This window comes from Neobacillus sp. BF23-41 (genome assembly GCF_041106275.1).
Map to the genome: position 1 here is coordinate 1 of NZ_JBGBPR010000003.1, position 57,671 is coordinate 57,671.

General features: G+C 37.6%; 61 protein-coding genes and 1 other RNA gene (1 of these 62 running past the window's edge). 12 read left to right on the top strand and 50 right to left on the bottom strand.

The annotated features are described in order from the left end of the window. Positions 1 to 480: 480 nt before the first annotated feature. Positions 481 to 714, bottom strand: a complete 234-nt coding sequence (locus AB7942_RS05690; RefSeq protein WP_215010457.1) for a DUF2249 domain-containing protein — start codon at positions 712 to 714, stop codon at positions 481 to 483. A gap of 117 nt (positions 715 to 831) precedes the next feature. Here AB7942_RS05690 and AB7942_RS05695 point away from each other — a divergent pair, with 117 nt between their 5' ends. Further along, a complete protein-coding gene (locus AB7942_RS05695; protein WP_179195911.1) occupies positions 832 to 984 on the top strand; it encodes a hypothetical protein in 153 nt (50 codons plus the stop codon). Positions 985 to 1,002: 18 nt separating this feature from the next. Here AB7942_RS05695 and AB7942_RS05700 read toward each other — a convergent pair whose 3' ends face one another. Next, complete coding sequence (locus AB7942_RS05700) at positions 1,003 to 3,366, bottom strand: nitric-oxide reductase large subunit (RefSeq protein ID WP_369446150.1); 2,364 nt, start codon at positions 3,364 to 3,366, stop codon at positions 1,003 to 1,005. Positions 3,367 to 3,591: 225 nt separating this feature from the next. Between AB7942_RS05700 and AB7942_RS05705 the strand changes: the two genes are divergently transcribed. Genes AB7942_RS05705 through AB7942_RS05725 form a run of 5 tightly spaced genes read left to right on the top strand, consistent with a single transcriptional unit; the run spans position 3,592 to position 6,364 of the window. Next, positions 3,592 to 4,284 carry a Crp/Fnr family transcriptional regulator gene (locus AB7942_RS05705; RefSeq protein ID WP_369446151.1) on the top strand — a complete coding sequence of 231 codons (693 nt, stop codon included), beginning with the start codon at positions 3,592 to 3,594 and terminating at the stop codon, positions 4,282 to 4,284. 46 nt (positions 4,285 to 4,330) lie between these two features. Continuing rightward, entirely contained in the window at positions 4,331 to 4,564 is a 234-nt protein-coding gene (locus tag AB7942_RS05710) for a DUF2249 domain-containing protein (RefSeq protein WP_369446152.1), read from the top strand. 21 nt (positions 4,565 to 4,585) lie between these two features. Next, positions 4,586 to 4,792, top strand: coding sequence for a DUF2249 domain-containing protein (locus AB7942_RS05715; protein WP_088088749.1), 207 nt, complete (start codon positions 4,586 to 4,588; stop codon positions 4,790 to 4,792). Between the two features lie 14 nt (positions 4,793 to 4,806). After that, entirely contained in the window at positions 4,807 to 6,051 is a 1,245-nt protein-coding gene (locus AB7942_RS05720; RefSeq protein WP_369446153.1) for a hypothetical protein, read from the top strand. 13 nt (positions 6,052 to 6,064) lie between these two features. After that, positions 6,065 to 6,364 carry a metal-sulfur cluster assembly factor gene (locus AB7942_RS05725; RefSeq protein WP_369446433.1) on the top strand — a complete coding sequence of 100 codons (300 nt, stop codon included), beginning with the start codon at positions 6,065 to 6,067 and terminating at the stop codon, positions 6,362 to 6,364. A 58-nt stretch (positions 6,365 to 6,422) separates the two neighbouring features. Here AB7942_RS05725 and AB7942_RS05730 read toward each other — a convergent pair whose 3' ends face one another. The 8 genes from AB7942_RS05730 to AB7942_RS05770 form a co-directional block, all read right to left on the bottom strand. Continuing rightward, a complete protein-coding gene (locus AB7942_RS05730; RefSeq protein WP_369446154.1) occupies positions 6,423 to 8,345 on the bottom strand; it encodes an ATP-dependent DNA helicase in 1,923 nt (640 codons plus the stop codon). Between the two features lie 59 nt (positions 8,346 to 8,404). Beyond that, the gene (locus AB7942_RS05735) at positions 8,405 to 9,559 is read right to left on the bottom strand and encodes a THUMP domain-containing class I SAM-dependent RNA methyltransferase (RefSeq protein ID WP_369446155.1); all 1,155 of its coding nucleotides are present in this window, start codon (positions 9,557 to 9,559) and stop codon (positions 8,405 to 8,407) included. A gap of 172 nt (positions 9,560 to 9,731) precedes the next feature. After that, positions 9,732 to 10,137: RNase P RNA component class B (gene rnpB / locus AB7942_RS05740), an RNA gene on the bottom strand. A gap of 79 nt (positions 10,138 to 10,216) precedes the next feature. Then, positions 10,217 to 10,519 carry a cell division regulator GpsB gene (gene gpsB, locus AB7942_RS05745; RefSeq protein ID WP_088088754.1) on the bottom strand — a complete coding sequence of 101 codons (303 nt, stop codon included), beginning with the start codon at positions 10,517 to 10,519 and terminating at the stop codon, positions 10,217 to 10,219. Between the two features lie 146 nt (positions 10,520 to 10,665). Next, positions 10,666 to 11,223 carry an SLOG family protein gene (locus tag AB7942_RS05750; RefSeq protein WP_369446156.1) on the bottom strand — a complete coding sequence of 186 codons (558 nt, stop codon included), beginning with the start codon at positions 11,221 to 11,223 and terminating at the stop codon, positions 10,666 to 10,668. Between the two features lie 130 nt (positions 11,224 to 11,353). Then, positions 11,354 to 11,827: a CotD family spore coat protein gene (locus AB7942_RS05755; protein ID WP_369446157.1), complete on the bottom strand. Its 474-nt coding sequence runs from the start codon at positions 11,825 to 11,827 to the stop codon at positions 11,354 to 11,356. Between the two features lie 448 nt (positions 11,828 to 12,275). Further along, positions 12,276 to 13,532 (bottom strand): ribonuclease H-like domain-containing protein, encoded by a 1,257-nt coding sequence (locus AB7942_RS05765; RefSeq protein ID WP_369446158.1) that lies wholly within the window; start codon positions 13,530 to 13,532, stop codon positions 12,276 to 12,278. A gap of 17 nt (positions 13,533 to 13,549) precedes the next feature. After that, a complete protein-coding gene (locus tag AB7942_RS05770) occupies positions 13,550 to 15,826 on the bottom strand; it encodes a DEAD/DEAH box helicase (RefSeq protein ID WP_369446159.1) in 2,277 nt (758 codons plus the stop codon). A 211-nt stretch (positions 15,827 to 16,037) separates the two neighbouring features. Here AB7942_RS05770 and AB7942_RS05775 point away from each other — a divergent pair, with 211 nt between their 5' ends. After that, on the top strand, positions 16,038 to 16,736 hold the full coding sequence (locus AB7942_RS05775) for a Crp/Fnr family transcriptional regulator (RefSeq protein ID WP_369446160.1): 699 nt from the start codon (positions 16,038 to 16,040) through the stop codon (positions 16,734 to 16,736). Between the two features lie 44 nt (positions 16,737 to 16,780). Here the strand turns inward: AB7942_RS05775 and hcp are convergent, their stop codons facing one another. Beyond that, positions 16,781 to 18,079: a hydroxylamine reductase gene (gene hcp / locus AB7942_RS05780; RefSeq protein WP_369446161.1), complete on the bottom strand. Its 1,299-nt coding sequence runs from the start codon at positions 18,077 to 18,079 to the stop codon at positions 16,781 to 16,783. A 191-nt stretch (positions 18,080 to 18,270) separates the two neighbouring features. Between hcp and AB7942_RS05785 the strand changes: the two genes are divergently transcribed. Continuing rightward, positions 18,271 to 18,753, top strand: coding sequence for an Hsp20/alpha crystallin family protein (locus AB7942_RS05785; RefSeq protein ID WP_369446162.1), 483 nt, complete (start codon positions 18,271 to 18,273; stop codon positions 18,751 to 18,753). 54 nt (positions 18,754 to 18,807) lie between these two features. Here AB7942_RS05785 and AB7942_RS05790 read toward each other — a convergent pair whose 3' ends face one another. Continuing rightward, positions 18,808 to 19,371 carry a YppG family protein gene (locus tag AB7942_RS05790; protein WP_180247416.1) on the bottom strand — a complete coding sequence of 188 codons (564 nt, stop codon included), beginning with the start codon at positions 19,369 to 19,371 and terminating at the stop codon, positions 18,808 to 18,810. 191 nt (positions 19,372 to 19,562) lie between these two features. Here AB7942_RS05790 and yppF point away from each other — a divergent pair, with 191 nt between their 5' ends. Continuing rightward, positions 19,563 to 19,772: a YppF family protein gene (gene yppF, locus AB7942_RS05795; RefSeq protein WP_098931669.1), complete on the top strand. Its 210-nt coding sequence runs from the start codon at positions 19,563 to 19,565 to the stop codon at positions 19,770 to 19,772. A 33-nt stretch (positions 19,773 to 19,805) separates the two neighbouring features. Here yppF and AB7942_RS05800 read toward each other — a convergent pair whose 3' ends face one another. The 3 genes from AB7942_RS05800 to AB7942_RS05810 all read right to left on the bottom strand — a co-directional run bounded on the left by AB7942_RS05800 (position 19,806) and on the right by AB7942_RS05810 (position 21,936). After that, positions 19,806 to 20,162, bottom strand: coding sequence for a DUF1798 family protein (locus tag AB7942_RS05800; RefSeq protein ID WP_088088764.1), 357 nt, complete (start codon positions 20,160 to 20,162; stop codon positions 19,806 to 19,808). 169 nt (positions 20,163 to 20,331) lie between these two features. Further along, the gene (locus tag AB7942_RS05805; protein WP_369446163.1) at positions 20,332 to 20,607 is read right to left on the bottom strand and encodes a hypothetical protein; all 276 of its coding nucleotides are present in this window, start codon (positions 20,605 to 20,607) and stop codon (positions 20,332 to 20,334) included. 351 nt (positions 20,608 to 20,958) lie between these two features. Continuing rightward, on the bottom strand, positions 20,959 to 21,936 hold the full coding sequence (locus AB7942_RS05810) for a DUF2515 domain-containing protein (RefSeq protein WP_369446164.1): 978 nt from the start codon (positions 21,934 to 21,936) through the stop codon (positions 20,959 to 20,961). 192 nt (positions 21,937 to 22,128) lie between these two features. Here AB7942_RS05810 and recU point away from each other — a divergent pair, with 192 nt between their 5' ends. Both recU and AB7942_RS05820 read left to right on the top strand, forming a co-directional pair. Continuing rightward, positions 22,129 to 22,737 (top strand): Holliday junction resolvase RecU, encoded by a 609-nt coding sequence (gene recU, locus AB7942_RS05815; protein WP_369446165.1) that lies wholly within the window; start codon positions 22,129 to 22,131, stop codon positions 22,735 to 22,737. Between the two features lie 29 nt (positions 22,738 to 22,766). Then, positions 22,767 to 25,424 (top strand): transglycosylase domain-containing protein, encoded by a 2,658-nt coding sequence (locus AB7942_RS05820; RefSeq protein WP_369446166.1) that lies wholly within the window; start codon positions 22,767 to 22,769, stop codon positions 25,422 to 25,424. 24 nt (positions 25,425 to 25,448) lie between these two features. Here the strand turns inward: AB7942_RS05820 and AB7942_RS05825 are convergent, their stop codons facing one another. The 18 genes from AB7942_RS05825 to AB7942_RS05910 form a co-directional block, all read right to left on the bottom strand. After that, positions 25,449 to 25,811, bottom strand: a complete 363-nt coding sequence (locus AB7942_RS05825) for a YpoC family protein (RefSeq protein WP_369446167.1) — start codon at positions 25,809 to 25,811, stop codon at positions 25,449 to 25,451. Further along, entirely contained in the window at positions 25,804 to 26,466 is a 663-nt protein-coding gene (nth, locus tag AB7942_RS05830) for an endonuclease III (protein ID WP_369446168.1), read from the bottom strand. Before nth ends, AB7942_RS05825 begins: the two co-directional genes overlap by 8 nt. A 61-nt stretch (positions 26,467 to 26,527) precedes the next feature. Next, positions 26,528 to 27,229 (bottom strand): DnaD domain-containing protein, encoded by a 702-nt coding sequence (locus AB7942_RS05835; RefSeq protein ID WP_369446169.1) that lies wholly within the window; start codon positions 27,227 to 27,229, stop codon positions 26,528 to 26,530. A 115-nt stretch (positions 27,230 to 27,344) separates the two neighbouring features. Beyond that, complete coding sequence (locus AB7942_RS05840) at positions 27,345 to 28,547, bottom strand: pyridoxal phosphate-dependent aminotransferase (protein ID WP_369446170.1); 1,203 nt, start codon at positions 28,545 to 28,547, stop codon at positions 27,345 to 27,347. A 27-nt stretch (positions 28,548 to 28,574) separates the two neighbouring features. Further along, positions 28,575 to 29,048, bottom strand: a complete 474-nt coding sequence (locus tag AB7942_RS05845; protein WP_369446171.1) for a cell wall elongation regulator TseB-like domain-containing protein — start codon at positions 29,046 to 29,048, stop codon at positions 28,575 to 28,577. Between the two features lie 15 nt (positions 29,049 to 29,063). Continuing rightward, positions 29,064 to 29,234 carry a YpmA family protein gene (locus AB7942_RS05850; RefSeq protein ID WP_088088772.1) on the bottom strand — a complete coding sequence of 57 codons (171 nt, stop codon included), beginning with the start codon at positions 29,232 to 29,234 and terminating at the stop codon, positions 29,064 to 29,066. Between the two features lie 117 nt (positions 29,235 to 29,351). Further along, a complete protein-coding gene (locus tag AB7942_RS05855; RefSeq protein WP_369446172.1) occupies positions 29,352 to 30,206 on the bottom strand; it encodes a ComEC/Rec2 family competence protein in 855 nt (284 codons plus the stop codon). 79 nt (positions 30,207 to 30,285) lie between these two features. Further along, a complete protein-coding gene (dinG, locus tag AB7942_RS05860) occupies positions 30,286 to 33,087 on the bottom strand; it encodes an ATP-dependent DNA helicase DinG (protein WP_369446173.1) in 2,802 nt (933 codons plus the stop codon). A gap of 251 nt (positions 33,088 to 33,338) precedes the next feature. Continuing rightward, positions 33,339 to 33,722, bottom strand: coding sequence for an aspartate 1-decarboxylase (gene panD / locus AB7942_RS05865; protein WP_168244898.1), 384 nt, complete (start codon positions 33,720 to 33,722; stop codon positions 33,339 to 33,341). Between the two features lie 29 nt (positions 33,723 to 33,751). Continuing rightward, positions 33,752 to 34,600, bottom strand: coding sequence for a pantoate--beta-alanine ligase (gene panC, locus AB7942_RS05870; RefSeq protein WP_369446174.1), 849 nt, complete (start codon positions 34,598 to 34,600; stop codon positions 33,752 to 33,754). Continuing rightward, on the bottom strand, positions 34,597 to 35,433 hold the full coding sequence (gene panB, locus AB7942_RS05875) for a 3-methyl-2-oxobutanoate hydroxymethyltransferase (protein WP_335439953.1): 837 nt from the start codon (positions 35,431 to 35,433) through the stop codon (positions 34,597 to 34,599). Before panB ends, panC begins: the two co-directional genes overlap by 4 nt. A 241-nt stretch (positions 35,434 to 35,674) precedes the next feature. Continuing rightward, positions 35,675 to 36,652, bottom strand: a complete 978-nt coding sequence (locus AB7942_RS05880; protein WP_088088778.1) for a biotin--[acetyl-CoA-carboxylase] ligase — start codon at positions 36,650 to 36,652, stop codon at positions 35,675 to 35,677. Next, entirely contained in the window at positions 36,637 to 37,836 is a 1,200-nt protein-coding gene (locus AB7942_RS05885) for a CCA tRNA nucleotidyltransferase (protein ID WP_369446175.1), read from the bottom strand. Before AB7942_RS05885 ends, AB7942_RS05880 begins: the two co-directional genes overlap by 16 nt. A gap of 11 nt (positions 37,837 to 37,847) precedes the next feature. Further along, positions 37,848 to 38,975: an N-acetyl-alpha-D-glucosaminyl L-malate synthase BshA gene (gene bshA / locus AB7942_RS05890; protein ID WP_088088780.1), complete on the bottom strand. Its 1,128-nt coding sequence runs from the start codon at positions 38,973 to 38,975 to the stop codon at positions 37,848 to 37,850. A 2-nt stretch (positions 38,976 to 38,977) separates the two neighbouring features. After that, entirely contained in the window at positions 38,978 to 39,688 is a 711-nt protein-coding gene (gene bshB1, locus AB7942_RS05895) for a bacillithiol biosynthesis deacetylase BshB1 (RefSeq protein WP_369446176.1), read from the bottom strand. Further along, complete coding sequence (gene mgsA / locus AB7942_RS05900; RefSeq protein ID WP_369446177.1) at positions 39,681 to 40,097, bottom strand: methylglyoxal synthase; 417 nt, start codon at positions 40,095 to 40,097, stop codon at positions 39,681 to 39,683. The genes bshB1 and mgsA overlap by 8 nt, the downstream gene beginning before the upstream one ends. An 11-nt stretch (positions 40,098 to 40,108) precedes the next feature. Then, positions 40,109 to 40,912, bottom strand: coding sequence for a 4-hydroxy-tetrahydrodipicolinate reductase (gene dapB / locus AB7942_RS05905; RefSeq protein WP_335396720.1), 804 nt, complete (start codon positions 40,910 to 40,912; stop codon positions 40,109 to 40,111). 5 nt (positions 40,913 to 40,917) lie between these two features. Then, on the bottom strand, positions 40,918 to 41,262 hold the full coding sequence (locus AB7942_RS05910; protein WP_098931636.1) for a nucleotide pyrophosphohydrolase: 345 nt from the start codon (positions 41,260 to 41,262) through the stop codon (positions 40,918 to 40,920). A gap of 196 nt (positions 41,263 to 41,458) precedes the next feature. Between AB7942_RS05910 and AB7942_RS05915 the strand changes: the two genes are divergently transcribed. Then, positions 41,459 to 42,331: a YitT family protein gene (locus AB7942_RS05915; RefSeq protein ID WP_369446178.1), complete on the top strand. Its 873-nt coding sequence runs from the start codon at positions 41,459 to 41,461 to the stop codon at positions 42,329 to 42,331. Positions 42,332 to 42,558: 227 nt separating this feature from the next. On the opposite strand, the gene ypjB is transcribed toward AB7942_RS05915, so the two are convergent. From ypjB to hepT, 17 genes are all read right to left on the bottom strand, one after another. After that, entirely contained in the window at positions 42,559 to 43,353 is a 795-nt protein-coding gene (gene ypjB, locus AB7942_RS05920; protein WP_251032678.1) for a sporulation protein YpjB, read from the bottom strand. 66 nt (positions 43,354 to 43,419) lie between these two features. Further along, complete coding sequence (gene lhaT, locus AB7942_RS05925) at positions 43,420 to 44,013, bottom strand: lipoprotein heptaprenylglyceryl N-acetyltransferase LhaT (RefSeq protein WP_369446179.1); 594 nt, start codon at positions 44,011 to 44,013, stop codon at positions 43,420 to 43,422. A gap of 81 nt (positions 44,014 to 44,094) precedes the next feature. Further along, on the bottom strand, positions 44,095 to 44,868 hold the full coding sequence (locus tag AB7942_RS05930) for a menaquinol-cytochrome c reductase cytochrome b/c subunit (protein WP_088088787.1): 774 nt from the start codon (positions 44,866 to 44,868) through the stop codon (positions 44,095 to 44,097). A 63-nt stretch (positions 44,869 to 44,931) separates the two neighbouring features. Then, positions 44,932 to 45,606 (bottom strand): menaquinol-cytochrome c reductase cytochrome b subunit, encoded by a 675-nt coding sequence (gene qcrB / locus AB7942_RS05935; RefSeq protein ID WP_026563914.1) that lies wholly within the window; start codon positions 45,604 to 45,606, stop codon positions 44,932 to 44,934. A 2-nt stretch (positions 45,607 to 45,608) separates the two neighbouring features. Next, positions 45,609 to 46,115, bottom strand: coding sequence for a QcrA and Rieske domain-containing protein (locus AB7942_RS05940; RefSeq protein WP_369446180.1), 507 nt, complete (start codon positions 46,113 to 46,115; stop codon positions 45,609 to 45,611). Positions 46,116 to 46,258: 143 nt separating this feature from the next. Continuing rightward, positions 46,259 to 46,723, bottom strand: a complete 465-nt coding sequence (locus tag AB7942_RS05945) for a YpiF family protein (protein WP_369446181.1) — start codon at positions 46,721 to 46,723, stop codon at positions 46,259 to 46,261. Positions 46,724 to 46,847: 124 nt separating this feature from the next. Continuing rightward, positions 46,848 to 47,414 carry a ReoY family proteolytic degradation factor gene (locus tag AB7942_RS05950; protein WP_098931625.1) on the bottom strand — a complete coding sequence of 189 codons (567 nt, stop codon included), beginning with the start codon at positions 47,412 to 47,414 and terminating at the stop codon, positions 46,848 to 46,850. A 32-nt stretch (positions 47,415 to 47,446) separates the two neighbouring features. After that, a complete protein-coding gene (locus tag AB7942_RS05955; protein WP_369446182.1) occupies positions 47,447 to 48,712 on the bottom strand; it encodes a tetratricopeptide repeat protein in 1,266 nt (421 codons plus the stop codon). A gap of 21 nt (positions 48,713 to 48,733) precedes the next feature. Next, complete coding sequence (locus tag AB7942_RS05960) at positions 48,734 to 49,636, bottom strand: hypothetical protein (RefSeq protein ID WP_369446183.1); 903 nt, start codon at positions 49,634 to 49,636, stop codon at positions 48,734 to 48,736. A gap of 332 nt (positions 49,637 to 49,968) precedes the next feature. Continuing rightward, positions 49,969 to 51,258, bottom strand: a complete 1,290-nt coding sequence (gene aroA / locus AB7942_RS05965) for a 3-phosphoshikimate 1-carboxyvinyltransferase (protein ID WP_369446184.1) — start codon at positions 51,256 to 51,258, stop codon at positions 49,969 to 49,971. Between the two features lie 27 nt (positions 51,259 to 51,285). Further along, positions 51,286 to 52,392: a prephenate dehydrogenase gene (locus tag AB7942_RS05970; protein ID WP_369446185.1), complete on the bottom strand. Its 1,107-nt coding sequence runs from the start codon at positions 52,390 to 52,392 to the stop codon at positions 51,286 to 51,288. Between the two features lie 27 nt (positions 52,393 to 52,419). After that, a complete protein-coding gene (gene hisC / locus AB7942_RS05975) occupies positions 52,420 to 53,517 on the bottom strand; it encodes a histidinol-phosphate transaminase (protein WP_335719645.1) in 1,098 nt (365 codons plus the stop codon). 54 nt (positions 53,518 to 53,571) lie between these two features. Beyond that, complete coding sequence (gene aroH, locus AB7942_RS05980) at positions 53,572 to 53,943, bottom strand: chorismate mutase (protein WP_369446186.1); 372 nt, start codon at positions 53,941 to 53,943, stop codon at positions 53,572 to 53,574. A gap of 13 nt (positions 53,944 to 53,956) precedes the next feature. Then, on the bottom strand, positions 53,957 to 55,027 hold the full coding sequence (gene aroB, locus AB7942_RS05985; RefSeq protein ID WP_369446187.1) for a 3-dehydroquinate synthase: 1,071 nt from the start codon (positions 55,025 to 55,027) through the stop codon (positions 53,957 to 53,959). Next, positions 55,027 to 56,199, bottom strand: a complete 1,173-nt coding sequence (gene aroC, locus AB7942_RS05990) for a chorismate synthase (protein WP_369446434.1) — start codon at positions 56,197 to 56,199, stop codon at positions 55,027 to 55,029. The genes aroB and aroC overlap by 1 nt, the downstream gene beginning before the upstream one ends. Positions 56,200 to 56,375: 176 nt before the next feature. Beyond that, on the bottom strand, positions 56,376 to 56,822 hold the full coding sequence (gene ndk / locus AB7942_RS05995; protein ID WP_369446188.1) for a nucleoside-diphosphate kinase: 447 nt from the start codon (positions 56,820 to 56,822) through the stop codon (positions 56,376 to 56,378). 99 nt (positions 56,823 to 56,921) lie between these two features. After that, positions 56,922 to 57,671, bottom strand: partial view of a heptaprenyl diphosphate synthase component II gene (gene hepT / locus AB7942_RS06000; RefSeq protein WP_088088799.1) — the 3' portion only. It continues 213 nt past the right edge of the window; the window shows 750 of its 963 coding nt (coding positions 214-963); its start codon lies off the right edge, out of view; it ends in the stop codon at positions 56,922 to 56,924.

Genomic DNA, 57,671 nt, shown 5'->3' on the forward strand with positions numbered 1-57,671 from the left:
ATGACTTCGGCTGACTTCTCTTAATTCAGCTACTTATCACTAAGTAGGTTCCTGTATTGGGTATTAAGAGACCTCCCAGGGTAAGTTCATTCACTTTCTCCTCATATATCTGCCACATTTATTCCCGTTTCATCCGGAGATATTTTGGACTTTGTTTTGTTCTGCAAACTCGTCCTGAAACGGAAACCTCGAATGTGATTCGTGTACCTCAGACCGAGGATTTGCCTAGGGCTTCCTTCAGATTCCGCGTCACCACGGACACCCTTGCCTTCGGCTAATGGTTCGCATATCCCAACGCCCATAGCGGACTTGCACCGCCTAGTTAATGAACATGCCTGGCACACAAAAAAACAACAGAAAGAATTTCTGTTGTAAAATAAATTTATAGGGAAAAGAGGATGTTAGATGGAAAATAACTAAATAAAGCACTACGAAATGGTTAAATAACTGGGATTGTTAAGAAGTCCCTTTTTTCAACGATTACTTCTTAGCAATGGCTACTCTCCATGTTTCAGGACCTTCCTCAAGGTACTCCCAAGAGAATTGCTCAGGTCTTTCCATCATGAATTGATATAATAGTGGTCTAGGGTCATGGTCATTTACAATCATCATTGTCTCACCTGATGCTAAACCGTCAAATCCGCCAAAGATTGTTGGATGTTTTTCACGTGGTGGAAAATCTGGAACATTAATGACTTTTGCGTAAGTTTGCATTATTTTCACTCCCATTAGTTTGTTAACTTCTTTTTTATTATAAGGAAACTTGGTCTATAACTTAGTGAGTGGTATCACACCAATAAGATGATTTTGTTAATACAGGGGGTATGACCAATGAAGGAACTAATTGGAAAGTGTAAGTGCTGCAGTAAAGAAATTTATTGCTTAGATGGCTTTTTTAACGGTATCCATACCGAGGAGAAAGAGATTTATTGTTTTGAATGCCACGAAATATTGATTTTGAACAAAGAAAATCCGCAAAGCTGACCTTTGCGGATTTTTCTATTAATCCTCGTCAATTGAAAGATCTTTAACAGGGAGTTTTTCTCCTTCTTTGTTGGTTGGCTTCCGTAAATTAAAGATTGCTTTAATACAGAATAACAATAATACTACCACTCCGATTAAGAAAATGGTGTCAGGCACCGCACGCCATGTTAATAATGTTTCAACAATATCCTTTTGTAGGAATGATGCTGAACGAGAAGCAGCATAACCATGATTAAAGGCTTCTTTGATTTGAATGAAACCAACAGGAAGCAAGGATAGGAAAACCATTCCTGCAAGTCCAACGTTTAACATGATACAGCTAAATTTAATCCACTTATCATTCCATGCCTCTGGTTTTACAATGTTTCTCAATGAGTAAAGTAATACTGCACATGCAAACATTCCGTACACACCCATCATGGATCCATGACCGTGAGCAGGTGTTAAGAATTGTCCGTGTTCAAAATAGCTGACTGCTGGTAAGTTAATTAAGAATCCAAGCACACCTGCGCCAACTAAGTTCCAAATAGCAACAGAGATTAAGAACCAGAACGTTCCTTTGTATGGGAAATCTACCCCACCCTCACGCATCATCTTATATTGCTCATATGCTTCAAGGATTAACAATGTTAACGGAATTACTTCTAATGCTGAGAATACTGCTCCAAGAGCCAGCCAAACTTCTGCTGAACCATTATAGTAGTAGTGGTGACCGATTCCAATTACCCCACTGCCCAAGAGCAGGATCAATTGGAAATAAAGTTGTCTTACTGTAGATTTTTTCGTTACAAGACCGAGTTGAACCAATAAGAAACCAATAACAACAACCGCAAAAACCTCAAAAATACCTTCTACCCATAAGTGAATAATCCACCAGCGCCAGTAATCTGCAAATGTGAAGCTTGTACCTGGGTTGATAAACAAGGCAAATATATAGAATGCTGGCACCGCGATTGCTGAGTAGAATAACAGGTGAATAAGTCCGCCTTTATCATTCTCTCTCTTCAGACCAGCCCTGACACCTCTATAAACGATAAACAGCCAAATTAGCATACCGACAATCAAAATAATCTGCCAGATACGTCCAAGCTCAATGTACTCCCAGCCAGTATGACCAAATAAGAACCAGTTGTTTCCTAAGTAGCCATTTGCACCTAGCCATTCTCCGACCATACTTCCGACAACAAGGACAACCAGTGCCCAGAATAAAATATCTACTAATAAACCTTGTTTCTTAGGCTCATAACCTCCAACTAGCGGCGCTACATATATTCCCATTCCAAGCCATGCCGTAGCGATCCAGAAGATAGCAAGCTGTAGGTGGTAACCTTTTGTAATATTAAATGGAAGAATATCGTGAATCCACTTCATACCGAAGAAACTATCAGGTTCGATATAATAGTGAGCTAGTAACGCCCCAAACATACACTGGACAAAGAATAATGCTGCCACAATGACGAAGTATTTTCCTGTTTTCACCTGAGAGCTCGTCACCGGCACTTTCCGTAAATCAATTCGTGGGAAATTACCTTCTTTATAGGCTTCCTGCATACCAAATTGATAACGGTAAAAAACAAATAGGATAACTCCAACCATTAATACAAATAATGTTATGCTAGCACCGCTCCACCAAATAGCAGAAAAGGATAATTGGTTTCCTGCGTCTTCATAGTAAGGCCAATTATTAGTATACGTGATTTTATCACCTTCGCGGACTGTACTTGAAAGCCACGCAGTCCAGAAAAAGAAATCAGATATTTGGGTGATTTGATCCCCTTTTGCAACATAAGCTCGATCGTCTTTTGGCATATCCCCTTCTTTAATAAGGTTTGCCTTTAACCCCCAACCGTCGCCTTTAGTAAATATCTTTTTATAGTACTCTCTTACTTTTTCAAGTCCAAACGCTTGAGCATTTGTTAGTTTCATTGTATCGCTTTTGCTATCATAACGATTTTTACGCATTTCTTTTATTACTTTATTTTTTATAACGGATTTTTGATCTTCATTTAATGAAGCATAATCTTTACCGAATTCATCATTTGCTTTAAAATCTTGCATTCCTTCAGTATAGAGCTTTAAAGCTTCCGCTGTATAATCGGGACCCATATAAGAACCGTGACCTAAAACGGTACCATAATCCATTAAACCGTACTTTTGAAAAACGGCCTGTCCGCCCATAATTGTATCTTTTGTAAATAAAACGTCACCCTTTTCATTGGTAACCTCTACAGGTCTTGGTGCCTGCTCCTTAAAGATCCAATAGCCACCTACTAGTAATACCGTGAAGCTCAGTAAAATGGTTATAACTAATATTGATTTAAGCATTGCATTTTTATTTGTCTTCACCACTTTTGTGGTTGGTGTTCCCCGTTGTATGTCCATTCCAAATTCACCCTTTCATATTTTCTCACAAATCGTATTGTAACTTTCACAAGACCGTCACACAGTGAAGCAACTCATCGTACTCCTGTGATATTTCCCACACCACAGTTCCGACTGAGAATTATTTTCATAAAAACTAGTTATCTATGACGGAGGTCACATAATTACAGGGAAAACACTGCTACAATTTAGTCAAACAGAATTACTAATACGAAGGTGATGTTAATGAAGCAAGAGGACATAGTAAAAAGATTGTCTGAGGTCCCAATCTTCAAAGAATTATCTGCAGAAGAATTAGAGCCCATCGTGAAGATTGCACAAACTCGTTTTTATAAACATAAGATGTATATTTTTATGCAGGACGATCCACTTGACCGAGTTTTCTTTATTCATAGTGGAAAAATAAAGATCTGTAAAACAGACCAATCAGGGAAAGAACAACTAATATCCGTGCTTGAACCTGGTGAAATGTTTCCACATGCAGGATTTTTCAGGAAAGGAAATTTCCCAGCTCATGCGGAAGTGATGGAAGATACAAATCTGATTGTTATTCCCATAGATAAGTTTGAAGAAATACTTATTTCCTATCCGGAGCTTTGCATCAAGTTATTCAAAGTATTAGGAGAAAAAATAGTAGATTTGCAGGGAAGATTAGAAGCACAAGTTCTCCATAACACTTTTGAACAAATAATTTTACTACTTATTAGGCTCTGTAAATCAAATGGCGAGATGGTTGGCGAGCGCTATAAGCTAACAACACAGTTCACCAATCGCGAATTAGCCAATATGATTGGCACTTCAAGAGAAACTGTCAGTAGGACGATCAATCATGTGAAAAAGAAAGACTATGTTGCCTTGGATGTGGATGGTTTTTACCTAATTGACAGGGAAGCTCTTCAGCGGGAATTATTCTATTAATTTAGCAGGCTTGGATTTATAAAATATAAGAGGAGTTGTAACTACGATGGAACAACGAATTATCGAACTTGATGTACGCGAGGATTTAAAGAATAAAATTGAACCCTTTCAAAAAATAATGGAGGCTTTTAAGGAAGTTAAGGATAATGATATATTTATCCTTCATGCCCCCTTTAAACCAGTACCACTTTTCGCGGTATTAAAAGCAAAAGGCTTTACTCATGAAGAAGAAGAAATTGAGAGTAAACATTGGAAAGTAACTTTTACAAAGAAAGCTTAATGGAAGAAGGGGGGAATATTCATGATTTTGGATAATCGAGGTTTAGAACCGCCACAGCCAATGATGAGAACCTTAGCCGCCTTGGAAACCCTTGGGAAAAATGAGGTTTTGACAATAATTAATGACCGCAGGCCGATGTTCCTTTATGAGCAATTAGAAGAATTAGGCTATCAGCAGCGTACAGAACAACAAAATGACGGAAGTTTTAAAATTGAAATCTTCCGGTAAGAGGGTGAAATGTCATGCTTCCTCAAAATATGGGAAGTGAAACGAATATTAAGCTTCCATTTTCATTTATCTTGTTTAGTTTAATTGCCTTGGTGTTTTCACAAATTCTTCTTTTAGTAAATGGTCACTTGATGGCGGATGGGAGCTTTAGAATCCCAGTAATTTGGGCTGCAGCCCATTTATTAATTCTAGGCTGGGCATTAATGGCAGCAATGGGAGCGATGTATCAGCTTGTACCTGTTGCATTCCTAACTAAAATATGGAATGAAAGATTTGGTTTTATACAATTTTTTCTTACTGCGATCGGTATAACATCATTTTCAGCGATGTTATATTGGTCACCACAAAATGCAATGATTCCTGGTGTCCTTACTTTACTCGGCATCTTAATGTTTTTATTCCAAATGTTTATGACACTAAAAAAACAAGCAAAACCAACTATTCTTACAGCTTTCGTCGGTTCGTCCCTTGTTTGTTTATTTATTACGATTTCTTTAGGGATTACATTGATTTATTGCTTAAAAACAGGATTTGCCGGTGAATATTATCAATCGATTTTAAAAGCCCATTTATTAATGGGAGTTACTGGTTGGTTTACATTATTAATTTTTGGATTTTCATATAAGATGGTGCCTATGTTTTCGCTATCTCATGGTTTTCCGATGATTCAGGCTAAATATGTTTATGTTTTTTATCTTTCAGGTCTTGTCGTATCGCTGGTTTCCTTCTTTACTAATAACAATACCCTTTTGAAAATTGGTTTCTTGCTGCTTTTAATAGGATTTTCCATTTTCAGCTGGCATATTAGAATAATCATCAAAAAAAGATTGAAGAAAACATTAGATAAACCTTTTACGATTGCACTAGTGGCTATTGGGTTTGGAAATGTCATTCATTTTGCAGCTTTTATTATGCTTTGGAATCATGATGTTAACACTTTTACTAGCCCGCTTATCTATGCCTATTTATTACTTTGGATTGTCTTAAGTATTGTTAGTTATTTATATAAAATAGTTCCATTCCTTTGGTGGACTTACAAATACAGTAAGGAAATCGGGAAAAATAAGGTCCCTTCATTAAAAGAGATGATGAATGAAAAAATGGTTATTCCGTTATTTTCTTTATTTATCGTCGCTATACTGATAGTTTTTTGTGCTCTAGCTTTTCATATTGCTATTCTCTTTAATGTTGGTCAGTCCGTACTTTCGATTGTTTTTATTATCATTGCAATTAATATCCTAAGCGTATTAAAAAAATAGTGAGGTGTTTATGATGAATTTAAAAGAAAAGATCCTAACTGAGTTAAAGAGTGTTTACGATCCTGAATTAAATATAAATGTCGTTGACCTAGGCTTAATTTATAATGTAGAGGTAACAGAAACCGCTGATGTTACTATTACCATGACGTTAACAACACCCGGCTGCCCACTCCATGACAGCATAACCAGCGGGGTACGTTATTGTGCGGAAGGAATGGAAGAAACTAAAAAAGTTGAAGTAAATCTTGTCTGGGAGCCAGCCTGGTCACCAGACAAAATGACAGCTGAAGGCCTACGATTATTAGGTAGATAAAATACAAAGCGGAAGAGCCTTTAATAGGTCCTTCCGCTTTGTTTATTCTTCATGATTATCAATCTTTAGCCTCTGTTGGCAATACTTCTTTAATTTTCTGTAAGACATTTGTGTCGATATCTTCATCAACTAAAATATGAACCGTTCCTTGATCCTTTTCACTCCTGATCAAGCGGCCAACGCCTTGACGTAAGCGGAGAAGCATATACGGCAAGTCAACTTCCGTAAATGGGTTATCTACACCGGCCTTTTTTGCGGTAAAGACAGGATCATTAGGTGGAAAAGGAAGTGAAAATATCAAGACATTTTCAAGTGATCTTCCCGGAATATCAAGACCTTCCCATAGATGAAGTGAACAAAGTATCGCATGTTCTTCATTCTGAAATTTAGAAACAAGTGTGCTTATTTCTTCATCGCCTTCAAAATAAACTGGATACGGGACTGCTCCTGATAGCTTTTTCTTTAGTTGAGCCAATTCCTCTTTATTATTTAATAGAACTAATGCGCGTCCCTCTGATTTGCGAATTTCCTCTAAAATATATTCTAATTTCCCTTCAATATCAGCATCTTTAAATTTTGGAAGGTAAAGCTCCATCCTATCATCATAATCAAAAGGAGATGTCACTGAAAAAGATAAGTAGTCATCAACCCCGATACTAGAAGCAATATAGTCGAACGACTTTTGATTTGCTAGCGTCGCAGATGAGAAAATAAACGGCTTTTTCTGAGTGAAAACTTCTTCCCGCATTACTTCCTCGACCATTTTAGGCATAATAACCAGTGTGCGTTCTCCCCCTTTTTCCTCGAACCAAGTGATTCCGTTTAATTCCTGAAGAAAAAGTGATAACGAATAGGTGATTTGCTCCAAATATTCCTCGACAATTTTCAGATCGTACTCATTAATGACATATAACTCACTTTCAAACACTAATTCCTCCTCTAATCCTTGAAGGGTTGAAAGTAACTTTCTGCATGTTTTAAAAACTAATGGATGCTTCGTAATCATTTGTTTTTCAGAACCTTGTGAAAGAGAGGAGAATTGTGAAATCGCATCAAAAAATGCCTCGTTATCTAATAAAGCCTCATCAATCGTATACAAGGTCTTCTCACGTACTTCATTTTCCATTAACCTATTGAGCAGGGTTTCTAATGTATAATCAGTAAACCGGTAGCTCAATGCTTTTTGCGCTGCATATTCAAGCAGGTGTCCTTCATCAAAAACAACGGAAGAATGTTCAGGTAAAAGTGGAAGCTGCCCTTCTCGCTTTCTTGATTCCTTTGTCCAGATATGCTCCATATAAAAATCATGGGAACAGATAATTAAATCCTCTGAATGTCGATAATAATCACGGTGCAAAGTCAGCCCACAGCGATGACGCTTTTCACAAGAAAAACAATCTTGGACAGCATCCCAATTAACTTCACTCCATTTTTCATCTGATAAAGCTGGATAATCTCTTCTGTCACCATATTTTTCAAATGTTTGCATAGAGCCAACAGAATGAACAAAATCAGGCAGTTTTTCATAAATATCTGAAATCTCATCTGAAAAATCAGTATTCCTGGTCAGATCTAGCTTTTTTAAACAAAGGTATTGATCTCGCGATTTTGCCAAACGGACATCGATATCTAGTCCAAGAATTTTCTCCAGCTTTGCGATATCTCCCTCTTTTTTAACCAACTGCTCAATTAAAGTCTCATCCGCACAAGCAATAACAGCCGGACGATTGGTATAACGTGCATACATTATCGCATAAAGCAAATATACGATGGTTTTCCCCGTTCCAACGCCTGCTTCAGCAAACATTACTTTTTTATCTTTGTAGGCATTTTCTAGTTGAAAAGCCATATATATCTGTTCATCTCTTAGTTCGAATCCAGCTTCAGGCAAAACATCATAAAATAAGTCACCAATCCATTCACCTAATTTATCATAAAAGGACTCTGTTTTTGCAATGTCAAATGGCATGCGTTTTTGCATAGTACCCTCCCCAAAAAACTTTCATGTGTTACCACAAACATAAGTATATTAATCATTGATTATTCTAGATTCAGTTCATTTTGACGAGGAGGTTTCTTTCCCCAATATTGATAAAGGTCAGTACGAATAAAGCCATTAAAAAGCTTTCTCTTCCTTGTCGCTGGCTTTCCATAGAATTGTTCGAACTGTTCATTAGAAGTCAGGATATAAATTGACCATGTATCAAGCGCATTGAATGCTTCACCCATTTCTTTATACATGTGTTCGACCGCTTTTTTATCCCCTAGTCTTTCACCATAAGGTGGATTTCCGACTATGACACCGTACTGTTTATTGGTAGAAATATCTCTAACCTGCATTTGCTTGAAATGAATTAAGTCAGCGAATCCGGCTTCAAAGGCGTTTTCTTGGGCAATTTTCACCATTCTATGGTCGATATCAGTGCCTAATATGTCTAATGGTTGATCATAATTTGCAAGGTCCTCTGCTTCATTTCTAGCTTCCTCCCAAATCTTTGAAGAAAACCAATTCCAACGCTCAGAAACAAATTCTCTGTTAAAACCTGGAGCGATATTTTGCCCTATCATTGCCGCTTCAATGGGAATTGTCCCTGAGCCGCAGAAAGGATCCATAAAAGGACGGTCTGCCTTCCAATTGGTGAGTAAGACAAGTGCAGCAGCAAGTGTTTCCTTTAGGGGTGCCTCCCCCTGATCGAGACGATAGCCGCGTTTATGAAGCCCTTGACCACTAGTGTCAATGGTGATCGTAGCAACATCTTTTAATAGTGCCACTTCGATGCGAAAATAAGCACCGGTTTCCTCAAACCAGGTACTTCGTTTATAATGTTGTTTCATTCGTTCTACCACTGCTTTTTTAACAATTGCCTGGCAATCAGAAACACTAAAGAGCTTTGACTTTACAGATTTACCAACCACAGGAAATTCCGCGTCTTCAGGTAAGAATTTTTCCCACGGGAGTGCCTTGGTTTTCTCGAATAATTCATCAAAGGTATAAGCCTTAAATTCTCCGACCTTGATCTTAATTCTGTCCGCTGTTCGGAGCCATAAATTACTGCGGGCTATCGCATTTTCATCACCAGTGTAGGTGACTTTGCCATTTTCAACTTCACAGTCATATCCTAATGATCGTACTTCTTTGGCAACTAAAGCTTCAAGTCCCATTGCCGCCGTAGCTATTAATTGATAATTTCCCATTTTTTCACCCTTAATTCATTTGTATGTATGTTTATTTTTAATAAAAATAATCTTAATTCGCTTTCATTATTGACAAAAAGTCGACAACGAATGCAATATGTCTATTAATAATAAAAAGCTCCCCTTATCAGGAGAGCCATTTAATATCCAGCATACTTTCCCATTAATAACGTTCTGTAAGCCATGTTCTGTACCAGTGTACTCCAAACGACACGGGTGTGTCTCGTACTTAGGTGGTAATCATCTATCTACAGGCTCAGATTTGAACCTGTCCTTCTCCTTGTTCAATTCCTCAGAGAAAGTGCCCCTACCATTATTTGGGTTTCTCGCTCGTGGGGTTTACCCGTTCCACCCTTTCCATTTCTGGAAAGGCTACGTCACTGTGGCACTTTTATAGGTATTCATACCATATCCCCAAAAGGACTTAGGTATTTTCCCGGCCGTCAACTGGATGCTAGCCCCAGCTGCCCTAGCTTATGAATTCACTAGGCACGAACACTACGAGCATCTCAGCTCGTGCGAGCATGGACTTTCCTCTGCAAGAATGCAAATGCTTCTCACAGCGATTACCCGAACGTTATTAATGAATACAATTTATTATATGTATTTCACGCTGGTAATTCAATGGTTATTTTTAGGAATTTGTAATACATTCTGTTAATCGTAGAGCTTGTTACCAAAAACATGTTTTTCAAGATTGGATAATCGCTTCAAGATATCAAAATTTGTGGTACCTGCAGGCTGTGCTGCGGGCTGTCTTTTTGAAGTTTCTTCAAGCTGTTTCCGAAGCCGAAGATTTTCCTGTTGAAGATCTTCAACCTCCTGATGAAATGTTGCATAATCTTTAATGATTAAATCCAAAAACTTATCAACGTCTTCTTGTTTATAGCCGCGTACGCCAGTCTTAAACTCTTTTTCTAAAATATCCTTAGCTGTTAATTTCACTTTATCTGACAGCATTCAATTCACCCCAGTATTCGCCAATCACTACCTATTATTTTTTCAAAAATATGTAGTTTTGTCAATTTTCATTTGTTTTGTTAAATTTATGATTTGATAAATCATTTCAATATATGGATTTGTACTTAAAAAAATGACTAATAAAGTTAAAAGTCAGCGAGTTTCATTTGTTCTTCTTCGACAATCATTTGCAAATCATAAAATGTAATCAGCTCAATCGGATATAGATGTTTTTTTTGGTATTCAAGAGCCATTTCATATAGATATTTTGGGCTCCCATCTCTTTCCTGATCGTAAAGGAGGAGGAGTCCCTCACTTTTTTCTATAAAAAATTGATTTTTCAGCCTAAATTGAAACGGTTTTTCATATCCCTTTTTCGTAACAGAATCAATGAAATCAGCTTGTGCTAAAACTGACTCATACCATTCCTGATTATTTTCCTTCCAAGACGCTTGCTGATCTAAAAATGGCGTTATTACTGCTAGTTTTAGATTTGGAAATTCCATTTGCAATTCAAATACAACCTCAGCTGCCCACAGTTCCACTCCTAATTGGCCACTTATCAGCACCCACTCTAGTCCTTCGTCTATCATTGGAATGAGTGATTTTTTAATTGCAGCCTTGAGAAATAATACCGATGGATGGTCATTTTTAAAAATTCCTAATTCATAGGGTTTATAACCTGAAATGGCTAGAACTTTCATAAAGAACGTTCTCCTCACCAAGAATTTTTTTTTAAATGGACAAACATTTGAATGAAACAAGCATATCATATTAGTAAATAAAAATTAAAAAACAAGGGCTAAAAAGCCCCTGCAAAATACATTATTTCAATTAACGTCTAGGACCCATGAATGGTCCTGGTGCAAAGCCTGGGCCTCCTGGTCCGAAACCTGGGCCTCCTGGTCCGAAACCTGGGCCTCCTGGTCCAAAGCCTGGGCCCCCTGGTCCAAAGCCTGGGCCCCCTGGTCCAAAGCCTGGGCCCCCTGGTCCAAAGCCTGGGCCTCCTGGTCCAAAGCCTGGGCCTCCCATTCCTGGTGGTACATTTGGTAAAGCATTAGCTGCTGGCATTGCAACTGGCATTGCAGCAGGTGCACATGGGTTACAGCAGTTAATTTGCTGATTACATACCTCTTCAGCGCAAGAAGCAGTTTGCGGACAGTAATGTTTATGTTGATACAAATGGTGATTTACCGTGGTTGAGTGGACAGGGTGAATATGGGGAACCACTGTCGTTGAAAACGTATGGTTCACAATTTGTTGAGTCGGATGAATGACTGGCGGCATAAAGTTAGTTCCAAGATACATATAATAATCTCCCTTCAATTATTTGTTTACATTACAGCCTATGTTGAAGGGATTACTCTTGTACTAATGAAAATACCTATTTTTTTGGTTTAATACGGTCATTGCTATGTTTTCAATATTTATATATGTTCAGATATGCCTAGTTTTGCTCAAAAAAGGGCTGCCCACCCTAGACATATGTTTCATTTATAAAAAAGAATAAAAGCTATCTTTTAAACTCGTAAAAATAACTGCAGTCAAACAAACGACAATAAAAAATAAGAATAAAATCGCTTTATACATGTTACCAGCTCCAAATGTTTTGTTAGTCGTTTTTTTTCTCAATCCAATTTCAAATTTTACCTCTTTCAACTATGATAAACAATATGGAAATGCTGGTTTTTTAAATTAATTTTCACTGATTTTGTGGCAATTAGATGAACTTTACAAAAAACAATAGTCAGACCGGTTATTTTGCATTTTTTCGCTCTATCCGGCTAAGACGAAATTTGAGTTGTTCTAAGCTTTTTTGATCTGTAATTTTAGGTGGTTTTTCAAATTGGGATACGATCATAATCGCCTTTTGACAATAATCCAACGCAAGTTGATAATCTTTTAGCCTATGTTCATGGATCTTGGCTAGCTCCAGGCATGCATCTAACATCATTGGTTTATCACCCGAATCAACAACATCCGAAAACAATTTCCGTGCTTTTTCCCAGTCACGTTCTTTTTTTTGTTGTATAGCTAAAGCATGCTTTGCTTGATAGGAAGTAAAATCACTTCCATTTGCAAGCTTGGTCAAAACTTTTTCTGCTTCATTTTGTTCTCCTAATGAAGCAAACCAGCGCCCTACCTCAAAGGACTCGGGTCTGGTTTGAGAAGTATCTGTTCCACATAGTTGAAAGGTTATATGTGTATACAATGTAACAAGCGATAAAATATCAATTTCATTATGTTTTAGAATACCAAGCATTCCATTAGGCTGTTTACTATCAATAAACTCAAAGTAAATCATCGGAGCCAAAAAGCCAGGAATGTCATCTACCCTTTCTACACCAAGGACCTCTTTCTCCACAACAGCTAACTTTAAACGGTCTAATTTATGCTTCCATAGCCTTCTAGCCGCATGAAATAAATCGAAATGCCCAAACTGCGGCAGCTTTGGCACATGTTCTCTTACGAGCGTATGCCTTGTTTTTACCTGCGGCCAATCAAATGACTTCCCATTATAAGTAACCAGCGTTTTATAATTCACTTTTTCTAGAAAGCTTTGATATAAAGGGACCTCTGCCCCCGGATTCGGTAAAATATGTTGTCTTAAGATAAGGGAATCACCAGAAATGCTCGCATAGCCGAGTAAAAAAATCGTGTTTCCGACCCCACCGCCAAGTCCAGTTGTTTCAGTATCAAAAAAGAATAATTCTTCCGCTTGATGCCCTTCTGCTGATAAAGGATGATTTACGGGCTGTTTGTTCCATATATCTACTGCGGTTAGAAAATCACGAAAACAGTAATGACCATGCTGATATGAGAGTGGATATTTCACTTCTCTGATTAAACAGTAATTTTGATCCATAAAATATGGAAAAACGTTTTCTTGCTCCCATTGTTCCTTGAAAGGAACCTCAATGTTAACCGCTAAAGGAGGAGTACTAATTTTTTCAGATTGAACGCCAACAGAAAGATGTGGTTTTAAACGATTTAATTTATTTTTTAACGACATCGCTAATCTTCCTTCTCCTATATTGAGGGTTTTAAAAAGGCTTCAATAATTTTTAAGGTATCATTTTTTGCTGTATCACTAACGGTGTCTGTACCAATACATGAAGGGCAGCCAAATCCGCATTGACAGCGAGTAATCATTTTCTTTGTTTCCTCAAATACTTCCGACATACCTGTGTGTATTTTCTCGCTTAATCCTATCCCACCTGGGTAGCGATCATAAAAGAAAATGGTTGGCTTTTCGTTATGGACTGCCTTTACTTGCGGAATGACATGAATATCCTGAGGGTCGGCCATTACGAATAAGGGAGCTATATGGTTTAGTGCATGCGCAGTCCCGACAAGACCCTGTTCGAGTCGCTCATGGCCGATTTCTGATATCGGCTGGTTTAAGGAAATCCAGGCCGCATTTGTATGAAGCTCCTCTTCCGGTAATTGGATCGGTCCAGATCCTATATTTTCGTGGGTTTCGAATTTAATTTTCTTAAAAATTGTGGCCATCGCCCTTACACTAACATCGCCATAACCGAATTCAGCATCATCTTTTGATTCAAGTTTGTCTACTTCCAGTACTTTTAATTGAACCGCTAAATTGGCATCAGTATAATAGTCTACATCGACTTCCCTAACGAACGCCTTTTTCTCTTCCCAATCAAGCTTTTCTACCTGGAATTGAGTCCCTTGATGTAAATAAATTGCTTCATCATGGAGAAGTGTCATCGCTGAAAAACGGTCCATTTCGCCAATTACTTTTACATTCGCAACATCTGACTGATCAACGATAATCACGTTCTCTTGTGATGCAGACCTTAAACTAATGTTATGTGCTGGAAAAGAATCATTCATCCAATACCATTTCCCGCCATTATGATAAAGGACACGTTCTTCTGTTAAATATTCTAGTAGTTCCTCTGTTTCTACACTTCCAAAATGCTCACCCGCTTTAAAAGGGAGTTCATAGGCAGCACATTTCATATGATCGATTAAAATAATTAAATTATCAGGATTAATCCTTGCTGTTTCAGGGCTTTTGTTAAAAAAGTAATCCGGATTCTGGATGATGTATTGATCTAGGGGACTGGAGCTTGCTACCATAATGACTAGGGCTTCTCCATGCCTTCTTCCCGCTCTTCCAGCCTGCTGCCATGCGCTGGATATCGTACCAGGGTAGCCTGTCATGATACACACTTGCAACTGCCCAATATCCACTCCTAGCTCAAGAGCATTCGTACTGACCACACCGTAAATATCACCTGAACGAAGCCCTTTTTCAATCTTCCTTCGTTCGGTTGGGAGATACCCGCCCCGATAGCCCATTATGGATTTTGCTCCCAACTGATTCTTCACTAATTCCTGCAAATAGGTCAAAATGATTTCAACTCTAACTCTGCTTCTCGCAAAAACGATAGTTTGAATTTTATTTTTTAAAAGTTCACCCGCAATTTTCCGAACCTCAAGTGTGGCACTTCTTCTAATGTTTAATGGTTTGTTTACAATAGGTGGATTATAGAATAGAAAATGCTTTGTACCACTAGGGGCCCCATTATTATCAACCAGGTTCATCTTTTCTTCTGTTAGGGTCTCTGCGAGTTCAAGTGGATTAGCAATGGTTGCTGACGTGCAAATAAATACAGGGTTACTCCCATAATACTTACAAATACGTTTTAATCTTCTAATCACATTGGCCACATGACTGCCAAAAACACCTCGATAGGTATGAAGTTCATCGATGACAACAAATTTAAGGTTTTCAAACAAAGAAACCCATTTGGTATGATGTGGCAGGATGGCTGAATGGAGCATATCAGGATTAGTAATAACCACATGCCCCGCTTGTCTCACTCTTTGACGAATATTTGCAGGTGTATCCCCATCATACGTGTAGCTGTTTATATCCACACCCGCTGCTTGAATTATCTCATTGATTTCACTCTTTTGGTCCTGTGCGAGTGCTTTCGTAGGAAACATATAAAGAGCCCGTGTACTTGGATTAGATAGAATCGATTGCAAAACTGGAAGATTATAGCACAGGGTCTTTCCTGAAGCTGTAGGGGTAACAGCGACGATACTTTTTCCTTCAATAATTTTTTCATAGGCCGATTTTTGATGTGTATAAAGTTGTTCAATTCCCTTGCTCTTTAGAGCAGACTTTAAAATCGGATGAAGGTCTCTTGGCATCGGGACTGTTTGGGCCGGCTTTTCCTCGATGGTGTGCCATGTAACGATATTTTCCTTAAATTGATCATTTATTTTTAAGTCTGACAAAATTTCTTGCAGGCTTTTTCTTAGCTTCATGCTTCCTCACCTCATTACTTCTATTTTAACGAATGAACGTTCGTAACAAAAGAAAAAACGACTTTTTTATTTTTTATATACCTAGTACTTTTTTCCAATGGTAAGAATAACTTTAAATTCTACTTAAACAATAAATATCAATAACATTAAACTATTACTAGAATTTTTGTTACAATAGATAGTAACGGAATCTATATTTGAAGGTGATTGGATGAAATTTGAAGAAATTAAAAGGGTGCTCGCTGATTTTACTCTTTTTCGTGAATTAAATGATTTTGAAATAACAAAAATCTCTGACATTGCTATTGCTAGGGAATGGAAAAAACATAGTCATGTGTTTCTCCAAGGTGACCCGCTTGAAAATGTCTATTTTATTAATGACGGAAAAATTAAAATTTATAAAAGTGACATTAATGGCAAAGAACAAATCGTCGCCATTGCTAAAAAAGGTGAGATGTTTCCCCATGTAGGGTTTTTCAGAAAAGGCGATTACCCAGCCTATGCAGAAGTACTTGAATCCTCAACACTTATTGCTGTTCCAATTTCAAAATTTGAAACTGTACTGATTGAAAACCCTGAACTATGTATTAAAGTTTTTAAAGTATTAGGAGAAAAAATCGTTGATTTGCAAAATCGTTTAGAAGAACAGATTCTCAATAACACATACGAACAAATTATTAAACTACTAATTCGGCTCGCCCAGAAGCATGGTAAAGAACAAGAAGATGGTACGATCCTATTAAAATCCGAATTCACGAATAAGGATCTTGCTAATATGATCGGCACGACAAGAGAAACCATAAGCAGGACGCTAACAAAAATGAAAAAAGATGAATTAATAGAAGTAGATGAAGAAGGCAACATGATCGTAGATGTTGAAATTCTCATGGAAGAAATTAATCTAATCTAAAACACTAAAAACCGCAGCAAATCTATGCTGCGGTTTTATTATACTTATATAATTGAGAGCTGTAGCATATCTTCCATGTCTTCTTTAGCTGTTCCAATCAATTTTAGATTAAAGGTGTCCTGAAGGACCTGTAATACCCCCTCAGAGATAAATTCAGGCGGCTTCGGGCCAATGCGGATATCCTGGATCCCTAAGCTAAATAAACCAAGCAAAATAGCAACTGCTTTTTGTTCAAACCAAGATAACACGATGCTGACCGGAAGTTCATTCACTTCACATCCAAATGCATCTGCAAGTGCTAAAGCAATCTTAACAGTTGATCCAGAGTTATTGCATTGACCTAAATCTATATACCTTGGAATATTAGTTCCCGGAACCACACCATAATCCACGTCATTAAAGCGGAATTTCCCACAAGAGGTTGTTAATATAACAGTCTCTGGCGGTAGTGAAGTGGCAAGTTCACGATAATAATTTCCGCCAGTGCCCGGTGCATCACAGCCTGCGATAACAAAGAAACGCTTGATTTTACCAACTTTGACTGCATTAATTACTTCAGGTGCTAAGCCTAGAACCGTTTCATGATGGAACCCTGTTAACAATGTTTCTTCGGAATCAATTGCTGCTTCAGGAAGCTTTAAAGCTCGGTTAATTAATGGTGTAAAATCATCATTAATAATTTTCTCTACATTTTCAAGACCTGCTACTTCATATGTATACATCCTGTCAGCATATGACCCTTTAATCGGCATTACACAGTTGGTCGTTGCTAAAATCGCTCCAGGGAAATTTTCAAAAAGTCGTCGCTGGTCGTACCAAGCTTTTCCGATATTCCCTTTTAGATGAGTATATTTCTTCAATGCTGGATAGCCGTGTGCAGGTAGCATTTCAGAGTGCGTATAGATATTGATACCCTTTCCCTCTGTTTGCTTTAATAGTTCCTCTAAAGCAAATAAGTTGTGACCTGTAACAATAATACATTTTCCTTCAATTTTGTTTTGGCTGACCCGGATTGGCTCAGGGATGCCTAAACGCTTTGTATGAGCTTCATCTAGCATTTCCATTACGCGGACTGCTGATTGGCCAACTTTCATCGCCATGTCGATATGTTCTTGAACATTAAAATTTGAATTCGTTAAAGTCATATAAAGTGCTTCATGAGTGGTGGCATCGACAAAAGGATCTGTATATCCTAATTGATTAGCATGGGTTCGATAGGCCGCAATTCCTTTTAATGCAAAAATAATCGTGTCTTGTAAGCTAGCAATGGTTTCATCCTTACCACACACACCGATGACATTACAGCCGCCAGATGGAGTTTGTTCACATTGATAACAGAACATTTTAGTTCCTCACTTTCGATTTTATTTCTGCTTTACTATACTAATCGCCCTAAATATTTAATGTGATTTACATCACATTTAAAGCAACTGTAATAAATCGTTCATAAAATTATTGCCATACGATGACGGCACCTACCCAGTTTATCCAGCATATAATAGCGAGTGAAATATTGGAAAGCGAGGGGAACTTAATGTCATCTAAGGTACCGAGTGATAAGAATGACCCTAAAAAGCCGAAAACAGAAGCTTTTGGCGAGTTAATGAAATCGATGAACGACTTTTTCAATGAAAAACCAATCAAAGGCTTTCTACAATCAATGGATGATTTTTTTAAAAGTCCATTTCCATCTGGATCGAGCTTTCATGTTGACACGATTGAAACAGGTGGGGAATACATCATCTCTGCAGAACTGCCAGGGATAAAAAGAGAGCAAATTCATTTAAACATTTCTGGAAATTATTTAACTATTTCTGTAGAAAATAACGAATTTGAAACCGAGGAAGACGAAATCAATCATTTATATCGACGTAAATACTTACGCCAAAAATCATCAAGAACGATTTCACTTCCGCATACGATTAATGAAGAGAAAGTGAAAGCATCCTATCGTGATGGTTTATTAAAAATCCGCCTTCCACAGGAAAAGGGGAAAATTATTGATATCGAAGACTAAATTCCATTTCCCTTCCATATGAAAAGACGGCTAGTAAGAAAGCCGTCTTTTTTATTACGCTTTAAATATTCCACCAAATCCCTTTACAAGTGATGATACTTGGTTAACAGCATTCATCATTTGACCTGCTGTATTCACCATTTTATTTATATCCACCGATCCATCTTGGGACTTGAAGGAATTCATAAACGTTTGGACTCCTCCTGGCTGTTTTGGGGTTGCACTTTGCTTAGGATAAGGGTTCATCACTGGATAACCATTCATGGGCATATACTGTGGTTTTTGAACTATTTCATCCTGTGGCTGTAAAGGGTTCTGGAATAAGAATTGCGAATCCTTTTGCGAAAATGGCTGGCTATTGTATGGCGTATTTTGAGAAACGTAGCCAGGTTGATAGTTTTGCCCATATTGCTGGTACACTGGCGGGTAATAAGGAATTTGTTGATTGGGTTGTTGGTAAGCGGTCCAATCATAGTTTTGGGGCTGAGCTTGGTAATGGAAGGGTTGATTACTATTAATAAGCTGCTGATTCCTGATCTGACCAACTGGACCTTGCTGCATCATTTGCCCCGAGTATTCATAATTGAGGTAATTAGCCGGCCTTTTTTTGCCAAACATGGGCAAACATCTCCTCCGCTTTTTTATCTACTACACATTATGAAGGAGAGAGAGGAAAGGTGATTCTTTTGAAAAAGAATTATAATGTCAAAATGACGAGAATTTTGTCTGAAGTTTAAATATTTTAAAAACTAGGAATCCCTTATTTTCGTGATACGATAGAAAAAAGGATGAAGGAGGAGCTAATAGATATGGACATTCGCGAATTAAAAAGCAAATTTATTCAAAGTCGGGATTATACACCAGATGATGTTAATACATTAATGGATTTTGCTAAGAAAGCGTATATTCAAAACGATATTAACATTAAAGAATATCGTCTTCTTGTCCGTGAACTTGAAAAACAAGGCGCGGTAATACCTGAAACGGATAATGAAAACTCCCTCATCGAACATTCTTAATAATAATTAAAGAGATGCAGCTGCATCTCTTTTCTATTTTTTAATCTCTTTTAATATTTCCAAGAGGAAAAATTCAACTGTACGATTTGCATTTAAAAATCTCGTTTTGCTAGTTTCCGGGAAAAAGGATTGAATTGACAACTGGTCAATATGTTCAGATGTCGTGTCGATTTGCTTTAAATGAAGATGTTTATGGTCCGTTTCAGACAGCCATTTCTTCATGGCATGTTTCCATTGGTCATTTATTTCCTTAACTTCATTTGCAAATGGCTTAATCACTTCATGAAAATCATGCTTGAGCCCTGACTCCCTTCCCTCTAGATAGTACTTCATGAATAAACTATTATAAGCTAAAAGTTTTTCCGTTAATTGGATAATTTCTTCAGACATCTTTTTAATAAACCCTTTCTTTAAAAAATGGCTCTGTTATAATTGGCTGTTGATTTCCGCTCCAATCAACTTGTGCCAAAATCAACAATAAGCTTTAACATAGCCTAAAAAATAAAAAGTAGCAAAGATCTTTATGCTACTTTAATCGTTACTATTATTTTATAGGCAATTAATAGCCCAATTCAAGTTGTAAGGCTCTAGACACATGATTTGGATTGGCACAGGCAATCTCTAAATTAGAAATGGAGTTTACTTTATCAATACTCCGTTCAAGTCCCATTAGTTTTTGTTTTGATACGATTAACTTAGCCTGCTCTTTCTTGTCTAAACTTTTGCGCAGGTCTGAGAAGGATGCTCCAAGCACCACTTCCAATTCTTCTAATTGATCGTATATTTCTGACAGCATTAAAATCAACTTTTCCTTATCGGACAATGGCTTATTCATCTATTAAACCCTCCCAGCATTTTCTATTAAGTATAATTATTCTCTTTCTTTTTTCGGCTTCCTTCTACCCTGACAAAACTAGAAGCTATTCGTCAAAGGTAGTGGTAAAATGGCATTTTCCCCCAAGTAATTCGACATCGATTAAACCCTGCATGAAAAAATAAAAAAGCGCACAAGCTATTGTTGGAGGTGTTTTTTAATGTCAAAAAATAATAAACAAAACAAAAAGCAGCAAACAGTTCAATCAGATGCAGCAACAAAAACAGGCTACGGTGATAAAAAGCTTGTGGGAGAAAATCGACCTGCCGAATAACAACCAACCAAAGAGCAAGGGACACTTCCCTTGCTCTTTTATTTCCATTTTTTTAGCTGCAAGGTCTTTTGGAGGGCCAACATTAATTGAAGTTGGTTTGATTTAGCAAAGTACCAATCAGTAAGGTGAATGGGGTGACGATGTCGTGCGGGAAGATGCAACCAGGTTGGGGATACTCTGCGTTGCGTACTCCAATCCTCATATTTATGTTGATTATGCTTTATAACTGGGAAGCTCACTCGCAAAATCGGGGTTTTCAGGCCAGTTTTTATTTTAAAATATTGTTCATAATCATTTCTTGAACCAGTATGCGGCGTTTTTTCAGCGAATTCATAAAAATATGGAAATAACCGTGGATGAAAAAGTATGCTAGCTAGTCTTTTACCCAAGTTGATTCTTTTTGAAAGTGATTTGAAACCATTTGCACTTGCCCCATATACTTCTCCCCCACAGGTTGGAAATAGTACACAACTGAAATGGAACCAATCTTGAAAAGAAAAAAGCTTCGATTGGAAAACCTTTTTCTTATATAGAGGGTGTTCAATAACCGGTGTTTGAATGACATTTTGTTCATTTATGATTAATGAAGTGGTTAGTCTGTTCTTATCATTTTCATTCCAATATCGAAACCATTCTTTTTGGATAAACGTAGAAACATGAAAATAAGGGAGTAAATGAAACATTTTTCGATTTAATTTCGTCGAATATTGGTAGACCAATAGCTGGGGATAGACATCATTGAAAATCAACCAATTTGCCCGCTCATAGGTAAGGAAAAGCTGCTTTCTCGTCAAGTCCGTTAGTAATTGAGGAAATATTGCCCCTTGGAGGTCACACATATTCCACCCCCCATTCCTAGATACCATGCTTGCTAAGAAAGACCAAATGATATCTGGATGTTTTTTAAAAAAAGAAAGGTATGCTTCAGTCCTTGAGATATTATCGACATTTTTTTTATTGGTTTCATCTTGAATTTGACGAATGATTGTTCGTTCCTGTATTGTAAGATGATTCATATTCATCTTCCCTTAAGTTTTTTTAATAGATTATTAGTACTATGATTGAGTTTCCTTTTATGAAAAATGCATCATGTATAAATTTAGTATTCACAGTACAATTGTTATTAGAGTGTGTATGCAAATGTATTTTATACACCCCTTTCCCGTCAAGATTTGATATGATAAGGAAGAGTTTGAGAGGTGTAAAACGTGAACTTTAACTATCCAAACGGAAAAAGGTATGTACCAAGAGGACAGAACACAGAAAATATCAATAAAAAAAAGAAAAATGGCTCTTATAGTAACAGAGGAATGACACTTGAGGAAGACTTAAATGAGACAAATGAATATTACCGTGCGAGAAAAGTAGCTGTTATTCATAAAAAACCAACGCCGGTCCAAATTGTCCAGGTTGATTATCCAAACCGCAGTGCTGCTGTAATTAAAGAGGCATATTTCAAACTAGCCTCCACCACGGATTATAATGGTGTTTATAAAGGAAATTATATTGATTTCGAAGCTAAAGAAACACAGAACCCTACCTCTTTTCCATTAAAGAATTTCCATCAACACCAGATACAGCATATGGAAGAAGTACTGGATCAAGGAGGTATTTGTTTTGTTATCCTTCGTTTTACAAGATATGAGCAGGTTTTTTTACTCGAAGCAAAACACTTGTTAACATTTTGGAAACGAATGAATAATGGCGGCAGAAAATCGATAACCAAAGAGGAAGTGGAACAACAAGGACATCAGATCCCACTTGGTTTTCAACCGCGAATTGACTATATTAAAATTATAGATAAGTTTCATAATTGAGAGAAGGCTCGAAAGGAAGGAATATTACCATGTCAGAACAGTACCAATCAAGAGAGGAGCGCCGAAAGAAACTCCAAACCAAAGGTAAACCAAAAACAAAGAAAAAATCCGGTGGATTAATAAAGAAAATTTTTCTAACCTTAGTGGCCCTTGGTATTATTGGAATACTTTCGGGAGTGGGGACTTTCGCCTACTTAGTAAAGGATGCTCCCGTACTTGACCCAAAATTATTAAAAGATCCAATCCCTTCGAAGATTTTAGATAAAGATGACAAGTTGATTACCGAAGTAGGTGCAGTTAATCGGGAATATGTAAATTACAAAGACATACCACAAGTAGTTGAAAATGCCATTTTGGCAACAGAGGATTACCGTTTCTACAAACACCATGGTATTGACCCGATTAGATTAGGCGGTGCTGTGTTAGCTAATATCCAACATGGATTTGGTTCTGAAGGTGCCAGCACCATTACACAACAAGTGGTTAAAAACTCATTTTTAACTCCTGAAAAAACCTTAAAGCGGAAAGTCGAAGAAGCCTGGCTCTCTTATCAGCTTGAACAGCAATATACTAAACACCAGATTTTCGAGATGTATGTAAATAAGGTTTATGTTTCTGAAAATAGCCATGGTATTGCAACTGCAGCAAAAATCTTTTATGGAAAAGAATTAAAAGATTTAACATTATCAGAGGCTGCCCAAATTGCTGGGATGCCGCAAAGTCCTAATAATTATAATCCTTTTGATCATCCAGATTTGGCAGAAAAGCGACGAAATATCGTCTTAACATTAATGCATCAGCATGGTTATATTTCAAAACAAGAAATGGAAGATGCGAAAAAGGTTTCTGTTAAATCAACTGTATTAAATGAAAAGCAGCGTCAAGTAAAAGAAAAACCATTTGATTCCTTTGTTGATGCTGTTATTGATGAAGTGAAAGAAACGTCTGATTTTGATATCTTTACAGATGGTTTAACGATCCATACGACTCTGGATCCAGATGCGCAATCATATGTAGAAGACATTCTTAATAAATCAGACATTATTGATTATCCAGATGATGAATTCCAAGCTGGGGTTGCTCTCCTTGATACAAAAACTGGAGAAATTCGGGCAATTGGAGGCGGAAGGAACCAAAAAGTAAAACGTGGGTTTAACTATGCCATCGATACACAACGTCAACCAGGTTCAACAATCAAGCCTGTGCTTGATTATGCTCCCGCGATTGAATATTTAAATTGGGGAACTTTTGAAATGATTGAGGATAAACCAATAACCTATTCATCCGGGAAAAAGTTTGGGAACTGGGACCAAAGCTATAAAGGACCGATGACGATTAGAACAGCACTGCAATTATCACGAAACTCACCAGCGGTTCAGGCTCTACAGCAAGTTGGTCTTGATAAAGCCAAAGACTTTGCAATTGGTTTAGGTATTCCTTTAAAAGAAATTTTTGAATCCTACGCAATTGGCGGTTTTAAAACGGGGGTTTCCCCACTTGAAATGGCTGGTGCCTATAGCGCCTTTGGCAATAATGGCATTTATACAAAACCACATGCTATTAGAAAAATCAAGTTGCGTGATGGAACCTTTATTAGCACGGAACCTGAACCAAAAGTGGTAATGAAAGATTCGACCGCTTTTATGATTACCGATATGTTAAAAAGTGTCCTCTTATCTCCAGGGACAGGAACAAGGGCGAAAGTTCCCGGACTTCCAATCGCCGGTAAAACCGGTACAACGAATTATACTGATGAGGAAATACAAAAATGGGGTATTCCGAGCAGCAGGTCCGTTCCTGATGCCTGGTTTACTGGATATACAACTAATTACACTGCGTCTATTTGGACAGGATACAAAAACCGAAGTACACCCATCAACGCGGTCGGAAATAATCAACGTTTAGCCCAATTAATTTTTAAAAACTTAATGGAACATGTATCAAAGGATATCGATACACCTGACTTTACAATGCCAAACAGCGTTCAAAGAGTAAGTATTGAAAGAGGCTCGATGCCGCCGGTATTGGCAAGTAAATATACCCCTGGAAGTCAAGTTATTACTGAGTATGCTGTGAAGGGACATGCACCAAAACGTGTCTCCCAAAGGTATGACAAGCTGAATGCTCCGAAAAAACTAAATGCCAAATATGATGAAGTAAATAAAAATATTAACTTAACATGGGATTACAATAATTCCAACGAGGCAAATGTTACTTTCGCTGTAACGGTAAATAGCGGGACTGGTCAAAAGCAATATAATCAAGCAGGAACATCTTTAAACATACCTGCGGTACCTGGTACTAAATATTCTTTCACGATTGTGGCAATCAGTGGTGATCGAACAAGTGACCCAGCAACGGCATCTATTGACATACCACTACCTATTCAAGAAGAAAACCCAGGTAATACCAATCCTGGCAATGGTACTAATCCTGGTAACGGTAACGGCAATGGAAACAATGGGAATGGGAATGGGACCGGTAACGGCAATGGAAATGGAAATGGAAATGGAAATGGAAATGGAAATGGAAATGGTACTGGTACTGGTACTGGCGATGGTAACGGTACGGGTAATGGCACAGGAACTGACAACCAAGATGACGGCGTTACTACTCCACCAGATACCCCAGTCGACAATGGGACAGTAGATGGAGCAAATTCAGGTACACCTACAACATTACCCTAACTAAAATGAATAGTAAAAAAGCGTCTAACCTTTAGGTTTAGACGCTTTTTTTAGTATACTTCTTTTCGAATACAGCTTTTCTTGCTCCACCATTAACTCTGATAACTGGCGATAGGAATGATATAGATTTGGTCTAGACATGATAAACCCTAACCGTTCTTCCACATTGACAGGTTTAAACTCAAATTTATTAGAGTTAAAAGGTTCATCCAGAGTTGCAGGCACTTCATTTGACCAAGCCAAGAACTGAATAAATAGTAAAATTCCTTTTTCCATCAGCACTTTTGCGTTTTCATAATCTCGTTCACGAAATAGTGCTTCGAGTTGGACCTTACTATTTTCCCATTCCTTCAGTAGGCCGGAAATGTTCTCAACCTTTTTATCCATTGATAGAAACCTTACCTTTCATCCGCTTTTTGCCCTCCCTACATAGCTCTACTAGTGGGCAGCTTGGACATTGTGGATTTTGGGCTTTACAATGATAGCGGCCGAAAAATATCAAACGATGATGTGTAACTGACCATTCGTCTTTTGGAATCTTCCTCATTAATGTTTTTTCCACTTCGAGTACAGAATCCTTCCAACGGCAAATCCCTAGCCGCTTACTCACTCTTTCAACGTGAGTATCTACTGCTATAGCAGGTACATTAAAAGCAACGGACACAACTACATTTGCTGTTTTCCTGCCCACACCAGGGAGCTTTGTTAACTCATCACGATCCATTGGGATTTCACCTTTATACTCTTCTAATACCATTCGGGAAAGGCTTTGAATGTTTTTAGCTTTATTTCGGTAAAGGCCAATCGAACGAATATCGTTTTGTAATTCTTCTAGTGAAACCTCAAGATAATCCTCAGGTGTTTTGTATTTTTCAAATAACGATTTAGTCACTTTATTTACGAGCACATCGGTACATTGTGCCGATAAGGCCACAGCAATGACTAGTTCGAATGGATTTGAATGATTTAATTCACAGTGGGCCTCTGGAAACATCACACCCATTTGATCAAGACAATAACGGATTTGGGTATTATTCAACATTACAATCACCTACTACTATTAAAATGAATAAAACGAGAGATAACTCCCTCGTTAATCAAGACTATTGTTCTAACCAATTGTAAAAGGGCACAGTCGGTTGATGTGTTTCACCCTTCACAGTTCCTTTAGGTGTTTGCTTTTGACGAAATTTAAGTCCATGGGTTTTCGCTTGCTCTATCGTTTTTATCCCATTTTTCTTCCACTCAAAAAGAATTCTATCAATATACCGGAAGTTTAATTTTCCAGACATTACAGCTTCCCGTAAGGCTGCTTTGATAATAATTGGGTCGTGATGATCATCATCCATCCACATGGCTAGGGATTCACATTCAAATGGAGATAACGGTCGGCCAAATTCCTTCTCAAAACAAGTATAAAGGTCGGTTTCGTCAGCCTTCTTATCAGTTTCCTTGTTATTTTTATTATTTTTCAAGAAATGTTCGACAAGTCTTTCCCATAAAGGGATGACAGAATACTTTTCATATCGGATGCCTTCATTCGTATATTCATCGGTAATTTCGATAAAACCTCTTTGGATCAACTTTCTAAGCATTTCATTACATTCCGAAATGGATACCGTCATTCGTGCCGATAACTCATCTGGTGTAGGAAATTCATGCCCTTTTTCTAAAAAGGTTAGTATATTTAATAAAAGAACTAGTTCATATTCATTTAAATTTAGACTGCGGTATTCAGAAAATAATAATGTTGGAACGGTGATATTACCTTCTTGAATCCATGCTAAAAAGTTTGTTTTCATCATTTGGACACCTCCAGTTAAGTATACCACGAACAAATTATCGGAGTAAGAGATTTAGGCATCCATCTTTGGTAACTAAAAGCAAAAAGCCTGCAGGCTTTAGCAGACTTTTACGCTTTTAATTATTGACAATGCTTGATTTGGATGTAACAAATTGGTGGATTCTCTCCACTGCTTTTTCCAATAATTCTAAAGAAGTTGCATAGGAAAGTCGAATGTTATCAGGAGTCCCAAATCCTGAACCAGGGATAACAGCGACCTTAGCATCGACCAGCAAGGCTTCAACAAAAGCATCAACATTTTGATATCCTGTCAATTCAGCAGCTTTCTTTACATTTGGATAAAGGTAAAATGCTCCTTGCGGTTTCACACATGTTACTCCGGGAATCGCTACTAGTTTATCAAAAATAATTGATAATCTTTTTTCAAATGCCTGGCGCATATCTTCTACTGGCTGTTGAGAGCCATTGTAAGCAGCGATTGCTGCATACTGGGCTGTAGTTGTCGGATTAGATGTACTATGGCTTGCGAGGTTTGTCATCGCCTCAATAATTACTTTATTTCCAGCCGCGTACCCGATTCTCCAACCTGTCATCGAATGTGATTTAGAAACTCCATTAATTACAATGGTTTGGTCTTTAAGTTCAGGAGAAAGTTGTGCGATCGAAACATGTTTATTTTCCCCATAAACTAGCTTTTCATAAATTTCATCTGAAACAATGAGAATATTTTCCTCAAGACAAACTTTTCCTAACTCATAAAGTTCTTCTGCTGTATACAACACACCCGTTGGATTGCTAGGTGAATTAATAATAACAGCTTTTGTATTTTTCGTAATGCCGCTCTTTAATTGTTCTGGGGTTACTTTAAATTGATTTTGCTCTAATCCTTCGATATACACAGGAACGCCGCCTGCTAATTTGACTTGCTCTGGATAGCTGACCCAATATGGAGTAGGGATTATAACCTCATCACCATCATTTAATAGGACTTGAAATAATGTATAAAGAACGTGTTTAGCTCCATTTCCTACAATGATTTCATTCAGTTTATATGTTAACCCTTGGTCCGCTTCAAATTTCCTAATAATTGCTTTTTTTAATGCAGGTAAGCCTGCTGATGGGGTATACTTCGTATGCCCTTCAATCATGGATTGTGACGCAGCATCTAAAATATATTGTGGAGTATTAAAGTCAGGTTCACCTGCTCCCAAACCGATAACGTCTTCCCCTTGTTCCTTTAATTCCTTTGCTTTTGCAGTAATTGCTAATGTTGTTGAAGGTGTAAGTGCCTTCACTCGATTTGCTAATTCCACTACCATAAATATTTCCTCCATTCTCCATCACATCTATAGGTTTTCGATTTTCTTTAGCCATTCACCTGTGTCAAAGTGAACATAGTAATAATTTATTAAATTATTATTAGAACGATAATATATTTCCCACAAGGGGATATTTTTTTCCATGCCAAGTCGCACTGAAATAACCTTTTTAGGACTTTTTTCTTGTAAAAGTTTCTGAATGGCTTCTTCTTTCGATAACCCATCCTTTGCCTTTTTCACGTAAACTTTTTTACTTTTTTCAGGAATCCAAACGATGATTTTTTCACCTTTATTATTTTTTCCCTCAATGACATTAACAGTTTCTATGCCATTATATATATGAAAATCCTCAACTTCTTTTATAGATATTTCCTTGTTGGCTAGTGCAACCGCTTTTTTCTCTGCAACTTTAACAGGATCCACAGACGTGAAATACACTTTTATTAATAAACCAAAAATCACTACTATAAATATTACTATAAATATAATCCACTTTTTCATTAAGCACTCACTTCTTTATGTACGATAAATGGTAAAAATCGCTGTATTTTTATCTTCTTGATCAAGTGCCAGTCCAAACATAAGATCTTTTTGCTTCAAGGTTCGATTAAGGGCATCAACAATTTTATACAAATCCGGACTGTGCTGGATTTTTACTGTTGATAACACTTCAATTTTACTTTCCATCCTTTTCCCTCCAATATTTGCCTATTTCTCTACAATAATTGATAAATCTCAACCATTATTATAACAGGTGGAAGCAAAAAGCGGGTCTGTGATTATATGAATTTTTCTAATTTTTTCTTAGTTATCCTCTTCGACAGGGATCGTTATTACTTCATAGTTTGAATTAGTGAATTTTATCGTGACGGTACCATGTTTTTTGGTAGTATAGATTTCTGACCAAGTTTCATGGAGATCGACAAGAATGTCAGGGTCATGCTCCTCTTCTTCTGGTGCAAATAGAATCGAAATTTGCGGATTTAAATACTGGATTAATTTTTCAGATAAAGAGTCATCCATTGCACAATTAGGAATCTTAAAAACATTAATATTCTCCAAATTCTTCTTCATCAAGGTTTCCTCCGCATGTGGTGTAAATGAAGTCATAAGGAAAATGCGGTGATTAAAAAAATCCAGTGTCAAATCCATGCCCTCATTGGGTTCATTTCCAACAAATTCGACCACTGCAGTCAATTCCGGAAGAATGGTTTTTTTTGTGCCCTCACCCCAGGTGACGACTGCAGGTTTATTTGGTAAGCTTAGTTTATTTGTTATTTGGGTAGATAACTCCGGTGTTGTGATAATTTCTTTAATACTATACTTCGTTATTAGCCTATTCATTTGTTTTTCTGAAAGCTCTAGTTCGTTCTTTGTAAAAATTAGCTTCGAAATTTTCTTCACATCGTAAAGATAAAGCCATCCTTCCAATTCTGCATCCGTCTTTTTCCCACCGGCATTTACCAAGATATTTTCACCATTTGAGCCTTGAATAAGGGTTGAATCACCTTCTGACAGGCCTAAAAAAGTAACAGCAACTTCATGATCCTTAATATTTAAATCAATGTTTTCAATATTATTTAAAGTAGTCGTCTTTGATGCCTCTACCATGAGTGTCGATTGAATGAATATGGCCATTATTAATAGTAAGGTTCTCATGACACACCTCCCATAATATAGGATGTGTTTTTTTACCAAATATTATCCAGAATATCAAATAATTGGTCCAACTGATTTATTATAACCAAGAGTCAATAATTTCAGCTAAATCATCCATCTTACCCTTTTTTATGGGAACATTGGGAATTGATTTCAAAAAGGCCTTCCCATACTTGGTCGTTACAATTCTTTTATCAAAAACCACAATAATTCCACGGTCATTTTCCGTACGAATTAACCGACCAAATCCTTGTTTAAATCTAAGGACCGCTTCTGGTAGTGAGTATTCAGAAAAAGCATTACCCCCGCGTTTTTCGATTAACTGACATTTTGCCTCTGTTAAAGGTTCATCAGGGGGGCTAAATGGGAGCCTAACAATTACAAGGCAGGATAAGTCCTCACCAGGTATATCTACCCCTTCCCAGAAACTACTTGTCCCTAGCAATAATGCCTTATCATACCTCTGGAAATTTCTAGTAAGCCTAGTTCGGCTGCCACTGGTTATCCCTTGGGCAATCATTGCATAGTCATGCAAAAAACCACTTTCTTTAATTAGTTCATAAGTTTTCTTTAGCATGTCATAGGCGGTAAATAGAAGCAGCATTCTTCCTTTTGTTGCCTCTGCAATTGTGATGATATGCTCAGTAATTGAAATGACATAATCTTCTAACGATACCGTGTTTATTTCTGGTAGGTCTTCTGGTATTAAGAGTTGAACCTGTTGATTATATTCAAATGGCGAAGGAATGTTCAACTGTATCGTTGAAACTGTATCAAGTCCAATTTCCTTCATGATATAGTCAAATGATTTATTCACAGTCAAAGTAGCAGAAGTGATCACTACCGCTTTTTTAAGTTGAAAAAATTGTGCATTAAGTTGGTCGGCCACAGATGCTGGCTGAGCTATAAAGGTTGTAACATTTTGCGGTGAACGAATATCTATTTCAATCCATTTGACATCGTTCGTTTTTTTAATAAAGGAATGAATAACCGTGTCCCTTAATTCCGATAGATCATTTAGAAAGGATTGAATTTCTTCCATTTTATTTTCTTGGGAACGTGTTAACGAATTACTTTCCCTTTTGATCCATTCGAGTCGTTCAATAATGACTGAATGAAGATCCTTAAGTAAAAAGGCAAACCTTTCTGCACTGTGGACAAGTGCCTTTTTTTCTTTTACCTCGTCTTGAAGAGAAAAGCGCACCTTGGCACGGTTAATTCCTCTTTTATTTGTAAGCTTGGCTTTTGCAAAAATAGCAATCAATTGAAAAAATTCGTCTGTTTCAAAAGCAAGGTCAACATTTATTTGATTTAACTTAGTTGCAGGTGTCATCACTTCAGGTTTCCTTGGTATAGAATCAACTAGCTTCTCCAATTCATAAAAAAGCTGTTTTTGTTCTAAAACACCAAATTGCCCCAATAAGAGCCGGGTGGATAAGTAATCTAATGTATGACCAAAAAACTGACTTGCTACTTTTTCAAAATGATGTCCTTCATCAATGATAGCGAAAGAAAAATCGGGCAAAATTGTGCCTTCTCCTTTAATATCACTTAATAGCAAAGAGTGATTGGTAATAATAATATCGGCAGTTTGCACATTTCTTTTGGCCTTCAAATAAAAATCTCTTTCTTGCCAAGCTTGGTTCTGCATAAACATAGCGGGTTCGTTCTTAATTTTATTCCAGAATATTTGCCCGCCGCTTGATAGGTTTAACTCATCCCGATCCCCTGTTTCTGTTTCAATCAGCCAAACAAGAATTTGCATTTTGGTTAACCCTGTATCGTAATTATCATTATCATCTGCAAGTGTCTGATTAAACTTTTCTAAACTAATATAATGATTCCTCCCCTTGAGGAGCACAGAATTAAGCTTAAAGGGCAAAATTTTATCTAAGATTGGGATTTCATTTTTTAGAATTTGTTCTTGTAATTGAATGGTATGCGTGCTCACTACAATAGGAAGCTCTTTCTGCCTTGAAAAGTAGGCAATCGGCAGCAGGTACCCAAGTGATTTTCCGACACCGGTTCCAGCTTCAATCAATGTATGGTTTTCATTTTGAAAGGATTGATACACAGTATCCATCATGGTAAATTGGCCTGTCCTCTTCTCAAAGGCTGCAAAGGCTTGTTTTACTAACTCGGTTTTTTCATCCTCACTTGCAGGATAATTATATTCTTTACCTTTATTCATCTTTCCTGACTGCTCAGGAAGCCTTTTTAAGGCTATCCCCTTAAAAATCTCGAATGACTCCGAAAATTGTTCAATCGTGTCATCTTTGTTTACGAGTATTTCATCAAGAAACTGCTGTAGATCACTTTTGAGACCGCCAGAAAGATGTGCAAGCTGTTTTAGCGTTACTCTAGGTAAGGATGTCAAACGATCTAAAAGAATTAAGAAAAGCTCAGCAGTTACCTGTGCATCACTATCAGCTTGGTGGGGGCGATCATGATTAAGATTTTCTTTCTCTGCTAAATCCGATAACTTATAACCATCAGCTGTCGGATAAAGTATTCTTGCCATTTCCACCGTATCAAGAACAGGGCCAAAGAACCCTTCCTGACCTGATTGGATTAATTCTTCCTGAAGAAAAGACAAGTCAAATAAAACATTATGTGCAACAAAATAAGCCCCATCCAGTAAAGTCATGACCTTTTCTGCTATTTCCGAAAATAGGGGAGCATCCTTCACCATGTCATCATTTAAGCCGGTCAATTCTTCAATAAATATTGGAATGGATTTTTTCGGATTTATTAATGAGGAAAATTTTTCTGTGATTTTTCCATTTTCAATGACCACAGCAGCAAATTGGATGATTTTGTCACCCTTTTTTGGAATGTTTCCCGTTGTTTCCAAATCAATTACGACGAATTTATTTATCATTTCATTAACACCCCAAACCTTCGTTCATTAAAACGGTATCACATTATCTTCAAAAGAAAAAGTAAACACTACTAGGATGCTTCCCATTCTACCATTATCTTTACGATCTTTTTTATTTTTAGGTTATGTTAAACTTGCCTGTTGATTTCCGCTCCAATCAACAGGGTGCCAAATTAACTAAGAGCTTTAACTAAGCGTATATTTATTATATTAAACTGTCCATAAAAAAGAAAAATCCCCGAAATTGGGGATTACATGATGGTTAGGGCTGGTTCTGCATTGATTAGTTCTTTAATCCGATTGTCTTCATCCATGATCGCTACTTTTGGTTTATGTGCTGCTACCTTTTCTTCAGCAATAAGGGCGTAGGAAATGATAATAACGATATCACCTTTTTGAACCAAGCGGGCAGCTGCACCATTTAAACAAATGACACCACTGCCTCTCTCGCCAGGAATTATATAGGTCTCTAGACGCGCACCATTGTTATTGTTAACAATTTGCACCTTTTCATTTGCAATCATTCCAACTGCATCTAATAAGTCTTCATCAATCGTGATACTGCCTACATAATTTAGATTAGCCTCTGTAACAGTTGCTCGATGGATTTTTCCGTTCATCATGTTGCGAAACATTATATTCCTCCCCCGTTCTCTTTTTTCTATCAATCTATATTCGTAATGTAATTGTCTATTAATCGTACCTTCGTAAATTTTACAGCCAGTGCAATAATAATTGTACCCTCTAATTTTTCCAGTTGCTTTAATTGTGGATAGGAGTAGATTTGGACATAATCAATTGTACCTGTTGATTCATTGGTAATCATTTCACTAATCATACTAATTAATTTCGCTGGGTTCCGCTCACCTTCATTAATTGCTGCCACTGCAGCTTGAAGGCTGTGATACAGTACAGGAGCTTCTTGTCTTTCCTTTGGCAGAAGATTAACATTCCGAGAACTCTTAGCAAGTCCGTCATTTTCACGAACGATATCGACTGCAATAAGTTCCACAGGAATATTAAAATCAGAAACTAACCCCTCAAGAACTGCCACCTGCTGGGCATCTTTTTTTCCAAAATATGCTCTTGTTGGCATGATAATGTTAAAGAGCTTTGTTATTACTGTAGCAACGCCATCAAAATGGCCTGGGCGGGATTTCCCACATAAAACATCCGTGCGATCACGGACGTTAACTTTAACTGAAGGTTCGTTTGGATACATTTCCTCAACGGATGGATGGAAGAGAAAATCGATCATTTCACTTTCAGCCAAGGCGCGATCACGATCAAAATCACGCGGGTATTCAGCATAATCCTCTTTTGGTCCAAACTGTAATGGGTTAACAAAAATGCTTAGGACAACGATATCATTATCTTGTCTTGCTTTATTTAAAAGTGTTAAATGACCTTCATGCAGAAATCCCATCGTTGGTACAAAGCCAATCGATTTTTCTGAGAGCTTATGCTTATTTATGATTGACTGCATTTCCTTAATGGTTGTAATAACCTTCATTTCGTACCTCCATAAAGCCCTTTCAGTTCCTGTTCCTTCATTGTGAAAGAATGTTTTTCTTCAGGAAACCGTTCATTTTTAACGTCAGCTGCATAGGCTTGAATTGATTCAATCATAAATGGATTGACAGCATGATATTGTTTGACGAACTTCGGTACGCGATTTACGCCATAGCCTAGAATATCATGATAAACGAGAACTTGACCATCGACCGCAACCCCGGCTCCAATACCAATAACTGGAATAGAAATCATTTGGGTAACTTCCTCGGCCAGTTGTTTTGGGACACATTCAAGAACGATAGCAAAGGCACCGGCTTCTTCGCACTTCTTTGCATCTTGGAGCAATTTCCTTGCTGCTTGGGCATCTTTCCCTTGCACTTTGTATCCACCTAATACACCTACAGATTGAGGGGTTAACCCCAAATGGGCACAAACAGGAATACCGGCTCTAGTTAAAGCAGTAATTTTTTCAATAACATCATCTGCACCTTCTAGTTTAACCGCATGTGCACCCGTTTCTTGTATTAGTCTGGCAGCATTTAATAATGTATCCCGAACGGATAAATGGTAAGTTAGAAAAGGCATATCAGCGAGAATAAAGGTATCTTTTGCTCCACGTTTTACAGCTTTTGTATGATGGATCATGTCGTCAAGCGTTACTGGTATGGTTGAGTCATAACCAAGGACTACCATCCCAAGAGAGTCTCCCACCAATATAACGTCAACTCCGCCCTCTTCAGCTTGCTTAGCCGAAGGGTAATCATACGCGGTTAACATAACGATTTTTTCATTATTTTCCTTCATTTTCAAGAAATCTGTTGTTTGCTTCATCAATTTTCCCTCCTTTTATATGGGAGAGGGGATAAAAAGATTTTAAAAGAGCAAATAAAAAGATCCTTCTGAAGGCAGAGGATCCCAGTTACACTTTTAACATGCTTCATCCCTCTGTCCCGGTCCGCTACACGGATCTAGGCAGAAACCTTTTTAATTGTTAGTTTCGTAAAGGTGCAGTTCTCAGTGGATACTGCCCATTGAATAGAATTATAACAAATTCTACGAAAAGTTCAAGCTTTTAAAACTCAATATCCGCAGAATAGATATGATGAATCGTACCGGTCAAATCTTCTAACTGCAGCACTCCATCATTGGTTATTCCTAGTGCTTTTCCTTCAATCGTATTCGTAAGTGTTCTAGCTTTTATGTATTTACCGATACTGCCGGCATACCCCTCCCATAAAAGCTTTATTGGAAGAAATCCTTGTTCTAGATACAGCGTATATAATTTTTCAAAGTGTTTGAAAATAGATCTAATTAACTCTGCTCTCGAGACAGTTTCTCCATCTTCGATAAATAGGGAAGTAGCTATTTCTTGAAGTTCTAAGGGGAAATCTTCTTTCTTCTGATTCACATTTATACCAATTCCTATGATAATTGAATGAATAAGGTCGGCCTCCGCTTGTAACTCCGTTAATATTCCCGTTACTTTCTTTCCGTTAATAAGAATATCATTCGGCCATTTTATTTCGGGAATAAGGTCAGTCATTTCTTCAATGGCTTGAACAATCGCAACTGCTGCGAGCAATGTCAATTGTGGCGCATTGCTTAGGGGTATATTCGGACGTATAATCATACTCATCCATATACCTGTATATTTTGGCGAATGCCATTTTCGGGCCATTCTACCCCTGCCTGACAACTGCTCTTCAGCGATGATGACCGTGCCTTCAGGGGCATCTTCTGAAGCAAAGTGATGGGCAAGCTTTTGGGTAGACTCCACACTTTCTACATAATGGATATTTCTCCCTATAAAGTTTGTGGTTAAGCCAAGCCTTACCTCATCTGCAGTCACTTTTTCAGGAGTTTTTAGAATCCGGTAACCTTTGTTTCTAACGGCTTCTAATTCAAATCCTTCCTTCCTTAATTCCTCAATATGCTTCCATACTGCCGTCCTTGAGCAGCCAATGAGTTCTGCTAGATGCTGCCCTGATAAAAAGGTGTCACCTGCAGTTGTAAAGGCATCAAGTAATTCTTTTCTTATTTCTGATTGCACTTCATTAGCCACTCCTTGATCTTTTCTTTGTCGTTATCTAGATTTCCGGCTAGGATATTTTCTTCGATGGTTAAAAGCGTCTCCTTAAGCCATGGTCCACCTCTTTTATTGAACCAATCCATTACGTCATTTCCAGTCACATTCATTTCTGAACGGTCTTTTATCGGCAGGGTTTCATACAGCTTAATCCAATGTTCAATCGATTGAACTTCGTTGATCCCATTAATAACATGGTAGAGCTTTTCCGTTGATAGGATATGATCATGACCAGCAGAGTATAGGTCATATATGGACCAATCTTGTTCAAGTCTTTTTGTAAGGAAATGAACAACTTGTTGAATCTCTCTTATTTCCTTAAGTGCAAGCCGCCACTCTTTTAAAAATAACTCTATCTCTTTTTCTTTTAAATTTATACAGAAAATTAAGAGTGACCACATTTCACTTTTATTAAGATTCCCACTGTTAAAACCACGTAACTCCTCTAATTGCTGCCTTTTTCCCTTCAAACCTGGTAAATAAGAATAAATATTTGCTTCAAGGAGAATACTCAACGCTTTAGTCTTATTTTTACCAATTAAGAGTTTCTCAAACTCCGCCCTTTTTCTCTCTACAGCAATGTTATCAAGCAAGTGAACAAGCTTTGCTAATGCTTGAACCGTACCGCTTTCGATTTGAAAAGAGAGTTGACTTACAAACCTTACTGCTCTCATCATTCTTAAGGCGTCTTCTTGGAAGCGGTCATTCGGACTTCCAACTGTTTGAATTATTCTATCTTGAATGGCTATAAATCCATTAAATGGGTCAATTAATTTTCTATTTCTGTCCATCGCGATAGCATTCATTGTAAAATCTCTGCGCTGTAAATCCTCTTTTAAGTTGCGGATAAAGGTAACCTCTTTGGGTCTTCGATAATCTTGATAGTCTGATTCGGTTCTAAAGGTGGTAATTTCATATCCTCCATTATTAACAAGAACGAGAACTGTTCCATGTTCGATTCCAATATCCACTGTTTTCGGAAAAATCCTTTTCACTTCTTCGGGGGTTGCGCTTGTTGCAATATCAACGTCATTAATCTCTCGTTTTAACAGATAATCTCTAACGGATCCACCAACAAAATAGGCTTCAAAGCCAGCATCCTCCAGCTTTTTTAATACAGGACTTGCTGCTAAAAATGGGTCAATCATTTTACTTCACCTTAATTCAGTAAATTAAAATATATTTGTTCATATTGTTCAACAATTTGGTCAGCCTTAAATTTAGTTTTTGCTGTCTCCACAGATTGTTTGGAAAATTGCTGATGAAGGTTCTGATCAACTAAAATAGCTAATGACTTATTAGAGATATCGTCGATGTCGCCTACTTCACAAATAAATCCATTCATTCCATGATTAATAACTTCTGGTACACCACCAACATTCGTACCGACACAAGGAACTCCACATGCCATTGCCTCTAATGCAACAAGTCCAAAGCTTTCCTTTTCCGATAATAACAGCATTAAATCACTGATGGAATACAATTCCTCCAGGCTCTCTTGTTTACCTAAGAAAATGACTTGATCTTCTAGTCCAAACTCTCTGACAAGTTTACAGATGATGGTCATTTCAGGGCCATCACCGACCAATAGTAGCTTGGCTGGCATTACAGATGCAATCTTTGCAAAGGACTTTACTACATCTTGTACCCGTTTTACTGGACGGAAATTGGAAACGTGAATAATTACTTTTTCATCTTCTTTTATTTCAAATTCTGACTTTAAAGCACGTGCATCACTTTTTTTATAAATGCGGTCATCAATAAAGTTATACACTGTTTCAATTTGTTTATCTGGATTGATCAACTCATAGGTCTGGTCCACTAGAGCTTTGGAAACTGCTGTTACCACATCCGATTTTTCAATTCCAAATTTAATCGCATCTGTCAAAGAAGGATCGTAACCCAAAACCGTTATATCGGTACCATGTAATGTCGTGACAATTTTAATATCTCGATGGCTCATTTGCTTTGCTAGTATTGCACATACAGCGTGAGGAATAGCATAGTGGACGTGGAGCAGATCTAATTTTTCCCGATTAGCCACTTCCGCCATTTTACTTGCTAAGGCAATATCGTAAGGTGGGTACTGAAATACAGAATATTGATTCACTTCAACCTGATGATAATAGATATTATGGTACATTTTATTTAATCTAAATGGAATACTTGATGAGATGAAATGAATTTCATGTCCCTTTTCAGCGAGCATTTTCCCTAATTCCGTTGCTACTACACCTGAACCACCTACTGTCGGATAGCAAGTAATACCAATTTTAAGTTTCCTCATGTTTATTCTCCTATCAAATCACGATTCAAAAGGATTGGAACTTTCGTTTTGAACCCTTCAGCAAATGTAACACCAACCAACTTACCAAACATTCTTTCCCTTGACTCAACTGTTTCAATATAACCATTTACAAGCGGAGTACTATAGCTTTCTTCTGTTTGCTCGAATTGGCTTTTGTACTCCCTCAATGCTTGGAGTTTTTTATCCATATATTGAGTAATATCAATAGTAAAATCTGGTTTATGAAAACCATTAATCATATAAAAATAAACTCTCTCCACCCGATGTGCAGGTTCATTACCTTCTGTTACATATTTTCTTATGGCAGATGAAAAAACAGCTTCCTCCACTAAACTAGCACAATGACCATGGTCAGGATGGCGGTCTTCAAAATAAGGTGCAAACACAATCTGAGGCTTGTATGTTCTAATAATCCTTGCAATCTCTCTTATGTATTCGTCTTTAAGAAATAATCCTCTATCTGGAAAACCGAATGATGTACGCATAGAGACGTTTAGTATCCCTGCAGCCTTTGCCGCCTCCTCTTTTCTTAGGGGTACATTCCCATTTGAAGAAAGGTCGGCATCTGTTAAGTCACAGATACCAACTTGTTTCCCTTGGGAGGTCAATTTAGCAATCGTTCCAGCCATGCCAATCTCGACATCGTCCGCATGTGCTCCAAAAGCAAGGACATGAAGGTGCTGATTAAACATTGATTCCACCATTCTCTTTATTTAGATTTCTCCACTCAATAAGCCCCAGTTCTAGGCCTCTTATTAATAATTCTGCAGTTCCCATATTAGTAGCAAGTGGAATCGAGTATACATCACATAGTCTAACCAATGCTGTTACATCTGGTTCATGTGGCTGTGATGTTAATGGGTCACGGAAGAAGAAAACAGCATCCATTTTATTTTGGGCAATCAATGCTCCGATTTGCTGGTCACCACCAAGGGGTCCAGATTGAAAACGAGTTATACTTAGACCCGTTGCCTCACTAATTCGCTGTCCAGTTGTCCCAGTCGCGAATAATGTATGCTTCGAAAATATATTTTGATAAGCAGTCGCGAATTGAACCAAATCATTTTTCTTTTTATCATGAGCTATTAAGGCGATATTCATATATTTACTCCCTATTCTAAAATATTTTCTAGTCCATAAACAAAAGTATTATGTGTCATTACAGATTCTACTGCCACTTTTACACCCGACATAAAAGAGCCGCGATGGTATGAATCATGCCTTATTGTTAGAGTCTGACCATCAGATCCAAATAACACCTGTTGGTGGGCAACAAGTCCAGGTAAGCGTACCGAGTGAATATGCATTCCATCGAACGTTGCACCCCGCGCACCTTGAATCGTTTCTTTTTCATTTGGGTGCCCCTGATTTTTTTCCTCACGAACTGCAGAAATCATTTCTGCTGTTTTTACAGCTGTTCCTGAAGGAGCATCCAGTTTTTGATCGTGATGCAATTCAATAATTTCTATATCGTTAAAATATTTCGCAGCCATTTGTGAGAATTTCATCATTAACACAGCACCAATGGCAAAATTCGGAGCAATAATACATCCCAGTTTTTTCTCATGACAAATATGTTCTAATTCCTCTAAATCGCTTGCAGTAAAACCTGTTGTTCCAACCACCGGTCGAACATTGTTTGTAAGTGCAGTTTTTGCGTGATGCATGCCCACCTCAGGTGTGGTTAGATCAATCAAGACATCCGCATGGACATTTTGCAGGCATGTTTCGATATTTGCATAAACGGGTACGTTATGTATTGAATGAAAGCCTTCCAAGTCGCTAAGCATCATTCCATCATATTTATGATCCACAACAGCTAAAAGTTCAAAATGATCAATATTCGTTACTAACTTCACTGCTTCACTGCCCATTCGGCCGCGGGGACCAGCGATGATAATTTTAATTTGTTCCATAAAGTTCACTCCATTTTTTCTTCATTAATTCTTGTCCACCGATTTTGGTCTCTTGTCTTAAATTTTTCCATTACATAATTATGTGCATCTTCTAAGCTGATATTTAAAGAGTTAGCAAAACAAATTAATACAAATAAAAGATCACCAAGTTCTTCTTCGATGGCTTTTTCAGTTTCACTTGTTTTTTTGGGTTTCTCACCATAATAATGGTTTACTTCTCTAGCAAATTCCCCTAGTTCCTCTGTAAGTCTTGCTAGCATCGCAAGCGGACTGAAATACCCCTCTTTAAATTGACTAATGTACAAATCTACTTCTTGCTGAAGGTCTTTCATCGTCTTTTCTTTGGCCATATATTTCACCTCATCAATAAGACTGATAATTATGTTCATATCCTTATTCTATTGTTTATGTTAGCTAAATTAACGCCGATTTACAAATGTTTTCATATATATTACCCTCTTTTTCTCTACTCATTGCTCTAACATTTTTTATTCGATATAATAAAAACCGCCATATAAGAAAATTTATGGTAGAGGGGGGTTATTAATGTTACATGGTCTTAAAGTAAAAAACATATTATTTATCCTACTGGGAGCAGCGATAATGTCGTTTGGCCTTGTCAATTTTAATATGCAAAACAAACTGGCAGAAGGCGGCTTCACAGGCATCGCACTCCTATTTTATTTCTTGTTTAAATGGGATCCATCCTATTCAAATCTATTCTTAAATATTCCACTTTTTTTTATAGGGTGGAAATTGTTAGGACGTAATACATTTTTATATACCATATTAGGGACAGTCGGGGTGTCCATTTTTTTATGGATATTTCAACGCTATTCCATTGATATGCCACTTCAAAGTGATTTAACATTAGCTGCATTATTTGCAGGAGTTTTTACAGGCATTGGTTTAGGCGTGATCTTCCGTTATGGAGGAACTACAGGTGGAGTCGATATTATTGCTAGGCTTGTCCAAAAATATGCAGGCTGGAATATGGGAAAAACAATGTTCTTGTTTGATGCATGTGTTATCGCTTTATCTTTGGTAACATACTTAAATTATAAACAAGCAATGTACACACTCGTAGCTGTGTTTATTGGTGCTAGAGTAATTGATTTCATGTTAGAAGGTGCTTATTCAGCGCGAGGAGCTATGATTATTTCGGAAAAGAACGAGCAAATTGCCGCTAAGATTATGGAAGAAATGGACCGAGGAGTAACAGTCCTAAAGGGATACGGCTCTTACACTAAAAGTGAGCGTGAAGTCTTATATTGTGTTGTCGCAAAAAATGAAATAGTCCGTTTAAAAAATGTCATTACTTCCGTTGATCCCCATGCATTTGTCTCCATCACGATTGTCCATGATGTCCATGGAGAAGGTTTCACACTCGATGAAAATAAAATGCCTTTAGTAGACTAGGCTGTGTGTTAAAGGTTCTAGGGCTCTATACTTGGCTGTTGATTTCCGCTCCAGGCTCTTCGCTATCCGCGGGCGGTCCGGGGAGCCTCCTCGGCGCTACGCGCCTGCGGGGAGGTCTCCCGCAGGAGTCTTCGCGCCTTCCGCTCCAATCAAATTGGCTATAAAATCAATAATAACACTAAAAAAGCAATGTCCACTTTTGGACATTGCTTTTTTTAACTCTTAGATCAATCCTTTAAATCTCTCGAACGGTCTTTTTTCATATTCTTGTCACCTTGATACTTTCTCCAGCCAACATAGGATAATGTCATGATAATAATGCTTCCTGTCGAAATAATAACCCACCAAATGTTTGGATCTGCCTCATCCTCTTCCATGTTAGAAAAAAGATTAACTAAGTCCGTATCAAGTTTTTCCAACTCCTGTTGGCTTTTAGAATCATTTACAACTTGGGAACGGTATTCATTAATAAAATCTATCCGTGCGTCTAGTCTTTGAACATTTTCTACAGACACATCAATTTTCATACTCGGATAGATTACGTTATACAAGGATAAAAAGGAATTAAAGTTTGAATGAAAGTGCCCTGAATCACCCTTAATTGCCGCATCTTTTGCTTGGTGAAAAGCTGTCATTATTTGATCTTCCATTTCAATCCATAATGGTTGGTGACTTGTTGCAATGGCATCAATGACAAGACGAAATTTGACTAATTTATTTATTCGTTCCTCATATTTCATGTTGGAACTAACTGCTGCTTCCACTGCTTCATCATGGGAGGTATTAATTATTCTTACTTCATCCATTGTTAGCGACGGTTCATTACCGGTAATGCTTGTGAATTGATCCGAAAAATAATCAAGCAGTCTTTTAGCATCTTCATATCTATGAAACTTCACCATTTGGAGAGCTTCATCTGATATATCATCAAGCTTCTCCATTGGCGATTGTTGTTCTGCATTTACAGTTATGGGAGTAAGCATCATGATAATTGCAAAGAAAAAAAACCATTTGTTTCTCAATCCTTGTCCCCCCTTTCATTACTAATAAAATGTATGTAGGGGTGGACAAGGTTAGACCATATGGGATTATTTTATTTCAAGTTTGTAACTTTTGGGACGAATTGAAAAATAATAGGCTAGACCAATCGAAAGAATCGAAAGCCAGAAAGTAAAATAGCCAATTTGTGGTGTATAGCGATCTAGCATATGATAGCTTGGCAACATGAAAAAAACATAATCAATAACATCATTATGTAGTGTCCAAATAGCTGTTAGAATTAAATGCCACCATTTAAATCTGTAAAATGGAGCATATAAAATACCTTGAACAGCCATTGCGAAATGGGACAAGATTAACATATAGCCAACCGCATCTAGGTCCCCTTGAACAAAATAGACTAGGATATTCATTACTACTGCCCAAATTCCATATTTAAAGAGAGTGACAATTGCTAGCGCCTCTATTAAGGGCCAATTTTTCTTCAATAGAAATGCAACTAGAACAAAAACAAAAAATAAACTAGCTGTCGGGCTGTCAGGAACAAACAGGAGAAAAATTGCAGGTGTCTCCTTTAGCTGCCACCCATACCAGTAGTACCCATAGATTGTTCCGGCAATATTAACAATCAATAACAGCTTCATAATCGATCGATTTGCCAAGAGAGGATAGATCCAACGCACAAAAACTCTCCTTTTATGTTTGTTTTTTTATCATGAAGAAAAAAGCTGACGATCTTTCGTCAGCTTTTTATCATTCGATTATTACTTACCAAGGCCAGAGATAAATTCAGAAAGCGTTTTAAGTTCTTCGTCAGTCCCTTTGAAGATTCCGGCTGGCATTTTTCCGCCTTTACCTTCTTTGGCAATCTTTGCAATTTCTTCTGGTTTTAAGCCTGTACCGACTAGTGCGGGTGCACCAGCACCGCCTGAAAGGTTTTCACCATGACAGGTAATACATGTATTGGCACTAGCTATTTTATAGCCGGCACTTGATTTATCAATATCTACTTTTGCAACAATTTTACCTTGGCGTTCAGCAGCTGCCCAATCATGTGTCGCAACAGATTGCCAAGTTAAATATACGGTGGCAGCTAGTGCCAATAGCATAGCTGCAGTTGCAATCGGACGCTTCATTGGACGTCGTTCCGGACCAGAATCGAGGAACGGAGCTAATAATAATCCTCCAAAAGCAAGTCCTGGTATAATCATTGCTCCGATAACTGTATACGGTCCAGATGCAAATGTATATTTCAATAATTGATACAAGAACAAGAAATACCAGTCCGGTAATGGAATGTACCCAGTATCAGTTGGGTCCGCTATCCTTTCAAGCGGAGCCGGATGGGCAACTGTTAAACATAAAAAGCCGATAAGAAATACTGCTCCTACCATCCATTCTTTCAAAAGGAAGTTAGGCCAAAACGCCTCTGTTTTACCAGGGTATTCAGAGTAATCTTTCGGAATCATTTTTTTTCGTTCTGAAGGTGCTAAAACACGTGAATCACCAACGAACTTTAAACCTTTACCGCGATGCATCGAGCAATCCCCCTCCTTTTTCCGTAGTTAATAGAAATAAACTGCGATTAAAATAAAACCGTTTTATAGTGGTCCGGAAATACCTTGTTTACGAATCATTAAGAAGTGAGCTCCCATTAGTCCAAGCAATGCACCAGGCAGGAAGAATACATGAATTGCAAAGAAGCGGGTTAATGTTTGAGCACCAACAATGTGTTCATGACCAGCAAGTAAAACCTTAACTTGAGTACCGATGAATGGTGTCGCTTCGGCAATCTGCAGACCTACTTTTGTAGCGAATAACGCTTTCATATCCCAAGGTAATAGGTACCCTGTAAAACCTAAGCCAAGCATGACGAAGAAAATAAGTACCCCGACAACCCAGTTCAATTCACGAGGTTTTTTATAGGCACCTTGGAAAAAGACGCGTAGAGTATGTAAAAACATCATTACAAGTACTAAACTTGCACCCCAGTGATGCATTCCACGTACAATTTGTCCAAAAGCAACTTCATTTTGAAGATAATAAACAGATTCCCATGCGTTTTTAATATCTGGTACATAGTACATGGTTAGAAACATACCAGAAAGAATTTGAATTACGGTTACGAAGAAAGTAAGACCTCCAAAGCAATATACAAACGCTGAAAAGTGATGCGCTGGATTAACATGCTCAGGTACTTCATGGTCTGCGATATCTCGCCACAAAGGCGTAATATCTAAACGTTCATCTACCCAGTCGTAAATTTTGTTTAACATAGTTACGCCTCCTTCCGTGGTTGAGCTTTACCGAGATAAAGATAACCATCTTTTTCCTTGAATGGATATACATCAAGTGGTGCTAATGGCGGTGTTCCTGGAATGTTTTTACCGTTTTTCTCGTAGCGGCCATAATGGCACGGACAGAAGAATTGACCTGGATGTTCCTTGTCAGTATTCCAGTTAACAGTACAACCCAAATGTTTACAAGTAGGCGAAAGGGCTACAATTTTCCCCGCATCATCCTTATAAACCCAGGCAATATTCGTTACTTCTGACTCATACCAGGCATCCTTTTGTTTAAAGGTAAAGTCAACTTTAACTGGATCTTTTGTTAAATCAGATACCTTTTGCTTTGTAGCAACAAAATCGCCGCCTACTTCAGCCTTTAAAACAGGATCAACTGCAAATCTTACCATTGGCATTAGCATACCAGCCGCCATGAAGCCGCCTACCCCTGTTAGGGTGTAACTTAAAAATTGACGTCTTGAAACGCGTTGCTTACTCATGCTTATATCCCCCCCTCTATTCACGAAGTTAAGTCCATCGGACAATAATTTAACACATATAAAACTAGGACATAACAATGATATATCAATCTTCATGTTAGGTCAATATCATACTATTTTAAAAACATATATTATCGTTGGTTTTACTGATTTTCATGCCATTTTTGCGTAAAGAGAACTAAGAGCTGCTTAACTTGACTATCAATAACTCCTATTTTTTGCGAATCATTCATATGCTCAAGCGGGATTGATGGAAGCCAAATTACCGTGCCATGAAGTTCTTTTTCCCGTGCTCTCCACTCTATTTCTGATGTTATGTAAAAAATATGTTTAAACTCCCCCTTTGCTAGGCTAGCCTCCCAATCCTTCAAATCACTTAAGGTACTTTCACCATTTTTGGAATTTAGATATGTAAATGGCGGGATTAATATTAATCTTCCCGTAAATTGCCTTTCTAAATACCCTGTTAATAAAGTGATAAACTCTGCTGCTGCCGCTGACTGTTTTATCTCCCCCCCTATGGAAACTGAAATTAACGGAACAACAGCTGTGTCCACATACTCTTTGGCATTCAAATACGTCTCAATATCTTGAGGTATCCACTTCATATCTTTGCACCAACCTTTAATTTCACTATTAATATAATATCATTTTCCACATTAACAATAAAAGATAAAGAGGAATATTTAGTAAAATTCTTATGAAAGAAAAAAACAAACAAAAGGAAGCTGCTTATCGCAAACTTCCTTTTTGTTCAGTCATTGTCAAATTATTTAATTTTTGTGTTAAGTTTAGGAATGCTTTGCGATCGTGTTTATCTAGTGCCTCGTCAATCAATTGAAGAATTTTCTCACGTTGAAAGTGTTCGATGCTGTGCTGCAGTAATTGTTCTGCAACGATTCCATCCTTTTCATTTACTTGCAAATGTTTAGGAACGTATAAATTTTCTTCTAGAACAGCAGCATACTGGTGCGCCTGATTGGCAGCATGAAAGTTTAATTGGATAAAAATATCCTCGTCTCGATTTAAACGAATATCGTGAAAGGATTTTTCTGCGTCCGTCGTCATCACATTTTCTTTATAGAATCGAAACGGAACTTTATCCACACAATGTGTAGACATAATCAAACCTCTCGGACAATACTGTGCTTGCTCAACGAAATGAACCTTTTCCATCAGTTGATCGTGGCTCATAAGATAGTTGAGGATCCATACGCATTCTCTTCTCTTTAATTGATAATGATTTAGAAACCAGCGAATAAAGTCCTTCTTCTCGTTGACAGAAACAGGGGTTGCCATGATAGTTTCCCTCCTCTGCAGAATCAGCTTTTTTAATCTTTCAACCCTGTAAGACGTTCAAGTAAATCCAAATACTCGACGTTTGTTGGATCTTCATTAAGCAGTTGTTTAAAAATTTCGGCAGCGCGGTCGGTTTTTCCTTCTTCAATTAAAAAATAACCGTAATCATGTAAAAATGTTTCATTTTTCTTAAAAAAAGTATATGCACTTTCATATTTGTCTAATGCGTAAGAAAATTTTTCTAACTTATGAAAGCTAAGTGCAGAATCCCATAAGAGCTGGGGTTCTTCATCTTCCTTAATGTCAAGTTGAGCAATTAACTCAATGACATCCTCATATCTTTCTTGGAGGAAAAATAGCTTATTTAATGTTAGTGCAGCTTCTGTAAATCCTGGATCTAGGGCAAGTGCCTCACGAAAATATTTTTCTCCTTCCTCCACTTTTCCTAACTTGATGGCAATTTTCCCACCAAAGAAAAATAACTCTTTATTAAATTCATCTTGTTTTATGCCTTCTTGAATCGTGAGTAAACTATTCTCAAACTCTTCCTCCCGTTCATAAGCTAACGCAAGATGTAAATAAAGTGAATGATATTCAGGATCCAGCGCTTTTAATTCAATGAATTTTTCTATAGCAGTTCGATTATATCCAGCCTGAAGAGCTGTAAAAGCGTATCCGAATAACGTGTTAATCTCTAATTTTACATTAATTGCCTTCTCGTAATAAACCAGGGATTCCTCAAACATTCCAGATGCACTTAAAAGGTCTGCAATTCGTTGGTCAATATTCACTCCAGCTATTTCATTTACTTCTTTTAAAACCTTTTCATACGCATCCATTGCCTTTGATATTTCACCTTGTTCACTGTAAAGTTCACCTAATGCAAAATCTATGATAACTTCATCTGGCAATATCTCCTTTGCTTTTAGAAGCTTTCGTTCACAAACTTCATATAAACCCTGAACTTGATAAAGATCGGCTAACAAGAGTAATGATTGTCCAAAATTTGCATCATGTTCTGATATCTTTTCAAGGACAAGTATCGCTTCTTCATCTTCCCCAGCCTCGACTAATATTTCACCTAGCAGAACAAGGAGCTCACCTTCCTCAGGGAATATCTCTAACAAATTTTCAACTAATGCCTTTGCCTCATCAAGGAAACCATATTGATACATTTCTTCTCCTAGAAGGAATTTCTCATCTGGCATTCCACTTTTTAATACAACATTATATTCATTTAAAGCATCATTATGTTGGCCATTTTCTAACATGTTAATAATTTTATTTACTCTTTCCATTGACACTTACCTCTCGTTCTCCTAGATTGACAGAGAAAAATAAGATGGGGTTTGCACCCTAACATGTTCTCCATTACCAGGTTTAAATATCACGTTATCACCTGCACGTTGAACCGTTCCCTTGTGAACAGTCACTACGAGTCTATCACCATGATAATGAAATAAATTCACTTCATCAATATTCTTGATCTCATTTATTTTTGTGTATAGATTATAACTTACCTCAGTACCACTCATTAAACTAGCTTTTTGAGGGTATAAACCGATTTTATTTAATACAGTAATAGTCAATGGGTAATTTTCTTCTATTTCTTCGTATAGTGCAGGGATATTTTCTCTTTTCATGATACCTTTCCATTTCGACAAAACTGTCTTCACTTCCTTCTTCTGGACGGAAGAAATTATTGGAATTAAAGGACTGTTGAAGGGAAACATGGCTTCTTTAATCCAGCCCCAAGGTATTTTTTCTAATTCATCAAAGTTTTGCAGGTCAACAAAAATAGCTGGTATTTTTTCCTTCTTACATTTCCTAATAAACGATTGTGTTAACAATCGAATCGGTACTCTTACCCCTATTAAATAGTCAATAGGACTACTTAATAGAGCCGTTTTTAGTTCGGTAATTTTAGTGGTTAATTCATTTTCATAGGAAACATTAACATAGGTAAATAAGGTGGTGCATCCTTTCAACATAAATTCCTTAATCAGACACCTTTTTAATTCTTGAAAGGATTTAATTTGTGGGATATTTGAATTAAAAAGGACATATGACGGGGTCATGATAAATGGACCAGCATTCATTTTTATCAGTCTATAATGACTAAAATGCGAATCAATTTTAGCTATACGATTTTTACTAATTAATAGCGAACATGTTTTCAACTGCTTGTCTTTAAGGAGATTGGCATTTTCAATGATATACATCGTCCACCACCTTATTTTTTTCTTTGCAAGCTTTCACTTTATTTCCTTATGACAAGCTATGCGAAAAATCAAAAAACTATGACATTCTAACAAAATCAAATACAATTAAAAATAATGCTGTGTTAAAGGTTACTGTTGATTTTATAGCCAAGTTGATTGGAGCGGAAGGCGCGAAGACTCCTGCGGGAGGACAGGGCAGGGGAGACCCCGCAGGCGCTTAGCGCCGAGGAGGCTCCCCGGACCGCCCGCGAACCGCACGCGCCTGGAGCGGAAATCAACAGCTAAGTTTAACAGAACCAAAAATAAAAAAAAAGCTGCATTAAAACGCAGCTTTACTTAATGAGACTGTTTAAATGAGCAAAGAAGTTAGGATAAGAAACTGAAATTGCTTCGGGATTCACTAGTTCTGCTTCATTTTCACATAGGAGTGCTGCTATTGCCAGCATCATCCCAATCCGATGATCGCCATGACTTGAAACCGTTCCGCCGCTTAATACGGATTTTCCGTATATAATCATTCCATCTTCAGTCGCTTCGATTTTAGCACCTAATTTTTTCAACTCATTAACCACTGTATCTATTCGGTTTGTTTCCTTAACTTTTAATTCCTCAGCATCTTTAATAATGGTCGTCCCTTCAGCTTGTGTTGCTAAAAGGGCAATAATTGGTATTTCATCAATTAATTTTGGAATTAAGTCACCTTCAATGACTGTACCTTTGAGACTGGATGTCTTTATAATGAGGTCACCAAATGGTTCAAAAGGAGTTTCCTCATTTTGAACAATCTCCAAGTCTGCGCCCATCTTTTTCATTACCTCGATAATGCCCGTTCTGGTAGGGTTTAGGCCAACATTTTTCAGAACAATTTCACTGTCAGGAATAACAGCACCAGCCACAAGAAAGAACGCTGCAGACGATATATCCCCAGGTACATGAATCGACGTTGCTGTCAGCTTTTGACCACCCTTAACCATAATCTTTTGGTTATCCTTATGGATTTCTCCACCAAATTTTTTGATCATTCTTTCAGTATGGTCGCGAGTTTCCTCTGGCTCAATAATAATACTTTGTCCTTCTGCTTGCAGTCCCGCAAGAATAAGCGCAGATTTCACCTGTGCACTAGCAACTGGAAGGTGGTAGTTTACAGGTTTTAGCCCACCACCACGGATGGAAATCGGAGTGAAGGAACCATCTTTTCGCCCATCTATTCTTGCACCTATTTCTGATAATGGGTTCGTAACCCTGGTCATTGGCCTTTTTCCAATTGACTCATCGCCCACAAGAGATGAGAAAAATGGTCTTCCTGCCAAAATACCCATTAATAAACGGATCGTTGTTCCTGAATTACCAACATCCAGTACTTCAGTCGGCTCAGTTAATCCCTCAAAACCTTTTCCAATAATGCGAAGTTGATTATCAGATTCCTCAATAGTAACTCCGAGTTTTCGAAAGCATGAAATTGTACTTAAGCAATCTTCTCCAGGCAAGAAATTAGTTACCTTGGTTTCACCATATGCGATCGAACCAAACATAACAGATCTATGCGAAATCGATTTATCCCCTGGAATTGTTATCTTACCATTTAAACCATTTATGTTAGTTTTAAGTTTTAATGACGTCATGAAAAATCACCTTTTATTCATATCATTTTAGGAACCAATAGTTGTTGCATAGTTGGAATAACTGCCAATACAGCGTTCAGCATTTTGCCGATCCTCTTCTGTTTGAAAACTAATCACTAAGACTCCATTAATATCTTCTCGTGTTTCTAGAATCCGAATATTTGTAATGCTAATTTCTTCCTTAGCTAAATAGCCAGTAATTTCCGAAATCACACCCGGGTAATCTGGAACATCGACAAATAAATCATAAAATGCCGGAATCGCACCTTTTTCTTTCAGTGGCAAGCCATCACGAAATTGTTTTGCTTGCTGAAAATAGTCGTAAATTGCAGAACTATTTTCATTTTCAAGTAATGTTTTAACCCCATTCATTTCTTCTTGCCATTGATCGAGTAATTCAATTAAGATTTCACGGTTGTGCAGGAGAATATCCTTCCACATCTTTGGGCTGCTCGAAGCAATCCTAGTTATATCCCTAAATCCGCCAGCTGCTAGTCGTGGAATAAGACTTTCTGCTTCTGCTAGTTTTTCCGTTTGGCGAACAATGGAGGCAGCAATGATATGAGGAAAATGACTGACAATTCCTGTGAGATAATCATGGTTTTCTGGAGTAATAGTTAAAAACTTGGCATTGGTGCCATATAACCATGCTTTTAATAATTCTACCTTTTTATTTTCTACATGTTCTTGCGGTGTTAACAGGTAAAAGGCATTTTCAAATAATATTTCTTTAGCAGCAGATACACCACTTTTATGGGAGCCCGCCATTGGATGCCCGCCAATAAAGGTGATTCCTCGGTCCTTTAGGCTCTTGGCACTTCCGACAATCTTGCTTTTTGTACTACCTGTATCTGTCACGATTACCTCTGGATGGAGAGGTAGGCCCGCAAGGAACTGAATAATTTCCTCTGTTTCATTTACAGGTGCAGAAATAATAATTAAATTAGCGTCAATTGCACCACTGTAAATATCTTCAGCTATTTCATCAATGACCCCAAGCATTTTTGCAAGCCTTGCTTGTTCACTATTAATATCAAATCCTACAATTGTTACATCCTTATGCTCCTTTTTTATACAAAGGGCTAGAGAACCGCCAATTAATCCTAAGCCAATTACAAATACACGGCCTTTCAATGATAACTCCCCCTAAACAACAAAGCACTACTCTGTTTTACTAATAGCTAAGGATTCTCCGAGTGCTTTTAGGACACCGACATTTTGTTCATAGGAGCCTACTGTAATTCTAACACCGGTTGGAAAACCAAGAGCTTTTCCGGAACGGACGATATATCCTCTCTCCAATAAATGTTGGAAAACCTGATCACCATCCATTTTACAATCAATTAAAATAAAGTTAGTTTGTGATGGATAAAAATCAAGTTCATTCTCACCACAGAATTGATAAAACTGTTCAAGCCCCTGCCTATTTTTTTCTTTGCAGACTTTTATAAATTCCTGGTCCTTGATTGCTGCTGATGCTGCTAATTGACCTAAAGAATTAACATTAAACGGCTCCCTCGCAGGTTCAAGCGCTTTTATAATCGAGCGATTGGCAACCCCATATCCAATTCTCAAGGCAGCAAGTCCATATATTTTAGAAAAAGTTCTTAGGACAATTAAATTTTCATACTTACGAGCTAGGTTAACGGAATCATAGTAATCATCAGCAACAACATATTCATAATAGGCTTCATCCAATACAACCAGAATATCTGATGGAACTTTTTCTAGAAAAGCAATTAATTTATTTTCTGGTATATATGTACCGGTAGGGTTATTTGGGCTGCATAGCCAAATAACATTGGTCTGTTCATCAATAGCTGCAAGCATTGCATCTAAATCATGTTCTCCGTTTAGTAGCGGCACTTCCTTACTAACTGCCCCTTCAATAACAGCATTATGCTTATATTGTGAAAAGGTAGGTGTCGCCATAATTGAATTGGCGTTCGGATGTAAAAGTGCCCTAGAAATTATTTGGATAAGATTATCAGAACCATTACCGAATATTAATTCATCCTCGTCAACCTGTAAAAATGAAGCAAGTGTCTCTCTTAAATTTGTAGCGTACCCATCAGGGTAAATCGCTAAACTTGTTTGATTCGATTGAAGTGCGGTTAACACCTGTTCTGAACATCCAAAAGGATTTTCATTTGATGCTAGCTTAACAATTTGGTCGAGTTTATATTGCTTCTTTACTGCCTCTATTGATTTTCCTGGTTGATAGGGAGTCAGTGTTAATAACTGCTCTTTCCATCTCATATTTATACACTCCATTCTTGTAGACTTATTCTATCTTCCAAAAAGAACCTCCCATTACGCTAAACTATTGCTTAGGTCGGGTCTAAGGACTTTAGCCCCTTTTAAGTATACATGGTTAATTTCTTCTTGAGATTGTGTTGTATTTACATGCATCATGATTCTAACACACATTTTCAAGGAATCTGGAACAGGCATTTCTTGCATACACATGACAGGTACGTAAGTCCACCCCTCAAATTTACGCAATGCCTTTGCCGGGAATACTGCATTAATATCCTTTGTTGTTGAAATGAAAACAGATGCAACTAATTCAGGTTGGATATGGTTTTCCTCAATTATCTTCTCCAGCAGTTCTTCTGTCGCAGTAATAATTGCTTCCTCTGTGTTCTGATTAACTGTGATTGCTCCCCTCATCCCTCTTATCAAGACAAGACCCCCTTTAAGAACTTTTTAACTCTTCAAATAAATCTGTTTCTGATATTTCCTTTAGGACTGGCTGACCCAATTGTTCGAGTAATACAAAACGAATCGAATGCCTAACAGATTTTTTATCCTGCTTCATTTTATTAATTAAATTTTCATGAGATAGATTTTCAGGTATTTTCGATGCATACCCAAGTCTCTCAATCCAGTTGGTGAATTCTTCTAAATCGAATGAAAGCCCTAGTAATTTTTTACTTACCTTTAATGCAAAAATCATCCCTACCATTACTGCTTCCCCATGAGTAAAATTCCCATAACCCATTTCTGATTCAATAGCATGACCTAACGTATGACCTAAATTCAAGTAAGCCCGAATTCCAGTTTCTTTTTCATCCTGACTGACGATTTTACCTTTTACCTTTATCCCTTTGATTAGGGATTCCGATAACAACTCCATTGGTAAGGTTTGAAGGTCTTCCACATTTTCTTTCAGCCAATCAAAAAAATCGGAATCATCAATAAGTGCATGTTTAATAACCTCTGCAAATCCCGAACGAATTTCATGAGCAGGAAGTGTTTTTAAAAATTCTAAATCATAAAAGACGGCTTCTGGCTGATGAAAGGCTCCTATCATATTTTTCCCGAGTGGATGATTGATCGCTACCTTTCCGCCAACAGCACTATCATGAGCTAATATGGTAGTTGGGACTTGAATAAAAGGTATACCTCTCATAAAAGAGGCGGCAACAAATCCTGACAAATCTCCTACTGCACCGCCGCCAAATGAAAGAATAACAGATTTGCGGTCAAGTCGGTTTTCAAGAGCAGTTGAAAGCGCAGAATAATAAACTTCAAAGGTTTTTGCCTTTTCGCCACTAGGGGCAGTAAAAATTACGGGATCAAACGTTTTAAGCTCAAACAATAATTTTTCTAGATGCAGCTTAGCAACTGTTTCATCTGTAATAATTAATATTCTGGTTAGACCCTCAAAATGATTCTCCAAAAAAGGGCCAAGCTCCTGACTTACACCTTCCCCCACAAATACATTATAGTTTTTTGACGCTGTTTGAATTTGAATGGTTTCCATTAAAACTCCCTCGCAAATTCTCTCTGCCTTTTTATTTCAGTAGCAAAAGCATCAAAGCGGTCGCTGTAAAATTGTTCAATCAGGGCGTTTGCAAGTTCCCATGCAACAACATTCTCTGCAACCACTGCAGCAGCAGGTACAGCACAACTGTCTGAGCGTTCAACACTCGCAGCAAATGGCTCCTTAGTATCAATATCTACGCTCATCAGTGGTTTATATAATGTGGGGATTGGTTTCATCACACCTCTGACAACAATTGGCATGCCAGTCGTCATTCCACCTTCAAAGCCACCCAGTCTGTTGGTCTTGCGGTAATAACCTTTTTCTTGATCCCAAGCTATCTCATCATGGACTTCGCTTCCCGGTTTGCTAGCGGCCTCAAAACCAATGCCAATTTCTACACCCTTAAACGCATTTATACTCATAATGGCAGCAGCTAATTTTCCATCCAATTTACGATCATAGTGCACGTAACTCCCAACTCCAGCTGGCATACCTTTCGCAATCACTTCCACGACTCCGCCGATCGAATCACCATTTTTCTTCGCTTCATCAATAGCAGCCATCATATCCTTTTCCACATTAGGGTCAGCACATCGTACAGGAGAATTTTCTGTCTTGTCCTTTAATGCCTCAAAAGTAAGTGAATGATCTGCATTAGCTTTTATTCCACCGATTTCAACGACATGTGAAACTAGTTCAACTCCTACCAATGATAAAAGTTTCTTGGCAACAGCACCTGCAGCGACTCTAACAGTTGTCTCACGGGCAGAAGAGCGTTCAAGGACATTTCTCATATCCCTATGTCCATATTTAATCGCACCATTTAAATCCGCATGACCAGGACGGGCACGAGTTACTTTACGTTTAACTTCATCCTCCTGGCCTTCATCTAGGGGCTCCGCTCCCATAATCTTCGTCCAATGCTTCCAGTCATTGTTTTGAACTACTAATGCTATTGGAGAGCCAAGAGTGTAGCCGTGACGGACTCCCGAAACGATTTGGGCTGTATCCTTTTCAATTTGCATTCTTCTTCCACGGCCATATCCTTTTTGGCGTCTGGATAATTCCTCATTTATATCTTCTAATAATAATGGCATTCCAGCAGGGAGGCCTTCTAAAATTGTTGTTAATTGCGGCCCATGGGATTCTCCTGCTGTTAAGTATCTCATCCCCATACTCTTTCCCCCTTCAACTCATTAAAGAATTTTTTTATCAATATACCATATAGCGCCCAATAAACATAGTATAACTATTCAGATAAAAGAGAATAAATATATTCAAAATATATTTTTCTAAACAAAAAAGGCACTTGTAAATTGCTATACAAGTGCCTCTTCTTATTTAATTAATATATCCATTCGTTAACTAGTTTATTGTATTCTACAACACCAGAATCTTTAAAAAATAAACCAATTTCACGCTCTGCACTCGCAAGTGAATCTGAGCCATGAATAACATTTTTACCAACAGTTAAACCAAAATCACCGCGAATAGTACCTGTTGCAGCATCTTTTGGATTGGTAGCACCCATCATTTGACGGGCAGTAGCGATGACATTTTCACCTTGCCAGACCATTGCAAAAACAGGGCCAGAAGTGATGAAATCTACTAATTCACCGAAGAACGGACGCTCCTTGTGCTCACCATAATGTTCTTCAGCTAGTTCATTGGGAATGCTCATTAACTTTGCTCCAACCAATTGAAAGCCCTTTCTTTCAAAACGTGAGACGATTTCTCCAATTAGGTTACGCTGTACACCATCGGGCTTTACCATTAAAAATGTTTTTTCCATGAATTCCACTCCTAAAAATTAATTATTATGTATATTGATTGTATTTAAGATACAATCCATGAAAAATATTATCATTTTTTCGAAAATTTAACAAGGTGTTTAGAATTTTCGTTTCCCAATAACCTTTGCAATATCATTTAGGGTTTTTTTGGCTTTATTCGCAGGTATCCCCTCTAGTTCTGCTAAAGCTTTTTGTAAGTAAAGATCGCTTAGTGCGAATGATTTTTCGATTGCTCCTGATTGCTTAATTAACGAAATAATCTTTGTTATTTCATGAGCATCCATTTCCTCATTGACCTTTTCTATTTCATTACGGATTTCATCATTTTCCATTGCGTAAAGAGCTGGGGCAGTAACATTTCCCTGTACTAGGTCTCCGCCAGCAGGCTTCCCAAGTTCCTTCTCAGTTGAGGTAAAGTCTAAAATATCATCAATTATTTGGTAAGACATTCCGACGTAATACCCGAACCGATAAAGTTTTTTATGGATGGATTCTTCAACCTCTGCAGCTATAGCTCCTAATTGGCAGCTAACTGCAATTAACAGGGCCGTTTTCCTCTTAATTCTGCGGAGATAATCTCGCAGATTTTGATTAAAGCGATATTTATCTTTAATTTGTTGAATTTCACCTACTGACACTTCAACAATCGTATTGGCTAAAATTTTATGGGCTTCGGGATTTTCGATATTAGTCATCAATTCGATCGCAAGAGCAAAAACAAAGTCACCTGTATACATGGCAATTTTGTTATCCCATTTGGATTTCACGGTAGGCTGGCCACGGCGAAGATCAGCATCATCGATCACATCATCATGGACAAGTGATGCCATATGAATTAATTCAAGCGC

Bases quoted from the DNA above. Each gene is read 5' to 3' on its own strand.
- AB7942_RS05820 (WP_369446166.1), top strand. From the start codon at position 22,767: ATGTCAGAACAGTACCAATCAAGAGAGGAGCGCCGAAAGAAACTCCAA.
- nth (WP_369446168.1), bottom strand. From the start codon at position 26,466: ATGTTGAATAATACCCAAATCCGTTATTGTCTTGATCAAATGGGTGTG.
- AB7942_RS05835 (WP_369446169.1), bottom strand. From the start codon at position 27,229: ATGATGAAAACAAACTTTTTAGCATGGATTCAAGAAGGTAATATCACC.
- AB7942_RS05945 (WP_369446181.1), bottom strand. From the start codon at position 46,723: ATGAAGTGGATACCTCAAGATATTGAGACGTATTTGAATGCCAAAGAG.
- AB7942_RS05840 (WP_369446170.1), bottom strand. From the start codon at position 28,547: ATGGTAGTGGAATTAGCAAATCGAGTGAAGGCACTTACACCTTCAACA.
- bshB1 (WP_369446176.1), bottom strand. From the start codon at position 39,688: ATGTTTAATCAGCACCTTCATGTCCTTGCTTTTGGAGCACATGCGGAC.
- aroA (WP_369446184.1), bottom strand. From the start codon at position 51,258: ATGACGTCATTAAAACTTAAAACTAACATAAATGGTTTAAATGGTAAG.
- AB7942_RS05720 (WP_369446153.1), top strand. From the start codon at position 4,807: ATGCTTCCTCAAAATATGGGAAGTGAAACGAATATTAAGCTTCCATTT.
- AB7942_RS05705 (WP_369446151.1), top strand. From the start codon at position 3,592: ATGAAGCAAGAGGACATAGTAAAAAGATTGTCTGAGGTCCCAATCTTC.
- AB7942_RS05955 (WP_369446182.1), bottom strand. From the start codon at position 48,712: ATGGAAAGAGTAAATAAAATTATTAACATGTTAGAAAATGGCCAACAT.
- ndk (WP_369446188.1), bottom strand. From the start codon at position 56,822: ATGGAAAAAACATTTTTAATGGTAAAGCCCGATGGTGTACAGCGTAAC.
- AB7942_RS05710 (WP_369446152.1), top strand. From the start codon at position 4,331: ATGGAACAACGAATTATCGAACTTGATGTACGCGAGGATTTAAAGAAT.
- AB7942_RS05755 (WP_369446157.1), bottom strand. From the start codon at position 11,827: ATGTATCTTGGAACTAACTTTATGCCGCCAGTCATTCATCCGACTCAA.
- AB7942_RS05695 (WP_179195911.1), top strand. From the start codon at position 832: ATGAAGGAACTAATTGGAAAGTGTAAGTGCTGCAGTAAAGAAATTTAT.
- AB7942_RS05785 (WP_369446162.1), top strand. From the start codon at position 18,271: ATGTCATCTAAGGTACCGAGTGATAAGAATGACCCTAAAAAGCCGAAA.
- yppF (WP_098931669.1), top strand. From the start codon at position 19,563: ATGGACATTCGCGAATTAAAAAGCAAATTTATTCAAAGTCGGGATTAT.
- AB7942_RS05950 (WP_098931625.1), bottom strand. From the start codon at position 47,414: ATGGCAACCCCTGTTTCTGTCAACGAGAAGAAGGACTTTATTCGCTGG.
- AB7942_RS05735 (WP_369446155.1), bottom strand. From the start codon at position 9,559: ATGGGAAATTATCAATTAATAGCTACGGCGGCAATGGGACTTGAAGCT.
- AB7942_RS05690 (WP_215010457.1), bottom strand. From the start codon at position 714: ATGCAAACTTACGCAAAAGTCATTAATGTTCCAGATTTTCCACCACGT.
- gpsB (WP_088088754.1), bottom strand. From the start codon at position 10,519: ATGCTGTCAGATAAAGTGAAATTAACAGCTAAGGATATTTTAGAAAAA.
- dapB (WP_335396720.1), bottom strand. From the start codon at position 40,912: ATGGAACAAATTAAAATTATCATCGCTGGTCCCCGCGGCCGAATGGGC.
- AB7942_RS05800 (WP_088088764.1), bottom strand. From the start codon at position 20,162: ATGTCTGAAGAAATTATCCAATTAACGGAAAAACTTTTAGCTTATAAT.
- bshA (WP_088088780.1), bottom strand. From the start codon at position 38,975: ATGAGGAAACTTAAAATTGGTATTACTTGCTATCCGACAGTAGGTGGT.
- AB7942_RS05845 (WP_369446171.1), bottom strand. From the start codon at position 29,048: ATGAAAAAGTGGATTATATTTATAGTAATATTTATAGTAGTGATTTTT.
- aroB (WP_369446187.1), bottom strand. From the start codon at position 55,027: ATGGAAACCATTCAAATTCAAACAGCGTCAAAAAACTATAATGTATTT.
- AB7942_RS05750 (WP_369446156.1), bottom strand. From the start codon at position 11,223: ATGAAAGTTCTAGCCATTTCAGGTTATAAACCCTATGAATTAGGAATT.
- AB7942_RS05770 (WP_369446159.1), bottom strand. From the start codon at position 15,826: ATGAAGCTAAGAAAAAGCCTGCAAGAAATTTTGTCAGACTTAAAAATA.
- AB7942_RS05940 (WP_369446180.1), bottom strand. From the start codon at position 46,115: ATGAGTAAGCAACGCGTTTCAAGACGTCAATTTTTAAGTTACACCCTA.
- panD (WP_168244898.1), bottom strand. From the start codon at position 33,722: ATGTTTCGCAACATGATGAACGGAAAAATCCATCGAGCAACTGTTACA.
- AB7942_RS05915 (WP_369446178.1), top strand. From the start codon at position 41,459: ATGTTACATGGTCTTAAAGTAAAAAACATATTATTTATCCTACTGGGA.
- AB7942_RS05790 (WP_180247416.1), bottom strand. From the start codon at position 19,371: ATGTTTGGCAAAAAAAGGCCGGCTAATTACCTCAATTATGAATACTCG.
- AB7942_RS05885 (WP_369446175.1), bottom strand. From the start codon at position 37,836: ATGATTGACCCATTTTTAGCAGCAAGTCCTGTATTAAAAAAGCTGGAG.
- AB7942_RS05765 (WP_369446158.1), bottom strand. From the start codon at position 13,532: ATGTCGTTAAAAAATAAATTAAATCGTTTAAAACCACATCTTTCTGTT.
- AB7942_RS05930 (WP_088088787.1), bottom strand. From the start codon at position 44,868: ATGCATCGCGGTAAAGGTTTAAAGTTCGTTGGTGATTCACGTGTTTTA.
- panC (WP_369446174.1), bottom strand. From the start codon at position 34,600: ATGAAGGTTATTACAACCATTAAGGAAATGCAGTCAATCATAAATAAG.
- AB7942_RS05805 (WP_369446163.1), bottom strand. From the start codon at position 20,607: ATGAATAAGCCATTGTCCGATAAGGAAAAGTTGATTTTAATGCTGTCA.
- AB7942_RS05810 (WP_369446164.1), bottom strand. From the start codon at position 21,936: ATGAATCATCTTACAATACAGGAACGAACAATCATTCGTCAAATTCAA.
- AB7942_RS05825 (WP_369446167.1), bottom strand. From the start codon at position 25,811: ATGGATAAAAAGGTTGAGAACATTTCCGGCCTACTGAAGGAATGGGAA.
- AB7942_RS05715 (WP_088088749.1), top strand. From the start codon at position 4,586: ATGATTTTGGATAATCGAGGTTTAGAACCGCCACAGCCAATGATGAGA.
- hcp (WP_369446161.1), bottom strand. From the start codon at position 18,079: ATGTTCTGTTATCAATGTGAACAAACTCCATCTGGCGGCTGTAATGTC.
- qcrB (WP_026563914.1), bottom strand. From the start codon at position 45,606: ATGTTAAACAAAATTTACGACTGGGTAGATGAACGTTTAGATATTACG.
- mgsA (WP_369446177.1), bottom strand. From the start codon at position 40,097: ATGAATATCGCCTTAATAGCTCATGATAAAAAGAAAAATGATTTGGTT.
- aroC (WP_369446434.1), bottom strand. From the start codon at position 56,199: ATGAGATACTTAACAGCAGGAGAATCCCATGGGCCGCAATTAACAACA.
- panB (WP_335439953.1), bottom strand. From the start codon at position 35,433: ATGAAGCAAACAACAGATTTCTTGAAAATGAAGGAAAATAATGAAAAA.
- AB7942_RS05850 (WP_088088772.1), bottom strand. From the start codon at position 29,234: ATGGAAAGTAAAATTGAAGTGTTATCAACAGTAAAAATCCAGCACAGT.
- AB7942_RS05960 (WP_369446183.1), bottom strand. From the start codon at position 49,636: ATGTATATCATTGAAAATGCCAATCTCCTTAAAGACAAGCAGTTGAAA.
- AB7942_RS05855 (WP_369446172.1), bottom strand. From the start codon at position 30,206: ATGAGAACCTTACTATTAATAATGGCCATATTCATTCAATCGACACTC.
- AB7942_RS05775 (WP_369446160.1), top strand. From the start codon at position 16,038: ATGAAATTTGAAGAAATTAAAAGGGTGCTCGCTGATTTTACTCTTTTT.
- AB7942_RS05700 (WP_369446150.1), bottom strand. From the start codon at position 3,366: ATGGACATACAACGGGGAACACCAACCACAAAAGTGGTGAAGACAAAT.
- AB7942_RS05725 (WP_369446433.1), top strand. From the start codon at position 6,065: ATGAATTTAAAAGAAAAGATCCTAACTGAGTTAAAGAGTGTTTACGAT.
- hisC (WP_335719645.1), bottom strand. From the start codon at position 53,517: ATGAGATGGAAAGAGCAGTTATTAACACTGACTCCCTATCAACCAGGA.
- AB7942_RS05730 (WP_369446154.1), bottom strand. From the start codon at position 8,345: ATGCAAAAACGCATGCCATTTGACATTGCAAAAACAGAGTCCTTTTAT.
- dinG (WP_369446173.1), bottom strand. From the start codon at position 33,087: ATGATAAATAAATTCGTCGTAATTGATTTGGAAACAACGGGAAACATT.
- AB7942_RS05910 (WP_098931636.1), bottom strand. From the start codon at position 41,262: ATGGCCAAAGAAAAGACGATGAAAGACCTTCAGCAAGAAGTAGATTTG.